Origin of the sequence: Ferrovibrio sp. (assembly GCF_017994015.1) — a bacterium.
Taxonomy (GTDB): Bacteria; Pseudomonadota; Alphaproteobacteria; order Ferrovibrionales; family Ferrovibrionaceae; genus Ferrovibrio.
The window spans coordinates 1-45,326 of the sequence record NZ_JAGOLP010000027.1; the positions used below are offsets into that span (position 1 = coordinate 1).

43 protein-coding genes and 1 tRNA gene are annotated in these 45,326 nt (G+C 58.6%); 23 read left to right on the forward strand and 21 right to left on the reverse strand.

Translation table 11 applies throughout. From position 1 onward, the window contains the following. Nucleotides 1–405: heavy metal-binding domain-containing protein (locus KBB36_RS13335; RefSeq protein ID WP_290981585.1), on the reverse strand; the 405-nt coding region annotated here is incomplete at its 3' end. A gap of 16 nt (nt 406–421) precedes the next feature. Continuing rightward, entirely contained in the window at nt 422–733 is a 312-nt protein-coding gene (locus KBB36_RS13340) for a hypothetical protein (protein ID WP_290981588.1), read from the reverse strand. A gap of 214 nt (nt 734–947) precedes the next feature. On the opposite strand from KBB36_RS13340, the gene KBB36_RS13345 reads away from it, so the two are divergent. From KBB36_RS13345 to KBB36_RS13430, 18 genes are all read left to right on the forward strand, one after another. Beyond that, entirely contained in the window at nt 948–1,436 is a 489-nt protein-coding gene (locus KBB36_RS13345; RefSeq protein ID WP_290981591.1) for a hypothetical protein, read from the forward strand. Between the two features lie 77 nt (nt 1,437–1,513). After that, nucleotides 1,514–1,834, forward strand: coding sequence for a hypothetical protein (locus tag KBB36_RS13350; RefSeq protein ID WP_290981594.1), 321 nt, complete (start codon nt 1,514–1,516; stop codon nt 1,832–1,834). 8 nt (nt 1,835–1,842) lie between these two features. Then, entirely contained in the window at nt 1,843–3,264 is a 1,422-nt protein-coding gene (locus KBB36_RS13355; RefSeq protein ID WP_290981598.1) for a TolC family protein, read from the forward strand. A gap of 12 nt (nt 3,265–3,276) precedes the next feature. Next, nucleotides 3,277–4,581 carry a copper oxidase gene (locus KBB36_RS13360; protein WP_290981601.1) on the forward strand — a complete coding sequence of 435 codons (1,305 nt, stop codon included), beginning with the start codon at nt 3,277–3,279 and terminating at the stop codon, nt 4,579–4,581. A 30-nt stretch (nt 4,582–4,611) separates the two neighbouring features. Continuing rightward, complete coding sequence (locus KBB36_RS13365; RefSeq protein ID WP_290981604.1) at nt 4,612–5,124, forward strand: cupredoxin family protein; 513 nt, start codon at nt 4,612–4,614, stop codon at nt 5,122–5,124. A 32-nt stretch (nt 5,125–5,156) separates the two neighbouring features. After that, a complete protein-coding gene (locus KBB36_RS13370) occupies nt 5,157–5,456 on the forward strand; it encodes a copper-binding protein (RefSeq protein WP_290981607.1) in 300 nt (99 codons plus the stop codon). A 92-nt stretch (nt 5,457–5,548) separates the two neighbouring features. Next, complete coding sequence (locus KBB36_RS13375; RefSeq protein WP_290981610.1) at nt 5,549–6,070, forward strand: copper chaperone PCu(A)C; 522 nt, start codon at nt 5,549–5,551, stop codon at nt 6,068–6,070. Between the two features lie 82 nt (nt 6,071–6,152). After that, nucleotides 6,153–6,512, forward strand: coding sequence for a hypothetical protein (locus KBB36_RS13380; RefSeq protein ID WP_290981613.1), 360 nt, complete (start codon nt 6,153–6,155; stop codon nt 6,510–6,512). A gap of 98 nt (nt 6,513–6,610) precedes the next feature. Beyond that, nucleotides 6,611–7,852: a TolC family protein gene (locus KBB36_RS13385; RefSeq protein WP_290981616.1), complete on the forward strand. Its 1,242-nt coding sequence runs from the start codon at nt 6,611–6,613 to the stop codon at nt 7,850–7,852. After that, complete coding sequence (locus tag KBB36_RS13390) at nt 7,849–9,180, forward strand: efflux RND transporter periplasmic adaptor subunit (protein ID WP_290981619.1); 1,332 nt, start codon at nt 7,849–7,851, stop codon at nt 9,178–9,180. The genes KBB36_RS13385 and KBB36_RS13390 overlap by 4 nt, the downstream gene beginning before the upstream one ends. Continuing rightward, on the forward strand, nt 9,177–12,293 hold the full coding sequence (locus KBB36_RS13395; RefSeq protein ID WP_290981622.1) for a CusA/CzcA family heavy metal efflux RND transporter: 3,117 nt from the start codon (nt 9,177–9,179) through the stop codon (nt 12,291–12,293). The genes KBB36_RS13390 and KBB36_RS13395 overlap by 4 nt, the downstream gene beginning before the upstream one ends. An 11-nt stretch (nt 12,294–12,304) precedes the next feature. After that, complete coding sequence (locus tag KBB36_RS13400; RefSeq protein WP_290981625.1) at nt 12,305–12,751, forward strand: DUF411 domain-containing protein; 447 nt, start codon at nt 12,305–12,307, stop codon at nt 12,749–12,751. A gap of 31 nt (nt 12,752–12,782) precedes the next feature. Further along, nucleotides 12,783–13,148, forward strand: a complete 366-nt coding sequence (locus tag KBB36_RS13405) for a hypothetical protein (protein ID WP_290981628.1) — start codon at nt 12,783–12,785, stop codon at nt 13,146–13,148. A gap of 756 nt (nt 13,149–13,904) precedes the next feature. Next, a complete protein-coding gene (locus KBB36_RS13410) occupies nt 13,905–14,051 on the forward strand; it encodes a thioredoxin domain-containing protein (RefSeq protein ID WP_290981708.1) in 147 nt (48 codons plus the stop codon). Nucleotides 14,052–14,693: 642 nt separating this feature from the next. After that, the gene (locus KBB36_RS13415) at nt 14,694–14,981 is read left to right on the forward strand and encodes an XRE family transcriptional regulator (RefSeq protein ID WP_290981631.1); all 288 of its coding nucleotides are present in this window, start codon (nt 14,694–14,696) and stop codon (nt 14,979–14,981) included. A 123-nt stretch (nt 14,982–15,104) separates the two neighbouring features. Continuing rightward, nucleotides 15,105–15,962 carry a metallophosphoesterase gene (locus tag KBB36_RS13420; RefSeq protein ID WP_290981634.1) on the forward strand — a complete coding sequence of 286 codons (858 nt, stop codon included), beginning with the start codon at nt 15,105–15,107 and terminating at the stop codon, nt 15,960–15,962. A gap of 194 nt (nt 15,963–16,156) precedes the next feature. Beyond that, nucleotides 16,157–17,443 carry a YiiX/YebB-like N1pC/P60 family cysteine hydrolase gene (locus KBB36_RS13425; RefSeq protein ID WP_290981637.1) on the forward strand — a complete coding sequence of 429 codons (1,287 nt, stop codon included), beginning with the start codon at nt 16,157–16,159 and terminating at the stop codon, nt 17,441–17,443. 75 nt (nt 17,444–17,518) lie between these two features. Continuing rightward, a complete protein-coding gene (locus KBB36_RS13430; RefSeq protein ID WP_290981640.1) occupies nt 17,519–20,356 on the forward strand; it encodes a YecA family protein in 2,838 nt (945 codons plus the stop codon). 167 nt (nt 20,357–20,523) lie between these two features. Here KBB36_RS13430 and KBB36_RS13435 read toward each other — a convergent pair whose 3' ends face one another. The 11 genes from KBB36_RS13435 to KBB36_RS13485 form a co-directional block, all read right to left on the reverse strand. After that, nucleotides 20,524–21,300 carry a hypothetical protein gene (locus KBB36_RS13435; protein ID WP_290981643.1) on the reverse strand — a complete coding sequence of 259 codons (777 nt, stop codon included), beginning with the start codon at nt 21,298–21,300 and terminating at the stop codon, nt 20,524–20,526. 8 nt (nt 21,301–21,308) lie between these two features. After that, nucleotides 21,309–24,308: an N-6 DNA methylase gene (locus KBB36_RS13440; RefSeq protein WP_290981646.1), complete on the reverse strand. Its 3,000-nt coding sequence runs from the start codon at nt 24,306–24,308 to the stop codon at nt 21,309–21,311. Nucleotides 24,309–24,543: 235 nt separating this feature from the next. Beyond that, entirely contained in the window at nt 24,544–24,996 is a 453-nt protein-coding gene (locus KBB36_RS13445) for a copper chaperone PCu(A)C (RefSeq protein ID WP_290981649.1), read from the reverse strand. Nucleotides 24,997–25,044: 48 nt separating this feature from the next. Next, nucleotides 25,045–25,287, reverse strand: a complete 243-nt coding sequence (locus KBB36_RS13450) for a hypothetical protein (RefSeq protein WP_290981652.1) — start codon at nt 25,285–25,287, stop codon at nt 25,045–25,047. A gap of 16 nt (nt 25,288–25,303) precedes the next feature. Beyond that, the gene (locus KBB36_RS13455) at nt 25,304–26,746 is read right to left on the reverse strand and encodes a TolC family protein (protein WP_290981654.1); all 1,443 of its coding nucleotides are present in this window, start codon (nt 26,744–26,746) and stop codon (nt 25,304–25,306) included. Next, nucleotides 26,746–27,057 carry a DUF3240 family protein gene (locus KBB36_RS13460; protein ID WP_290981657.1) on the reverse strand — a complete coding sequence of 104 codons (312 nt, stop codon included), beginning with the start codon at nt 27,055–27,057 and terminating at the stop codon, nt 26,746–26,748. The genes KBB36_RS13455 and KBB36_RS13460 overlap by 1 nt, the downstream gene beginning before the upstream one ends. Next, nucleotides 27,054–30,140, reverse strand: a complete 3,087-nt coding sequence (locus KBB36_RS13465; protein WP_290981659.1) for a CusA/CzcA family heavy metal efflux RND transporter — start codon at nt 30,138–30,140, stop codon at nt 27,054–27,056. The genes KBB36_RS13460 and KBB36_RS13465 overlap by 4 nt, the downstream gene beginning before the upstream one ends. After that, the gene (locus tag KBB36_RS13470; RefSeq protein WP_290981662.1) at nt 30,141–31,262 is read right to left on the reverse strand and encodes an efflux RND transporter periplasmic adaptor subunit; all 1,122 of its coding nucleotides are present in this window, start codon (nt 31,260–31,262) and stop codon (nt 30,141–30,143) included. A 20-nt stretch (nt 31,263–31,282) separates the two neighbouring features. After that, nucleotides 31,283–31,909: a transmembrane anchor protein gene (locus tag KBB36_RS13475; protein ID WP_290981665.1), complete on the reverse strand. Its 627-nt coding sequence runs from the start codon at nt 31,907–31,909 to the stop codon at nt 31,283–31,285. Nucleotides 31,910–31,926: 17 nt separating this feature from the next. Further along, nucleotides 31,927–32,598, reverse strand: a complete 672-nt coding sequence (locus tag KBB36_RS13480) for a HupE/UreJ family protein (RefSeq protein WP_290981668.1) — start codon at nt 32,596–32,598, stop codon at nt 31,927–31,929. 107 nt (nt 32,599–32,705) lie between these two features. After that, nucleotides 32,706–33,110 carry a hypothetical protein gene (locus tag KBB36_RS13485; RefSeq protein WP_290981671.1) on the reverse strand — a complete coding sequence of 135 codons (405 nt, stop codon included), beginning with the start codon at nt 33,108–33,110 and terminating at the stop codon, nt 32,706–32,708. Between the two features lie 83 nt (nt 33,111–33,193). On the opposite strand from KBB36_RS13485, the gene KBB36_RS13490 reads away from it, so the two are divergent. Beyond that, nucleotides 33,194–33,475, forward strand: a complete 282-nt coding sequence (locus tag KBB36_RS13490) for a metal-sensing transcriptional repressor (RefSeq protein WP_290981674.1) — start codon at nt 33,194–33,196, stop codon at nt 33,473–33,475. 27 nt (nt 33,476–33,502) lie between these two features. Further along, on the forward strand, nt 33,503–34,846 hold the full coding sequence (locus KBB36_RS13495) for an MFS transporter (protein ID WP_290981677.1): 1,344 nt from the start codon (nt 33,503–33,505) through the stop codon (nt 34,844–34,846). Here the strand turns inward: KBB36_RS13495 and KBB36_RS13500 are convergent, their stop codons facing one another. From KBB36_RS13500 to KBB36_RS13520, 5 genes are all read right to left on the reverse strand, one after another. Next, complete coding sequence (locus KBB36_RS13500; RefSeq protein ID WP_290981680.1) at nt 34,847–35,761, reverse strand: TniB family NTP-binding protein; 915 nt, start codon at nt 35,759–35,761, stop codon at nt 34,847–34,849. It abuts the gene before it with no gap. Further along, nucleotides 35,758–37,692, reverse strand: a complete 1,935-nt coding sequence (locus KBB36_RS13505) for a Mu transposase C-terminal domain-containing protein (protein WP_290981683.1) — start codon at nt 37,690–37,692, stop codon at nt 35,758–35,760. Before KBB36_RS13505 ends, KBB36_RS13500 begins: the two co-directional genes overlap by 4 nt. Continuing rightward, the gene (locus tag KBB36_RS13510; RefSeq protein ID WP_290981686.1) at nt 37,692–38,339 is read right to left on the reverse strand and encodes a TnsA endonuclease N-terminal domain-containing protein; all 648 of its coding nucleotides are present in this window, start codon (nt 38,337–38,339) and stop codon (nt 37,692–37,694) included. The genes KBB36_RS13505 and KBB36_RS13510 overlap by 1 nt, the downstream gene beginning before the upstream one ends. After that, complete coding sequence (locus KBB36_RS13515; protein ID WP_290981688.1) at nt 38,336–39,619, reverse strand: TniQ family protein; 1,284 nt, start codon at nt 39,617–39,619, stop codon at nt 38,336–38,338. The genes KBB36_RS13510 and KBB36_RS13515 overlap by 4 nt, the downstream gene beginning before the upstream one ends. A gap of 218 nt (nt 39,620–39,837) precedes the next feature. After that, nucleotides 39,838–39,928 (reverse strand) — tRNA-Ser (locus tag KBB36_RS13520). 94 nt (nt 39,929–40,022) lie between these two features. On the opposite strand from KBB36_RS13520, the gene KBB36_RS13525 reads away from it, so the two are divergent. Continuing rightward, the gene (locus KBB36_RS13525; protein WP_290981690.1) at nt 40,023–40,346 is read left to right on the forward strand and encodes a hypothetical protein; all 324 of its coding nucleotides are present in this window, start codon (nt 40,023–40,025) and stop codon (nt 40,344–40,346) included. A gap of 15 nt (nt 40,347–40,361) precedes the next feature. Here KBB36_RS13525 and lepA read toward each other — a convergent pair whose 3' ends face one another. The 3 genes from lepA to KBB36_RS13540 all read right to left on the reverse strand — a co-directional run bounded on the left by lepA (nt 40,362) and on the right by KBB36_RS13540 (nt 43,512). Beyond that, on the reverse strand, nt 40,362–42,167 hold the full coding sequence (gene lepA / locus KBB36_RS13530; RefSeq protein WP_290981693.1) for a translation elongation factor 4: 1,806 nt from the start codon (nt 42,165–42,167) through the stop codon (nt 40,362–40,364). A 5-nt stretch (nt 42,168–42,172) separates the two neighbouring features. Beyond that, on the reverse strand, nt 42,173–42,598 hold the full coding sequence (locus KBB36_RS13535) for a PaaI family thioesterase (RefSeq protein ID WP_290981696.1): 426 nt from the start codon (nt 42,596–42,598) through the stop codon (nt 42,173–42,175). 137 nt (nt 42,599–42,735) lie between these two features. Further along, a complete protein-coding gene (locus KBB36_RS13540; RefSeq protein ID WP_290981699.1) occupies nt 42,736–43,512 on the reverse strand; it encodes an SDR family oxidoreductase in 777 nt (258 codons plus the stop codon). 161 nt (nt 43,513–43,673) lie between these two features. Between KBB36_RS13540 and KBB36_RS13545 the strand changes: the two genes are divergently transcribed. Then, nucleotides 43,674–44,354: a TetR/AcrR family transcriptional regulator gene (locus tag KBB36_RS13545; protein WP_290981702.1), complete on the forward strand. Its 681-nt coding sequence runs from the start codon at nt 43,674–43,676 to the stop codon at nt 44,352–44,354. Continuing rightward, the coding region (locus KBB36_RS13550; protein WP_290981705.1) for an acyl-CoA dehydrogenase family protein at nt 44,355–45,326 on the forward strand (972 nt) is incomplete at its 3' end. It abuts the gene before it with no gap.

Genomic DNA, 45,326 nt, shown 5'->3' on the forward strand with positions numbered 1-45,326 from the left:
GGTTAGTCCCAGTCCGACCCAGAACCGCCGGGTCATATCGATCAGTTCGGGATTGGGGCCGCTGTCGGCCGTGACCATTTCCGGCTCGAGCGCCATGCCACAGATCGGGCATGAGCCGGGTCCAGACTGGCGGATCTGGGGATGCATCGGGCAGGTATAGATGGTGCCCGCCGCGGCCGGCGACGTGGCCGGCTTTGCCTGCGCGGTCGTGTAGCGGACCGGATCGGCAATAAATTTGGATTTACAGCCGCTCGAGCAGAAGAAAAACGACTGATCGTCATGCTCTGCCTGATGGGCGGTTTTTGCCGGAGCGACCAGCATGCCACAGACTGGATCCTTCACTGTGTCCGGCATGCCATGCTGATGGCCGTGACTCGAATGGTCGTGGCCGCTGGTATCATTCATGTTTTTCTCGTCTCAGTCAGTCGTCGTGGCAGTTGCCAGATTCCCGAATGCTGCGCAGGGTATTTGTGCGATCGAATTCCATCTGCACCCGGCACTGATGCAGGCGCGGCGACGGTGGTCGCGTCTTTGCCGAGGAAAGACGATGCTCGTCCATGATATAGGTCAGCACCTGCCGGTCATTGACCCAGGTCTCTGCATCCGGCGCTCCGTAACGGGACATGATATCCACCCTGGGCAAGCCGATCAGATTGTCGAATCTGGGTGGCGTGCCTGCTGTACAGGCGGTAAAAAGCATTGGCATCAGCAGGACGAGAACCCGGATTGACACGATCAGCCTCCGCAATATCGCAGGCAAATGTCTGCGCCGATCGATGACCGGGCAGTCCGCAGGTTGGGTCTTTAACGATCAGGATATCGGAAAACTCAGGTTTTTCAAATGCGAAGCGCCGTGAATCGACGGTTAATCAGCGCCTGCTCAAATATTGGTTGCCTCTCGTTCCGGCCTTGACCTTGCCATGTAGGAAGGTTGTATAACACTCCTCATGAAGCCCGGCCAAACCCAAACAACGCTTTCGCTGTGGCAGCGCCTTGCCGCTGCGCTGGCGTTATTTGCGCTTCTGTTTGCCGGAACCGTGTCCTCGCTTTCGCACAGCATGGCGATGGCAGCGACATCGAGCACGATGATGGCGGCCATGGTCTCCGGATCGGCCGTGCATGATCCTGCAGACCAGGTCTCGGCGGCAGGCCACGACCATCAGAGCGTCAAGATTTCGAAGATCGATGCGACCACTGCCCATGAAAAGGGCCTGCCGCATGATCACGATGCCATGGCTACCGGCGGCGAAAGCGCACCTGGCAACTGCGATCAGGGCTGCATCCTGTGCAAAGACTGCGCGCTCTGCGGCCTGTTTGCCTTCGGCGAGCGGCCACTGACGGCCTTCGTCGCTAATTATGCGGGCTATGCACTGCCGGTGACCCAGTCGCACACAAGCCTCACACCCGCACTTCCCTCCGAGCCTCCTCGAGTCTGATCGACGCCTGAAGATCGTCCCGCTGCACTACCTGCGGTCGATCGTCCTTTCGTCGTTCAACTTTATGAGGCTTTCCCATGTCTTCCATGAGTTTCAGGTCAGTCCTTTTGGGCATGACCATCGGCCTTGCGGCGCAAGCTGTATGGGCTGCAGAGCCGCCGGCCGGTCTGCTCGATCCGAATGCATCGACCGCCCCACTTCCTTATCAATCTGCCTTCAGCGGTTATAAGCGCCCGCAATTCGAGGGCAAGACCGATTGGCGTAAAGCCAATGACACCGTGCGCGATGTCGGCGGCCATATGGGCGCCATCAAGTCGGACAGCACCGACGAAATGCCTACTAAAGCCCGGTCTGATGCTGATCCGGCAACCGGCAGCCATGCCGGACACGGCAAGTGAGGTCGGCCATGATGAACCAAGCCAATACTATGCGTCGCCTTGCCGCGAGCGTTGCCCTTGTTGCCCTGCTGGGTGCCTGTGCAGGTCCGATTGCCAACAGCGCCTTCGAAGAGGTCGCATCCGCCACGGAACAGCGTATCGGCAAGAAGCCGGTCTGGATCAAGTCTGCGGAAGATGAGGCAAAGGTCCGCAAAACCATTGATGAGCTTCTGGGCAAGCCGTTGAGCGCGGATGACGCCGTCCAGGTCGCACTACTGAACAATCGCCGCCTGCAGAGCAATTTCTCGGAGCTTGGCATCGGCGCTGCTGATCTAACCAGTTCCTGGCGACCAGAGAATCCGGGCTTCAGCTTTGCCCGCCTACGGCGTGGCCAGGACATCGAGATCGAACGTTCCATTGGCATCGACGCACTCAGCCTCCTGGTGTTGCCGATGACGGCCAGTATTGAAAGCAGGCGGTTCGAGCGCACCAAGCTCAATACCGCCACCGAGGTCCTGTCCCTGGCAGCCCAGACCAAGCGCGCCTGGTACGAAGCTGTGGCAGCCGAGCAGACAGCCAAATACGTCGCGCAGGTGCGTGAGACGGCCGAAACCCAGGCCGAACTGGCGCGCCGCATGCGCTCCGTCGGCAACTGGAACACGCTCGACTATATTCGCGAGCAAATTTTCTATGCCGATGCCAGAGCGCGTCTGGCTAAGAGCCGGGTCATGGCCACGGCCGCCCGCGAGCGGCTTGGCCGCCTGATGGGATTGTGGGGCAAGGATATGGCCTACAAACTGCCTGACCGGCTTCCAGTCCTACCAGGCAGCCCACGCAGCGTGGAGAATATCGAAGCCAAGGCAATCGCCGAACGTCTCGATATCCAGATGGCCAAGGCAGACGTCTCGGCCCTGCAGAAATCTTATGGCCTGACCAATGCAACCCGCTTCGTAAACGTGCTCGAAGTTGGTTTCCAACGGAACAGCGAAAGCAGCGCCAAGGACCAGACCGGCTACGAGATCAGCTTCCAGGTACCGCTGTTCGACTTCGGTGACGCCAAGGCAACCAAGGCCGAGCAGTATTATCTGCAAGCGGTTCATCGTCTGGCAGATACGGCGGTCAACGCCCGTTCGGCCGCCCGCGAAGCCTGGCTCGGCTATCAGACCAACTACGAGCTTGCCAAGCATTACCAGGACGAGATCATTCCGCTGCGGCAGAAGGCGTCTGAGGAAATGGTGCTGCGATACAACGGCATGCTGATCAGCGTTTTTGAGCTGCTGTCAGATGCTCGCGACCAGATCGCCGATGTTACGGCGGCTCTGGAAGCGCAGCGCGACTTCTGGATCGCCGATACCGACCTCACCTTCGTCACAATCGCGCCCGTTGAAGCCGGCATGCCCGCAGGTGGTGGCGCTATTGCTACCGCCCGCAATGGCGGCGGCGGTCATTGAATTTTAGGAGACATGAGCATGTTTACCCGACGCAATCTCTTCTCAGCTGCCGCCACCGGCATCGCCGCGGCTGCCGTCAGCCGCTCGGCGCTCGCCGCCCTGCCGGAACCGGCTTATCCGGCCGGCCCAAAAACAGAGCCGCCACCGCTGCCCAGCACCGGCCGGCCGTTCAATCCGGTCGTCACCCTGAACGGCTGGTCAGCGCCCTGGCGCATGAACGGCCAGTGGAAGGAATTCCACCTGGTCGCTGAACCGGTAGTGCGTGAACTGGCGCCTGGCATGAAAGCCAATCTCTGGGGCTATAACGGCCAGTCGCCTGGTCCAACAATTGAAGCCGTCGAAGGCGATTGGGTTCGGTTATTCGTCACCAACAAGCTACCCGAACATACCACCATCCACTGGCACGGCCAGATATTGCCGTCTGGGATGGATGGTGTAAGCGGCTTGAACCAACCATCGATCAAGCCCGGTGAGACTTACGTCTATGAATTCCAGTTAAAAAAATCCGGCACCTTTATGTACCACCCGCACGCTGACGAGATGGTGCAAATGGCCATGGGCATGATGGGCATGTTTATCGTGCATCCGCGCGATCCGAATCAGTATCGCGTCGATCGAGATTTCGTCTTTCTGATGAGTGCCTATGACATTGAGCCGGGTGCGGCGACACCCAAGGTCGCAGAGATGACCAATTTCAATCTCTGGACATGGAACAGCCGCGTCTTCCCCGGAATCGACACCCTGCCAGTTCGCATGGGTGATCGGGTACGCATCCGGTTTGGCAACCTGACTATGACCAATCATCCTATCCACATGCATGGCTACGATTTTGCGGTCACCTGCACCGATGGCGGCTGGGTACAGCCATCGGCACGCTGGCCGGAAGTCACCATCGACTGCCCGGTGGGCGCCATGCGCGCCTTCGAATTCGACGCCGTGCATCCGGGCGACTGGGCTTTCCACTGCCACAAGTCGCATCACACTATGAATGCCATGGGTCATGACGTGCCTACCATGATCGGCGTCGATCATCGCGGTATCTCCAAACGCATGGTCTCGCTCATTCCCGATTACATGACCATGGGGGAGCGCGGCATGGCGGATATGGGGGAAATGGAAATGCCCCTACCCGACAACACATTGCCAATGATGACCGGCACTGGTCCGTTCGGGCCGATCGAGATGGGCGGCATGTTTACCGTGGTAAAGGTCCGCGAGGGACTTGCCCGCGGCGATTACAAGGATCCCGGCTGGTACAAGAATCCGCCTGGTACGGTTGCCTATAAATACAATGGTGACGTCAACAAGCGCGGCTGAAGAGCCGCTACACTGCAGAAGGAAAACTCGATGCTAACGATTAATCGCAAACTGATGCTCATGCTGGTCACTGGTCTGCTCGGCCTGGCGGCCGTCACCGCCGATGCGGCCCCCGGTCATAGTGGCGGCCATGGCCATGACAACAAGAAAGGTGTCTACGATGGCCATGCTGCAGCGCTTGGCGAGCCTGGGGACCCGAAAGCTAACGCCCGGGTCGTCAATATCAACATGACCGATGAGATGCGCTTCGGCCCCGCAACGGTGATGGTCTCGCGCGGCGAAACCATTAAGTTTGTGGTGAAGAACAGTGGCCAGCTCAAACACGAGATGACGCTCGGTACCATGGATGAGTTGGTTGAGCATGCCAAGGTGATGGAGAAGAACCCGGAGATGGAACATGACGATCCAAATGCGGTGACCGTCGATCCAGGCAAGACCAAGACCATCCTGTGGAAGTTCACCAAGACGGGAACCTTTGATTACGGCTGCCTGGTTCCTGGGCACATGCAGGGCGGCATGAAGGGGAAGATCATTGTTCGTTAAAGCCTGATTGAACCGGTAAAGGAGCAAGAGTCATGAAGAAGATTATGCTGGCTGCAGCGCTGTATCTCGGTCTGCTTGGAACTGGCCCTGATGCTTTTGCCCAGATGACGGGTAAGGGCGAAGGCGAGATCCGCAAAGTAGACAAGGATGCAAGCAAGATCACCATCAAGCATGGCCCGATCGAGGCCATGGATATGCCTGGCATGACCATGGTCTTCCAAGTGAAGGATCCAGGCCTGCTGGACAGAGCGAAGGTTGGCGAGACGGTCAATTTCACGGTGACTAAGGACAGTGGCGCCATGGTCCTGACTTCGGTCGAGCCCAAAAAATAGAGAGGATAGCAGCGCCCCTCCTGGTCCGGATGGTACCGTAGTGGATTCTTAAGTCTACCACCCGGCCAGGGGAGTTTTCTGCTGGATATTGCATGATGCCGTCAAAGCTTAGTTCTGTGTTGATTCGACTGACCAATTGCATGAAGGCCTGCCGTATCAGCCTTCATGCATCTTGGCGTCACACGACTTGGGCATTAGTGATTCTTATCCTTGTTCCGCTGCTCCCGACGGCTGTTCGCGCCCATACGGAATTCGGCCTCCAGATCAATGTCGATCATGTCTTGATTGAGCCCAGGGATGGTACGAGTGCGATCTTGAAATTCAGTATTCAAAATAATACTCGAAGTACCATCCACTTGTTGCGGATAGAGACACCGGTCGCATCCGGTAGCCGGATCATGTTCAATTCCGGGGATGGACGCCAACTGCAGCTGGACTCGCTCGGTGTGGAAACGGAGCAGAATCTGAATTTCGGCACATCCCATATGTGGGTCGAGCTGACCGGGCTTCGTGAGACGCTGCGCAACGGCATGCATGTTCCCTTGCGTCTCATTTTCAACGCCGGGCAATGGGTCGATGTTGTCGGCGATGTCGGGGCGCATCATGATCATTGATTGCCGCCCGACCCCGGGATGCCTGGCCGACCTGCGTCATTTTGCCGTTCGGCTACGCAGGGAGTCGGTGTAGACTATGCACATGACCGCCGGTTTGTCTAAAGCACTCCGTCTTTTGGTCGCCATTGGGCTCCTGTTGGGCCCGCTGGCGCCGATGAGCGCCAATTGTGCGCCGGCTGATGCTGGCGCGGCCCAGTCGGAAACCATTCAGGCCTCGGCACCTGGTCACGATTGCTGCGACGAAGCCGATCAGGCCGGTCTCGATGGCACTGCCGATCTGTCGAAGTGCAAGGTTGGCTGCATCGCTATTCCGGGCGTGAGCCTGCCCGCGCAATCAGCCATGACCCGGCTTAATGTTGTGGCTGAACCTTCATTCGCGGACCGCGGCATCGCCGACTGGCTGCCGCCGCCGCTTTACGATCCGCCGATCCTCCGCTCCTGACCTGACCCACGGCCCGGCCTGCCGGGCCATGTCCGACGTCTGGAGACGGAGCATTTTCCATGTTCAAATCTTTTGTATGCCGTGGTGCCATTGGCACCATGCTGCTGCTGATTGCCACGGCCGGTATCCCGGTCCTGGCGCAGCCGACGCTGGGACAGCCTGCTTTGGGTGGCGAGCTGTCCTTGCTGCTGGCGACGGCCCGCAGTCAGCATCCCGATATCGCGATCGCAGCGCTTGAGCGCGACATGGCGGCGGCTAGAGCCTCGGCCGCCGACAGCCTAGCGGATCCGACCTTCCGGGTGGAATTCAATGACAACACGCGCTCATCCGGTCTGCTGCCCGACCAGCTTGGCTATCGCAAATACATGCTGGAGCAGAGCTTCCCATTGGGCGGCAAACGTGACTTGCGCCGCGGCATTGCAGATGCCGATACGGCGGATGCACAGGCGCGTCAGGATCAGGTCGCCAATGAACTGGCGTCGAGGATCAAAGCCCTGCAGGCGCAGCGCTATCTCGCCCAGGCGGGCTTACGTGTCCTCAACGAGCAACGTGGCCTGCTGGATCGCACCGTAGAGGCGGCCGATCGCGGTTATGCGCAAGGACGCATCGGCCAGGAAGGCGCACTCAACAGTCGCCTGGCCCGCAACCGGCTGGAAACCGAGATCGCGCGCATGCAGGGTGATATCCGCCAGCTTGACGCCCGGTTGAACGGGCTGCTGGGCCGGAATACGAGCGCCATGCTGCAGCCCCCATTCGGGCTGGCGCCGATGCCAAGGCCGGAGCGGTTACAGTTCGATAGCCTGGTCGCGGAAGCGCTCGACCGCAACCCCCAATTCCGTCAGCTCGCAGCGCGTGGCAACGGCGCCGATGCCAGGCGGCGTCTTGCCGATGCCGACTGGATGCCGGATGTCTCGCTTGGCGTCGGCACGATCGAGCAGGATTTCGGCGTCCGGGCCTATGAGGCTTACGTTACCCTGAACATTCCACTGCGCGGCGGCCTGCGGGACGCCAAGAAGAATGAGGCGATCGCCGAGCAGAGCGCCGTGCGGGTTCGGCGTCAGGCCATCGAGCTGGAGCTTGCCTCCAGCTTGCGCGAGATGCTGGCCGGTCTGGAGGCGCAGCAGCGCATCGAAAGTTTAAGCACGGGCAGCATCCTGTCCCAGGCGCGGGCGGCACTGACTGCCCAGTTGCGCGCCTATGAGCAGGGCAGCGGCGGCTTCGCCGACCTGGTGCAGGCGCAGAGCCGGCTGCGCGAGGTCGAACTGGATGGCATCCGTGCCCAGGCCGAACAACGCCGGCTGCTGGCCGAAATCGAACGCCTGGTCGGAGGTGACCTATGATCCGCCCTCAATTCATCCTGGCTGGCGTCGCGATCGCGGCACTAGCTGGTGCTAGTGGTTATTTCCTCGGAACGCATGGCCTGCCGGGAATATTTCGCGGCAAGGACGCCACCATGCCGGCCATGACATCGACCCAGCCGACCGGAGCAGCACCGAAGGCTGAAAAGAAATTGCTCTACTACCGCAACCCGATGGGCCTGCCCGATGTCTCGCCGGCCCCGAAAAAAGACTGGATGGGCATGGATTACATCCCGGTCTATGAGGGCGAGGAAGAAGGCCTCGATCGCGGTATCAAGCTCAGCCCGCAGAAGATCCAGCTGCTCGGCGTCCGCACGGAAGAGGCCCGCAGCCGCATGCTGTCGCAGCCGGTGCGCGCAACCGCGAGCTTCCAGTTCGACGAACGCCGTCAGGTCGATGTGACCCTCAAATACGAAGCCTGGATCGAGAAGCTGTTCGTCAATGCCACCGGGGAGCCGGTCAAGGCCGGCCAGACCATGATGCTGGTTTACAGCCCGGCCATGGTACAGGCTCAGGAGGAATACCTGCTGGCAGCACGCCTGCGCGATGAAGCGCCTGCAAATGACCAGGCTGCGCGCGATGATGCGGATCGCCTCGTTCAGGGCGCGCTTTCCCGCCTGCGTAACCTCGATCTTCCCAAGGCCGTCCAGGACCGCTTGCTGCGCAGTGGCCAGGTCAGCCGGCAATTCGCCATTGCCGCCCCGATGCAAGGCCTCGTGATGGACAAGGCCGTGGTTGAGGGCATGCGCATTATGCCGGGCGAGCGGCTTTATCGCCTGGTGGATGACAGCCAGCTCTGGCTGCAGGCCGAGGTGTTCGAGCAGGATCTGGGTCTGATCAAACCGGGCCAGCCGGTCGAGATCGCGGTGAATGCCTACCCCAACCGCAAATTCGCCGGCAAGGTCGCCTTCATCTATCCGACGGTGAACCGCGAGACCCGCACCGCCCGGGTACGGATCGAGGTGCCCAATCCGGATGGTGCGCTCAAGGCCGAGATGTACGCCTCGGTGCTGCTGAATACCCAGGCGACCACCGAAGAGACACTTGCCATACCCGATAGTGCGGTGATCGACAGCGGTCGGCGTCAGATCGTCATCGTCGATATCGGCATGGGCCGCTTTGATCCGCGCGAAGTCAGGTTGGGCGTACGCGGAGACGGTTATGTTGAAGTCCGTGACGGGCTGGATGAGGGTGAGGCCGTGGTGGTGCAGGCGAACTTCCTGCTGGATGCCGAAGCCAATCTGAAGGCGGCCCTGCAATCCTTTGCACCGCCACCGGCAGGACAGGCGGGTCAGGAGGCGCCGAAATGATCGCCGCCCTGATCCGCTGGTCGACCCGCAACATCTTCCTGGTGCTGTTTGCGACCCTGTTCCTGAGTGCGGCCGGCCTTGTCGCGCTAAGCCGGCTGCCGCTCGATGCCATCCCGGACCTCTCCGATACCCAGGTGATTGTCTACGCCGAGTATTCCGGCCAGGCACCGCAGGTGGTGGAAGATCAGGTCACCTATCCGCTCACTTCGGCCATGCTGAATGTGCCTCGCTCCAAGGTGGTGCGCGGCTTCTCGTACTTTGGGGTGTCTTTCGTCTATGTGATTTTCGAGGAAGGTACCGACCTCTACTGGGCGCGCAGCCGGGTGCTGGAATACCTGAACTTCGCCACAAAGCGACTTCCCGCTGGCATTACTCCGGCACTCGGGCCGGATGCGACCGGTGTGGGCTGGGTCTACCAGTATGCCGTCACCGGGGCACAGAAGACGCTGGCCGAGCTGCGCAGCCTGCAGGACTGGAATTTCCGCTACCAGCTCGCCAAATCGGACGGCGTGGCCGAGATCGCGTCGGCCGGCGGTTTCGTCAAGCAGTATCAGGTCGTTGTCGATCCCCGCAAACTGCAGGCCTTCAACATACCGCTCGAGCGGGTCGCCGAAGCGATCCGGCAGAGCAACCGGGATGTCGGCGGCCGGGTGATTGAGATGGCTGAGACCGAATTCATGGTGCGCGGCCGCGGCTACCTGCGCAACCTGTCCGACATCGGCCATATCGTCCTGAAGTCGGAAGGCGGTACGCCGGTGCGGCTTTCCGATGTGGCCCGTATCGAACTGGGGCCGGATGAGCGCCGCGGCATCACCGAGCTGAATGGCGAAGGCGAAGTGGTGAGCGGCACGGTCATCCAGCGGGCCGGCCAGAATGCCCTCGCCGTGATCGACGGGGTCAAGGCGCGCATCCAGGAGATGAAGGCGAGCCTGCCCGAAGGTGTCGACATCGTGACGGTCTATGATCGCTCGGAACTGATCCGGCGGGCCGTAGCCACACTCAAATCCACCCTGATCGAGGAATCGATCGTGGTGGCGCTCGTTTGCTTCATTTTCCTGCTGCATGTGCGCAGCGCGCTTGTCGCCATCGTCACCCTGCCGGTCGGTATCCTGATCGCGATCATCCTGATGGAGGCTTTCGGCATCACCTCCAACATCATGAGTTTAGGGGGCATTGCGATCGCGATCGGCGCCATGGTCGATGCGGCCATCGTGATGATCGAGAATGCCCATAAACGGCTGGAGCGGGCTGGCCCCGAGGCTGATCGGGTCAAGGTGCTGACCGAGGCTGCCGTCGAGGTCGGACCGTCGCTTTTTTTCAGCCTGCTGATCATCACGGTGTCCTTCATCCCGATCTTCGCGCTTGAAGCCCAGGAGGGCCGGCTGTTCAAGCCGCTGGCCTATACCAAGACCTTCGCCATGGCGGGGGCAGCCCTTCTGTCGGTCACGCTCGTGCCGGCGCTGATGGTGTTGCTGATCCGCGGCAAGATCGTGCCTGAGCACCGCAATCCGGTGAACCGGCTGCTTATTGCGGCCTACCGGCCGGTGATCGACCTAGTGCTCCGCGCCAAGGGGGTGACGATTGCAGTCTCCGTCCTGGCTTTGGGTTTGAGCTGGATTCCGCTCTCCCGCATCGGCACGGAATTCATGCCGAACCTGAATGAAGGCACTATCCAGTACATGCCCGTCACCCTGCCGGGACTGTCGATCGCTAAGGCAGCCGAACTGGTGCAGACTCAGAACAAGATCATCAAGAGCTTCCAGGAGGTGGAAAGCGTCTTCGGCAAGGCGGGCCGGATCAATTCAGCGACCGATCCGGCGCCGACCGAGATGTTCGAGACCGTGATCAACCTGAAGCCGCAGTCGGAATGGCGGCCGGGCGTGACCGTCGACAGCCTGATCCGGGAGATGGATCAGGCGCTGCAGATCCCCGGCGTATCGAACGCCTGGACCATGCCGATCAAGATGCGCACCGACATGCTCTCGACCGGCATCCGCACCACGCTTGGCATCAAACTGTTCGGGCCAGACCTCGCCGAACTCGACGGCCTTGCCAGGAAGATCGAGACCAATCTGCGCAAAGTCCAGGGCACGTCGAGCGCCTTTGCCGAGCGCGTGATCGGCGGCTACTACCTCACCATCGAGCCAGACCGCCTGGCGCTCGCGCGGCATGGTGTGACCGTCGACACCTTACAGAATGTCATCGCCATGGCGCTGGGTGGCGAACTGGTTACCAGCACAGTAGAGGGCCGGGAGCGCTATGGCGTGATCATCCGCTACCCGCGCGAATTGCGGTCCAGCCCCCAGGCCATCGCCCGCGAAGTCCTGGTGCCGCTCCCCAATGGCGCCATGGTGCCGCTCGGGCAACTGGCCAGCACCAGGCTGGAACAGGGGCCGACCGGGATCCGCACCGAGAATGCTCAGCTCGCGGTCTATGTCTTCATCGACATGCAGGGCCGTGATATCGGTTCATATGTCGCCGACGCCCAGGCGCAGCTGGCCCGCGAGGTGCAGTTGCCGAAGGGGGTGACGCTCGCCTGGAGCGGCCAGTATGAGTATCTGGAACGCGCCAAGCAGCGCCTCAGCGTCGTCGTACCGGCGACGCTCTTCGTCATCATTCTGCTGCTCTACCTCAATTTCCGGCGCATGACCGAAACCCTGATCGTGATGCTGAGTCTGCCCTTTGCCCTGATCGGCGGGCTCTGGCTGATGGACTGGATGGGGTTCAACTTCAGCGTGGCGGTTGCCGTCGGCTTCATTGCTCTGGCTGGCGTCGCAGCCGAGACCGGCGTGATCATGCTGATCTACCTCGACCATGCGCTGCGCGACCGGCAGGCGCTCTGCCGCACTGAAGAGCGAGCCTTTACGAAAGAAGACCTGCGAGTGGCGATCGTCGAGGGCGCCGTCGACCGCGTGCGACCAAAGGCCATGACAGTGATCACCATCATGGCGGGCCTGCTGCCGATCCTGTGGATCACCGGGACTGGCTCGGAAGTCATGCAACGCATCGCCGTGCCGATGATCGGCGGCATGGTGTCGTCCACCTTGCTTACCCTGATCGTTATCCCCGCGATCTATGCCCTGATCAAGCAACGCAACATTCCAAAGATGTGAAGGAGACCACCATGAACCGTCGCGCTTTTCTGATGCTGACCCTTTCAGCCACGGTACTTCCCATCGTCCCGGTCCGGGCGATGGAGGCCATCCACGTGCTGAAAACCTCGAGCTGTGGCTGCTGCAACGCCTGGATCACCCATCTGCGTAAGGCCGGTTTCCAGGTCACGGCCAAGGATGTGCCGATGGCGCTGCTCAATCAGGAGAAGCTGAATGCCGGCCTCACACCTGAGCTGTCCTCATGCCACACCGCACGCGCCGGCGGTTATGTCATCGAAGGCCATGTCCCGGCCGCGGATATTCAGCGGTTGCTGCGCGAACGGCCGGATGCACTAGGCCTCACAGTGCCCGGCATGCCGGAAGGCTCGCCCGGCATGGAGACTGGAGAAACAGATCCTTATGACGTCCTGCTGTTTGCGAAGGGTGGAACGACCATGGTCTATTCCCGTTACTCATAGGCCGGTCCGATCACAGTCCCGGAGCCATGCTATGGCACACCATTTGACGGAGATGCATAAATCCCATTATTGGGGCTTCGCCGCCGAGCTGACGGTCGATTTCGCCATCATGTACCTGGTCATGTATACCATGAACAATTCTCTGTCGGATTTCCATTTCAACCTAGACAACGTCTACATGACGCTGATGATGGTGGCGCCCATAGTCGTCGTGATGCTCATCGCCATGCACTCGATGTTCCCTGCACAGCGCCTGAACTGTGCAATCATTGCCGTTAGCCGGCATCGTGTTCATCGGCAGCTATGCCTGCGTGCGCTGCATAATCCCAAATCATTCGGGTGCCATCCTGATGAAGCCGCGATGCCGGACGCCGAACTGGCCGTTCTGTGCCGGTAGATCGTCAAAGGCCAGCAGGAAGAGATCGACCAGATGGAGCGGATTCTGCCTCGGCTCCAATAGTCAGAGATCAACTCAGGATGAAATCTGACTCAGCTGGAAAGATCAGTGAACGTCGAGGCCCAATTGTCGAGGTCTATGCTTCTGAGAAAGGTAATGGGTGGTATTCTGCCCGCGAGTAGCATTCTGAAAACGGGGGTCCGAAACATCGGCTGCTACCGGCACCTCGACGGGATTGCAACGCCCTACGAAATGCGGGAGTACCAAGTGGGCCATCATCGCGACCCTGCATTGCACGCCCATTGGGGGGAGCGTTTCGTCGCGACATACAATAGATGTGACCTGCGAGAAACCGACTAGATTTCCTGATTGCAGGTTTTTCATCTGGCTGCCAAAGAACTGATCTTCACTCTCCTCAATCGTCAGAGTGCGCTCGGCGCGGCATACAAGCGCATAATGGCTTTTCTGTCCAGCTCGGAGCGCTGCTCATGACAATGCGCAGATGATTCTCGGCTTGCCCATGCCTCATCTGTCGCTCGGGACTTTTGCTGCGATCACCATTTGTCTTCTATTCGCATGGAGAGCCCGTTCATGAAACGCCGCAGCCTCATACTGGGTGCCTCGGCCCTGGGTGCCGCCGCCTTCGCATCTGGTGCTCTCTATTGAGAGCAGCGCCGCAATCAGGAAGCAGCGCTCAAAGCCGCAGCCGCGCCGCCAGCTGAGGAAACTAACCTTATCCGGGCCCATTCTCCCATCATCGGTCCGCGGAATGCCCCTGTCACACTGGTGGAGTTCTTCGATCCATCCTGCGAAGCATGCCGCGCCTATCATCCCTACCTAAAAGCCTTGCACAGCGAGTTTCCGACCCAACTCCGCGTCGTTGTCGGAAACCACATTAGTTGACAATTTTTGGGCCGATTCCTGCGAGTCGCACCGAGTCGAATGACAATTTGTCACCAGCTTTTCTGACAATTTCCGGCAAAATAACCATCTTTTCTGACAACACCCATATTTGGCCACGTACCGACATAGAAACCGGCCACCAGCCCAGACTTTATAGATCCAGTCCTCGGGCAGAATTCATGGCACAATGCGGTCTAGACGGGGGCCGGCGGCCTGCCCCGACGACCGCCTGGTACCAGGGGAACCACCTGCAGGTATGCCATGCCGCGGACCAAAGCTGACCAGCAAACCATTGTCTCCAGAGCCAGGCGGAGCCGCGCCGCTAGGAGAAGGCTGCTTGAGAAGGCAGTAGAGCAGCTGAACGGTCAGCCCCGGATGGCCCTTCAAACCATGGGCTACTACGTGGAGGCCACTTGTGGCTTTAAGGGCCTGGCCAAGCAAACCGGGATTCGGAGGGGCCGCCTGGTTCGGATGCTGAGTGCGGCCGGCAGACCCAGGTTAAGGAACTTCATGAGGGTCTTTATGCCGCTGCTGCGCCAGGAAGGGTACGGCCTAGCTGTTGAACATGTCAGGAAGTGACCAGCGGCAGGCTGAGAGCAACTTTAATAATAGCGGCCCGCACAAGCTGATTGGAGGATGAGCATGATCGGGAATGACACCCGAACCATCGACGGCAGCGGCAATGTATTCGTCGATCTGGGCTTCGATCCCGCCGAAGCCGAGGTAATGAAGCTCCGCGCCGAAGTTATGATCCGTACCGTGCAGCGGCTCAAGGAGCAAGGCTGGACGCAAGCCGAGACGGCACGACAACTCGGCATCACGCAGCGGCGTGTGTCCAGGCTAATCAAGGGCAAGGTGGAAGACCTCAGCCTGGACATGCTGCTGACCTTGGCAGCACGCGCCGGCCTGCATCCGGAATTGCGTTTCTAAAACTACGCCACTTGTCGACGCGGGTTCCAATTCTGCATCAGCAGATTCCGGACCTTGTGCTGTACCTAAATTCATTCGATGAAATTAGAGCTTGTTTCACGTCAAAAACGGTCGCGGGATGACATGCGCATCGCCCTGATGTCGGATCTACATTGTGAGTTCGAGAAACCTGGCCCGCGGCGAGACCTGCACCCAGATCGAGGGCCTTCTTTACTCGAACTGAAGAAGCAGCAGCCTGATGTCCTGGTGCTGGCCGGAGATATAGAAGTCGGCCCACGTATGGCGCTGGACTACGTGTCGCAGGTGTCTGAGTTTCTCGAGATTCCCATCATCTATGTCGCCGGCAATCACGAATTCTATAAGGGCAGCTTGCTCGAGGATATTGAAGAGCTGCGGTTAGGCGCCGCACGGCTTCGAGACTCTGGGCGGGAGGTGCATTTCCTCGAGCAGGAAGTCGCCATTGTGGGCGGAACCCGCTTTCTCGGCGCCACACTTTGGACCGACTATGAAATTCTCGATCCAGACCGAGCCACTGCCGCCATGTCGAATGCCGGAGAATGTCTAAACGATCACAGGCTCATCGCATTGCAGGGCCGAACGTTCAGACCAGTTGATGCACTCCAGATCCACGAAACAACCCGCACCTGGCTGGAAGAAACGCTGGCCCAGGAATTTGGAGGGCCGACGGTCGTTGTCACGCATCATGCGCCGGCGCGAGGCTCAATTGCCGCTGCTTACGAGGATAACTTGATTTCGGCAGCCTATGTGTCCGACCTGTCGGACATGATCAAACAATACCAGCCCACTGCCTGGCTGCACGGCCACACACATTTCAGTTTCAACTATAAAATTGGCCGAACAATTGTTGCCTGCAATCCGCACGGCTATCCGTCGCGGGGATCAGGCCGAGATCAAGAGAACGGATCATTCTCATCAGATTTCACAATTGATATAACTGCTGCCGGAAACCACGTTGATTGACATTTCTCGGGCCGATTCTGCCGTGTCGAATGACAATTCGTCATCATGTTCTATGCAGAAGGGTTGGTTGGCCTGGATGTTAAGTTCGGCCAGCAGCCCTAGGCAAAGGAATTGCAATCGAACATGCCCAATCCGGGATCAACTAGCCTCAGTTCGATCAAGTGGGAAGAATGTGCCCGAACTATGGAGGGGCCATGAAACGCATTAAAATCAACGGCGTGCAACGAGGAGATATTCTCCTAACGGCACGCCCCGGGAAGATCAGCAAGGCGATCCGCATCGCGACCAGCGGCATAGTATCTCATGCAATGATTTGCGTGCAGCACGGCTCCGTCATCGACTCGACCTCGGATGGGGTGCAAGCACGCAATCTTCAGCGTGAATTCTTCAAAGATAACGAACAAGCACTTCACTTCCGCCTGAAGAATCCTCCCGACCGCCAGGTTCTGGAGAAAGTCATCGAGTATGCTCGAGCTGAAATCGGTGCACGCTATTCCATTGCCGAAGCAGTACGATCAGTCGTGGCGACGAGCAGGCCAGAATCCAGAAGGCAATTCTGTTCTCGCCTGATTGCACGCGCATATAAAAGGGCCGGCATAGAGCTTGTCATGGACACGGACTACTGCTCACCCGAAGATCTGCGCCAAAGCCAACTGCTGGAGGAATTACCAGTAGAGTTCGAAACGATTTCAATTGAAGAAGTCTCGCGGCTCTCCGATCATGCGAACCCGATTCAGGCTACGCATGATGCCCAAAACGCCGTACTAAACGCCGCGCGCTCTGTTGACCCAGGCGTGGAGAATTTTGATGACCTGTATAATTTCCTTGTAAATCACCCAGAAGCCGATCCGCTTATCGCAACTGTACTTAAGAGCAGCGGCTATCTCGACATCTGGAAGATCGAGGTCACGAAGCATCCATGGCGATATAGCCACGAACTGATAGACAAATTTACCGCGCCACATGAACCTATACGCGACTATTGTATAGGTACGCTCAAAGAAGCCTACAGCGGTGGGATTCGCTTTGCGATCAATCTCGTACAACTTCAGGCGGCGCAACGGCAACATCCCCGCGATTCTTTTTGTCTTGAGATTACACTGTATGAAACGCTCATACGCTATGATCAGTGTCGTAGGGAAGTGGCCTATGAATGGCTCAAAAGACATTACCCAGACCAGCTTGAGGAGCACATGGAGGAGATCGAGCCACACACACCGTTCTGGTGGTATATAGTCGAACGCGTGGAACCGAATCTCGCTGCATTGTCCCGCCATGTTGTCACTTCAGAGGGTAAAGCCGATGTCTGCACATCATGCGGGGATCAGCCCGCTTCCCCATATCGCCTGGTCAACGGCGCAGAGACCATGCCCGGAGTGCCTTCTTTACGCCTTTGCGGCGATTGCGTTGAGATTCGACTTGGCATGGGCAACACATTGATGCCTTTTCTATCTAGACCTCCAGAAAGCAACGGAGAATAACGTCAAAATGTTATGGGGTCCCGATAAACGGAGATCTTATTCGTGACCCAAGCGGCGCAGTGGGGAACCAATGTCTTGGATCCGACGCAACTTGTTCGGATCGAGGCCGTGCATCGCGGCTTTCTTTTCCAGCATCTTTACACGGTTCAGTGCCTGCTATCGGCGGCAGCACTCTCAGCCCAGAGCATCAAAGTTGAAAGCGATGAAGATGTCGAGATGCTGTTCGAGGGGCGGCGTATCTACATCCAGGTAAAGCATAGAAAGCAATCTCTCATCTGGAATGATATTGAAAGTGCTATAAATCGCTTTGATGAGCTGCGCGACGCCCACCATCGAGGTGAACGCGAGGGGAAGCCCGAATTCCTCATCGTCAGCAACGCAGTTCCGAATGATCCTTTGTACGCCAAACTGGTCGCAGTCGACTGGCCGATCGACGTGCGGATCGATTGGCCATCGGCCGACATCACCGCACGGATCTTGCCTGCTCCACAAAGTTCACTTATGGAAGCGGCTCAAGCGGCTAACAAAATGGCTGAAAGCCTACCGTTTGCCACGCTGTCACCAGAGACTCTTGTTTGGAAACTGGCCGGTCTCGTTTCTCTTGCGGCTACCGGAGATGATAAGGGCCTGAATCACACCTTCCAAGCTAGAGATCTTCCACGCCTTTTCGAGCAACTTGTGTTGCAGTTGCAGTATCTACCATTGCCACCGCCTCTCTATCGGGTCCAACAGCACGAACCGGATCTTTCGACAGGTGAAAGGGTCAGGCTGATTGTTGGTTATTCGGGAGCCGGGAAGACGTCATGGCTGGCGCAATCTGCGCAACATGCGCCAGGTGCCATACTTTATCTCGACGTCGCCGATATACCTGGTCCTGCGCTCGCAAATGCTGTAGCTCGGGAAACCGCTAGCCGCCTCCTTAGGACCGGTCACCGCCTTGGAGAGGTATTTCTGCCTGGTGCCTCAGGGCGAGAAATCCTTCAGTTACTTTCTCGCCGGCTAGCTGAGCAGGGCGAGATAGTCACCGTCGCTTTGGACAATATTCACCAGCTTCCAGCAGATGACATAATAGGGGTGATTCAATCAGCGAGAGACATACGTTTTGTATTGCTAGGACGTCCTGAAGGTGAAGTTTCCTCCTTAGAAGCTGTTCTAGGCGTCACTCGCGAAGCTCTCCAGGGATGGTCAGCTGACACAGTGGCGGCAGCTGCACATATTGAGGATTGCCAAGGTGATGTTAGCGATTGCCAGCGCTTGATAGACCTCACCGGCGGCCTCCCACTCTTCGTTTTGAACGCGATTTCGATTGCAAAATCTGACTACGATGGTTCGTTAAAACGGCTAGGCATCGACCTTGCACGGTCAGCACATACCAAAGAGATGGCTCAAGATCTCATTTTGGGCCGAGTCTTCGAACGGTTGCCCAAAATCGTAGGAGAGGTTGCCGAATTGCTTAGCCTTTGCGACGCACCGTTGAAGCGCGAGGAAGCTCAGTCGTATGTTGCAGCTGCGGAGGGCCCCGATCAGACAGTCTTCGCTCGTACTCTTCGCCATCTGGTGAGTCAGGGTCTGCTCCAGACATTTGCTGATGATAGGATCAAGCTTCACGACGCGGCGCGCGCCGTAGGTAAAGGACGACTACTTCTCCACGGCGCCGAGAGTGTAAAGGCGCAACAAGAAGCATTGAGAGCCGTTGTCCAGAAGAGCCTCTTAGAAAACTGGCATCCGGCGAAGCTTTCGCTCTTCCTCCGACTTAGCGGACAAGTTGGCCGTCTTGATATACTGGTCGAGATGGCGACAGAAGAGCTTTTCCACGAAATGGGGGTATGGCCTGAGGTTGAAGCTTACCTCGAACGCGGCGCGCAGGATGCAAAAGTTCCCGCCATGCAGCGACTTAAGGCATTGGATGGACTGGCTTTCGCCGCCATGAAGGTCAATTCTGATCGCGCTGTATTGTGGCTCGATCAAATGGACGCCCTAATCACGGCTCACGATCTTGGGGCCGAAGAACGACTCCGCGCAGGCATGAAGCGAATGAACCTATTAGCCGATATAGGTGATCGGCAGGGCGCCATGCGTCTAGTGGATACTCTCAGACCCATCATAAGAGACCTCCCTTTAGGTCATCAACGTGTATTCAGATACAATGTCGCTTGTGCAGAGCTCGCGTTGGGCGACGCGGATGCAGCAACCAGACTAATCCAACCTCTGATCAGTGAATATTATGAACTGATTGGCCTCACACCTGCGATGGTGATGGGAAGAAATGCGCCAGACCTGTTCCCAATGTTGAGAAAAGGTGTAGATGCAGACGACATCAAGCACCTTGCAGACTCTCTAGATGTGCTTGCAAAAGCACTTGACGCTTTGGGCCAACCTTCGCCATTTTCTCGCATCCATGCCTTGAAGTTTTATGATCTGGCGCGCGCTCCAGAGTCTCTGTTCCGAGTGGGACAAGATCTCGTTGATCAGTTCGTACGTCGACATGACTTTGATGGCGCCCTCAATATGATGGAGACCATTGTCTTACCCCAACTGCGGCAATGGAAATTGGCCGATTATCTGGTTCCAGTCCGCTCCCAGTATGCGGTTGTTCTTGCCTACTGTGAACGATACTCCGAGGCCGAAGCTGAGATGGAACGGCTTGAGCCCTACAAGACCAGTCTTCCACCTGCGAGACAGAGCGAATTTGAGAGCCAGCGAAATCTGATAGAAGAACTTCGGACGTGGGGACCGCCACCCAAATGGGTGCCTCCTCCCGGCCTGCTCGAAAGGGCTGCGAGACTTATTGGAAGAGCAGTGTCGGCTCCAGATGCACCAGGGCGCTCAGGCAAGCGCAAGCCTCGACGGAATGAACGCTGCCTTTGTGGATCAGGCAAGAAATTCAAAAATTGCCATGGTCGTCAGAACTGACATGGCTGCACGGCCATACGCATTTTATTTCTAAATATCCAGTCGGCCGAACGATTGCCGCCTAAAATCCCTCAGACCATCCAGTCGGCGGTACAATGTCGAAGCGCGATAATTCGAATTTCTCAACGGCACTATATTCGATATATCGCACAGGATTTGAGGAAATTTTAGCGCCCCGGCGGATCGCTATCAAACTCCAAGACCAAATGGAAGACAATGGTCTCTTTTCTTCCCTGCTTATTGCTGCAGTTATAAGGAACTCGAGAAAAAAGCGTTTCCTGTGCCGTAAAATCAAGCTGATGCTTAAAACTCTCTACAGGGGGCACACTCGCCGCCATCGCAGCACCGATCTTATCGGCCCATGCAGAACGACTTTCCGTCACAGTATATGCTAACATCCCTCCGATTTCATGAATGGTATATGGCTCTGTGGGATCCGAGAATCTTTTTATCCCCCGATCGGATAGATACGCATTCGTAATTTCAGCATCCTTTACCAGCACTTTGGCTTCAATACGGAGATCAATACTTTCAGAGCCAACTCTATAAATTCGAATATCTGTAGGTTTCGCGAACTTACCGATGCCCTTTTTCTTCTTTCGCGGCTGCTCCACCGCAAACTGCAGGTCCGCAATGTACGAGAGGCCACTTAGCTGAGGGTGTTCGCCCAGGATGATCTCTTGACGGAGAGATTCAATTTCATCAATCAGAGCTTCTGAAATTGCTTCTTCACTTGGCACACGAATTTTGAGGCCTTTTTTTATCGATACATTCTTGCTTCGCCACCATCCATCGAGGTCTGCGTACCGATCATGTGATGCCAATCTAACGCGCTTCTCTGCTTCATGAATTAGGCAAGCGACCGCCTGGACTATGGATTCCCATAGAAGTTCTCGCGCTACATTTGGCACTGGATTCAAGGATGAAAGTGCTGCCTGCAGCATGATGATAATTATGCCCCCGCGCGAAAAATTTCTTCGGAAATGGCTCTAGCGTCTGAGAACGCTTGCTCAATAGTCCATGCGACGCGCGTCCAAGGCTTTGAGATACTCACCTGAGACCGCACCAAATCAAATGAGATATCTGCCAGGGGACTGAAACGTGACGGCAATTCGACAGGAATATCAACATTCATTCCTTCGGGCCGCTCCGTTTGATCTACCTTCCTTCCAATATGGATGCTGATCTGCGCAAGGAACTTTTCGTCGGATGGAGCACGGAACTCCTGTTGTAGGGACGCCTTCTGGCCAAAATGGATGGACAGCTGCTCGTCAAGCATCAACTTATAGTGCGCTACCGAAGCAGCGCTTGGCGCACCCAGACCCGCCTCAGGTATCTGGGCATCCTCATAACCATTCCTGAAGGAAGAATATTCCTCAACACAATCCACGAACGTCTTCTCGAGGCCAATTTTGGCCGCAAAAAGCTTCGTCAGATGATCATCGCCCATATTCACAATGTCATTGGCGCTATCAGCAAATGGGAAAGGAATGTCACATAGATCGTTCTTCTCCAGCCGGGTACGGTCGAGAATCCACGTCTTCCCATACAAAGCATACATATAGCGCGCCACTTTGGAATTCAGGAATCGAGCGATAGCAGCCATGGCCGCCGTCGCTTTTCTCCCATCAACGGCCTTCGAATATATCGCGTTAAAGCTCGACCCAAAGGCAATCGGTTTCTCGACGACAAAGATTTCATTCATATGCCGCGGAATCAGAACAATATTTCCGGCGAACATTCTCTCAAATGATGGCGACGGAGAATATGTCTGGAGCTTTTCGTGGTCATAATTTGCAAACCCCAGGCCGCCAATGCCCAGTTTCTGCATATAATCCGTGGCTCCAAGTAAAAGCCCCTTCGGGATACCCGTTTGAGATGGACTCCCCCCCCGACCAATCGCAAATCCAGATTCGCGGATGAAGTGAGATAGGCTGCTCTGTCGGCGCTCCGCCCATAGTTTAAGATGGCCATAGAACCGTCGATCAATTGGGCGCAGCATCAATGCCTCAAACCAAGCATCCTCTCGTCGCGCAAAGTCGCGCACGCGGTAATGCTCGATATCCAGTGCAGAAACGACGATTGACCAAAGATGCCCACGCTGACCTATGGGCTGCGACGAAAGGAGAGGAGAGTACACCCATGTCGTGTCTATGGGATCTGGCCGCTTCGCCTCTGCAAACACAGCCAGCGCCGGGCTTCTTGCACCGGAAAACAATCGGTATCTAAAGTGGGATAGGTTGGCCACACCTACCAACTTCATTTGTTTTGCCAGAGCAGAAGGGAAACTCGCTGCAGTTCTGGCAACAAAACTACGGGTCGATATTAGCACCCCCATAACGCCATTGGCTTTGAGCAAATCGCACTTAATCTTCCAGATGAAGAGCTCGGAAAGGCGCTTGTTGGCAACTGGATGGTCAGAGCCATCAAGCGCCTCATAGAAAGCAAGAGCTGGACCGAAATTCGAGGTACGTTGTTCGTCCGCATCTGCAGTGCGCTTGATGTTAGTTCTACCCGAATGCGCGCCGAATGTACCCCAAGGAGGATTACCGACTACATGAGAGTACCGATAAGCGTTAGGCGCACTTTCAATAGTAAAAACATCTTGATCCAAGACATTTTTGTCTAATGGAGGGAACACTTTTTTTCGGCCAGCCAACTTGCGCAATTCAACAATTGAAGCGCTCTGAACGTAGTCAAGCAAGGTAAGATACAAGCTGAAACGCGCAACATTTGCCGCTTGTGGATTTCGTTCGATTCCAAAGATACAAGATTCCAGAAGAGCTCTTGCCTTCTGAAAGTGCGCGGCTTTCCATCGATTTTGGCGCAGCGATCTTTCAATCACCCGCCGGTAGGCACCTACTAAGAAAATCCCTGATCCAGCAGCTGGATCCAGAATGCGGCTTGAAGCCCCAAAAGGACGAATCCGGTCAACCTCATCCAGTACATAGTCAACCAGATAGGGTGGTGTATAAAATGCACCATCCTCATCCTTTGCATCCGGAGACTCTATGAGCAGGAAAAGCTCATATATTGCGGATATGGTTTCCGTCCTAAGAGTCGCAAAAGATACGTTCAGAAAACCCAGCTGTCTCCCACCCTCCAGCTGATCGCCATGCCTTATGACGCGTCGGACGAGATGAAGCAGTTTAGACGGCACAATGCGACGCTCAGTCGCTTTTATCGGAAAAATGGTACCGTTCAATACACCGTCAATACAGTCAAATAGCTCCCATACCTCTCGAGCAGGCCAAGCGCTATCATCCGCACCATTTTCGTCGACTAGGGATTTCGCAATGGTTGGACAGAGTGGCTGACCCAACTCATTTCTCAGACTGTTCATCCAGCCAGGCGTAACAACACCACGATCAATCAGAATGAAGAGATAGATAAATCTTCCAATGACCGAATTCACTAGAACCGGACGATCATCAAGTTCGGGGAATTGATCGCAGACGGTCTTGTTTAGCGCTTTAATTGCCGTCAATAGCGCATTGTCTACGCGCGCGCTTCTATCAATCATGAAATCGCCCCACACTACTGAACTCGCCAACGCAGTAGAGGTGAGGGAAGTAAGCTCTACAGGGATTGCTGAGCCATCCAGCTTGTCCCAACTGATAGAAACAGGCTTGGCCGTTGGGGGCCCCAAGCTTTTTCGAATCTGCAAACCACCTGGAGTGGCTATCAAGAGAAGTGGAACGACCCCCTGGCTCCAAACCAGTCGATGAATTCTATCGGCATCTTTGTCATCGAAGGCGATTGCAAAATAAAGAATCGGAGAATAGGCAACTGGAGAAGATGTGCGGCTCTTTGCAAACCCGAAAACCGCGTGAACACCGATTGTTTCAAATGCCTGACGAACAATATGCCTGCTCGAGGAAAAACCATAATCGGCCCACTTCCGAATCAGTCCCTCTCCACCCATCTGGAGCCGTGCAATCGCCCGCTCCATGAGTTGCGCCACTATTAGCTTCGAGTCTGTCGATCCAGGCATGGGCGAACAAGAACATTCTAAAAACAATTCCTATTGATTCTCACTCGGAAGGCAATATAAGTCATTATAATTATTGATTGAATCGAAAGATTGTAAATTGTTCAGGTTGTTCAGGGGGTTAGCCTGCTTTTCTCAATAAGTCACCAAAGGGTTTGCCCCCTCGGTGAACACAAAAAGGCATCGAATCGGATGGTTAATGCCCTGCCTTGCCCTGGCCCACCAGTACCTGAATCCGCTTCTCACGGCCGTCGGCAAAATCAAGGAGAGCCTCGAGGCTCTCCCCAGCAATCAATGTCCGGTTCAGAGCCAATAGGCGTATGCGGGCGCCATCCCTCAGATCCAGCAATTCGCCTGGTGGTATAGCTATGGACGTGATCGGCACAAAGCGCTCGGCCTCTACCTTCACCTCGATCTGGCTGGCTTCGGCCACATCAATATGCAGCCCCATAAACTGCCGCATCGAAGCGCCATTATTCTCTATGGCCAAGCGCACCAACGTATCGTCTCCGCGCCGCGCCGGTTCCGCGTAGGCATGATGGATTGTCAATGTACCGACTTCGTCCGGGTGTCCCCACGCCGCGTCACCGCACACCCACAACAGCGCCAGTATTCCCACCAGAATGGCTTTACCTATTTTGATCACCATCACTTCCTCAATAAAAAACCAAATCGACTGCCCGAGTAGGCCGAAGGCCTATTCCATAAAGTGCTCAAGACTCTTTGCCCGCCGGTAGGGCTTGGCGCCCGGCGGCGGCGCGCTGGCACGCAGCAGCACCCTCGCGAAGCATTCCTTGCCTTCCTGTGTCTCAGGGGCAAAGCCCTTCTCGGCGCAGTCCTGCCGGATGCCGGCATGATACTCACGCTGCCATTGCTCCGTGCTGCAGCCAGCAGTCAGCAGAAGTGCTGCGAGCAAGATGGTGGATACGTAGCTTGTCATCGCAGGCTCCTGAGGGTCATTGCTTCACCTCGGAGAGTCTCGTTCGGACGAGAGCACTGGTTTCCAGCTCGAACAGCGGCTGCTGCAGGGCATCTTCCAGCATTTCGAGCGCCTGGCGCTGCTGAACGCCTGCCTCGTATTTGGCCAGCTCAGCAACACCGATCTCGATATCGGCCGACATCACGGTCGAGCGGTCGAGCTCTCCGAGCTGGACGCCCCGCTGCAGTTGCCGGCGCCGGTCGGTCTGGCTGGAAAGCTGGTTGTTGGCCAGCTCCGCCATGCGCATCGAAGCGCGGTGGTTTGTCAGCGCCGTATCGATTGCTGCAATGATCTGGGCCTGCAATGCCGTGAAACGGGCGGCCGCCTCCCGCCGGCGTGCCGTCATCTCGGCGATCGGCCCCTGATTCTGACCAAAGATCGGCAACTCGCCGCCAATCTCGAAGGAGTATTTATGCTCCCCCTGATCATAGGTATAGCCAGGTCCCAAGGTGAGGCTGGAGAATTGCTTGGCGATTTCCAAACGCAAGGCTCCCTGGGCCGCTTCGTATTCGGCAAGCAATGCCAGCACATCGCTGCGGCTTTCCAAGGCGGCACGCCGAAGATCTGGGGCCGCTATGGACGCAATCCGCACTTGGGCAGCTGGCATCTCGATCTCCACCAAGCGCGGCTCGATATTCGCCAGCGCCTTCAATGGCACGCCGATAGCCGACGCCAGCTTGGCTCGTGCTTCCTCGGCCTGGCGGCCGGCTTCGGCCGCGGCAAGCCGTAACTGGTTAAGATTGATCCGCTCGCGCGACACATCCAGGGACGTTGCCTCGCCCACAATGAAGCGCCTCTCAAGGACGCTGACAAACTGCTCCTGCAGGTCTGCGCGTTTGCTGACCAGATCCTGACGGCCTTGGGCCGCCCAAAGTGCCAGCAATGCCGAACGCACTTGCCCGCGCACCTGCCATGAGGCCGTGGCTAGGTCATGACGCGCCGCTTCCACCATGCTCTCGGACTGGGCGATCTTAGCATCCCGCTGGCCCGTGGCATCGACCAGGAAGCTGACGGCTGCACCAATGGTCCAGGGCGAAGGCGTGGATACCGTCTGGTTGAAGGACGGCAGGAAACTGAGGATCGGATTTGGCCGTTGCTTGGCGGTCTGCACGCTGGCTTCCGCCACCGCCAGCTTGGCGCGGGACAATTCGATATCCGGGTGGAAGTACAATGCTGCAAGGGTGAGATTGGGGAGGTTCCAGTCTCCTGCCCTGGCGCCAGGCTTGGCTGCCTCAATGAAGCGCGCGAGGCGCTGATCATCAAGACTGCGGGTTTCAAGCGCCACAGCGGTTTCCGCGGCTACAATCGGGCTGGCCTTGTATTCCGCGCAGCCGGCCAGAAACACGGCAGTGCCTGCCAGCATACATAGCGCGGCGCTTCTGCGGCCACCCTTCCGGTCCTTATAGTCGATCAGTCGCATCAGATTTCCCCTGCATCGGATATGGTATTCAGCCGGTACACGACACCGCGCCCCGGCATGGCCTGCTTGATCTCATCAAGCACAGCACTGGCCTCTGTCTCTTGCACGATCACGACAACCTCCACGCCCTGTACCCGGCCATGGACCCGTTCCATGGCCGTGCGATAGGTGATGTTGGCGCCGTAGGCGTTGATATCGCGGATGGTGAAACCAGCGCTGGCAGCAACCGGGTTCGCCAGCAGGATATCAGCCAGCTTCTCCTCGAATGCCTTCGGCACCAGAAGGGTCAGACATGCTTGTTGCGTTGTCATGCGATGGCCTCGCGGCTGGAAGTACCGAAACGGCGATAGAGGACAGGCAGTACCACGAGCGTCAGCAAGGTGGAGCTGACAATGCCGCCGATCACCACGATGGCCAGGGGGCGCTGCACTTCCGAGCCAGGGCCCGTTGCGAATAGCAACGGCAAGAGCCCGAAGGCGGTGATACTGGCCGTGAGCAGCACGGGCCGCATTCGGCGCAAAGCGCCATCCACGACCAGAATTGCCTGGGCGACGCCTTCCTCACGCAGCTGGTTGAAATAACTGACCAGCACCAATCCATTCAGGACCGCAATGCCAAGCAAGGCGATGAAGCCAACCGAGGCTGGAACCGACAGATACTCACCCGAAATCCAGAGGGCGAAGACGCCGCCGATCATCGCGAACGGGATGTTCACGAAGACCAGCACTGCCTGGCGCACCGACGAGAAGGTGGCGAACAGAATGATGAAGATCAGCCCAAGGGCGATCGGCACCACGATCTGAAGCCGCGCCGCGGCACGCTGCTGGTTCTCGAACTGGCCGCCCCACTTCAGGCTATAGCCTGCCGGCAGCGGCACATCCTTCGCCACGGCCGCCTTAGCCTCTTCAACGAAGCCGACGAGATCACGGCCCTGCACATTGCTCTGCACGATAGCCATGCGCAGTCCGCTTTCGCGGTCGATCTTCACCGAACCGTCGATCCGCTCCAGGGTGGCTACCGAAGAAAGCGGGATGGAACGGCCGTCATCCAGGATGATGTTCAGGTTGGAAAACAGCGCAGGCGACTGCCGGATGGCTTCCGTACCCCTGAGAATGATCGGAGTGCGGCGGCCGTCCTCGAGAACGATACCGAGATCCTGGCCGACAATCTGCGCCCGCAGGGAGCCGGCAATGTCATCCACACTCAAGCCATAACGCCCGGCACTCATGCGGTCGACCTTGACGCTGAGATACTGCACGCCCTCGTTAAGGGTGGTGAAGACATCTTCGCTGCCGGATATGCCCTGCAGGCGGGCGGTGATCTGCTCCGCCAGGCGGTTCAGGGTTGGAATATCCGAGCCGAAAATCTTCACCGCGACATCGCCGCGAACGCCGATGATCATCTCCTGCACACGCATATCGATCGGCTGCGTGAAGCTGTAGGAGATGCCGGGCAACTGATTGAGCGCCCGGCGCAGTTCGGACATCATCCATTCCTTGTCTTGCTTCCGCCATTCCGACTCCGGCTTCAGGATCAGGTAGGTATCCGTCTGGTTCAGGCCCATCGGATCGAGGCCCAGTTCATCCGAGCCCGCCCGCGCCACGATGCTGATGACCTCGGGAACCTCCCGCATCAGCATCTGATGGATTTTCAGATCGATGGCGGCGGTTTCCTCCAGGCTGACCGAAGGCAGCTTCTCGATACCGACAATAATGCTCCCCTCATCCATGGTCGGCATGAAGGTCTTGCCGATCTGGGTGAACACGCCAGCGGTGGCGAACAAAAGCGCCGCGCCGGCGATCAGCACCGGGCGCTCATGATTGAGCGCCCAGCGCAAGGTGGGCAGGTAAATCCCCGACGCCTTGCGGACCAGCCAGGGATCGGAATGGCCCTTCCGCTTCAGGATGAAGGAGGCAAGAACCGGCAGAACCGTCAGCGACAGCAGCAGCGAGCTGCTGAGCGCGAAGACGATTGCCAGGGCCACCGGCACGAACAGCTTCCCTTCCAGCCCCTGCAAAGTGAGCAGCGGCAGGAAAACGATGATGATGATCGCAATGCCGGACGCCACCGGCACCACAACCTCCTTGGTGGCCCGGAATATGGTATTCAGCAGCGGCGCATTCGCCGCGCCCCGGTCATGCTCGAGATGGGAAACTACATTCTCGACCACCACGATGGCGGCATCGATCAGCATGCCGATGGCGATCGCCAGGCCGCCGAGGCTCATGAGGTTGGCCGAAAGGCCGGTCCAGCGCATCAGCAGGAAGGTCGCCAAGGCCGCCAGAGGCAAGGTAAGCGCCACGACGAAAGCGGCCCGCCAGTCTCCCAGGAACAGGAGCAGGAGGATCAGCACCAGGACGATGGCCTCGAGCAGAGCTTTCGACACGGTGCCGACAGCACGGTCGACCAGGCTGCTGCGGTCATAGAATGTCTCGATGGTCACGCCCGGGGGCAATGTGGGCTGCAGCTCCGTCAGCTTCTGCTGCACGGCATTGACAACCTCACGGGCATTGGCACCCCGCAGGCCAAGCACCAGGCCCTGTACGGCCTCGCCTTTGCCATCCTTGGTGACGACGCCGTAGCGTGTGACGCTGCCGATCTTGACGGTTGCGACATCGCCTAGCCGGACAACGCTGGAGCCATTGGACGCCACCACGATGGCACTCAGGTCATCGAGCGTCGCAATGTTGCCCTCGGCCCGGACGAGCAGGACTTCCTCGCCTTCGCTCAGCCGTCCGGCACCGTCATTACGGTTATTCGCCTCAATGGCCTTGCGGAGCTTCTCCACTGAAACGCCATAGGCTGACATCGCAGCATTATTGGGAACCACCTCGAAGCTCCGGACCAGGCCGCCCAAGGCGTTCACATCGGCAACGCCAGGAAGGGTCCGCAGCGCCGGCCGGATCACCCAATCGAGCAGCGTGCGGCGTTCGGTCAGCGACAGGTCACCGCCCTCGATGGTGAACATGAACATTTCGCCAAGCGGCGTGGTGATGGGCGCCAGGCCACCGCTGATTCCGGTCGGCAAATCCTTCGAGATACTGGCCAGGCGCTCCGCCACCTGATTGCGCGCCCAATAAATATCCACCCCTTCCTCGAAATCGATGGTGACATCGGTCAGGGCGTATTTGGTCACCGAGCGCACGATCCGCTTATTTGGAATTCCGAGCATCTCGATTTCGATGGGCGCTGTGATGCGCGCTTCAACTTCCTCCGGCGTCATACCCGGAGCCTTCATGATCACCTTCACCTGAACGGGGGATACATCCGGGTAAGCGTCGATCGGTAATTGCCTGAAGGCATAGGCGCCGCCGGCGATCAGCATGATTGTCAGCAGCAGGACAAAGAGGCGCTGCGCCAGTGAATATTCTACGATCCTTGCCAGTTGGGACATTTACTCGCCCCCACCGAGGCCACGCATCGCGCCCTTCAGGGCCACGAGGCCGCGAACCGCGATCTTGTCTTCACCGCTCAGCTCACCCGTGATCATGGTAATGTCGGTCGACTCATGCTGAACCTGCACGGCGACGGGCTGGTAGCCGCTCTCGATTTCCTTCAGCACGAACACATCGCTTCCCATGCGGACGAGCGAGGCGGGCGGCACATTCCAGTATTTGAGGTCACGGCCCTGGGCGAATTGCACCCGCGTTTCGACAAACTGGCCAGGGCGCAGCTTCGCATCCTGATTGTCGATCTCGGCGCGCACCGTGATCGCCTGGCTGGTAGCATCCACCGTGCTGCCGATGGCAGTGATCTTGCCCTTGGCATCTACGCCCGGGATGATCACCTCGGCGCCCAGTTCAACACGGCTGATCTGCGCCGCTGGAACCTGTACCTCGAGCCAGAGCACGGAAAGCTGCGCAATCTTCAGCAACGCGCCACCAGCCTCAATATTCTGGCCGACCGAAGCCGCTACGTCGATGACAGCGCCCTCCATCGGCGATTGAACCGTGATGGCGCCCACAGGCACCCGGCTCGCCGCGAGAGCGGCAATGGCCGAATCCGCCATGCCGGTCATCTGCAGAGCAAGCCGGCGCTCGGCGGTCGCCGCGGTCGCATTCGTGAGTTCGTTACGGGTGGCCATAACCTGCTTAGGCGACACCACGCGGTCCTGAGACAGCGCCTGCTCGCGTCCCAGCGTCTCACGCAGATACTGCTCCTGCGAAACGGACTGGATGTATTCGAGCTGCGCCTTCAGGAGTTCAGGGCTCGTGATCTGCGCCAGCGGCTGGCCTTGCCTGACCATCTGCTCCGGCGCCACCAGCAGGGTTTCGATGCGGCCGCCCATGATGGCGCCTACATGCCGGGTCTTCTGCGGCGGGATAACGACACGGGCCAGGAAACCCTGGCTAGCGGCGCCTGCGGTCTGCGACAGCACGGCGGTCTCGATCCCAACCAGCTTGGCCTGGTCCTTGGTGATCTTGAGCGGCTCGGCCGCGAAGGCGGCCGGATTGCCTAGAATGCCAGCCACCACGATTACCGCGGCGCCTGACAGCATTACATTTCGATAGTTCATTTCTTGCTTCCCGGGTTCGGTTAGAGTACGCGCTTCATGGCGGCAAACTGGCCGCTTGCCTTGAGCACCACCTTCACTTCCGCCTTGGTGCGGTTGCGCCAGAACCAGCCATGGTTGCCATCGAAGGCAGCCGTGAGGGTGTTCTGGTCCTTCGCAATGCCGCGCCCTTTCTTGTAGCTGATCGATTTGCCGGGGGCGTCGCCATGGAGGTCATAGTTCACCTCGTCGGTGGCGACCCAGGTATAGGCAGCCTTGTCGCCCTGCTTCATCTCCAGCTTCACTTCCGCCCCCTGGCCTGGCTGCAAAACGATCTCCATCTCGGCGACCTTGGTTGCCGGAGCGGGCTGCGCCTGGGCGGAGCGGATGAAGAAGCTCCCCAGGCTCGAGCGGCGCTCAGGCGCCGGCGCGGCATTCTGCTGGTCGCGGCGGAGATCCTCTTCGGCCTCCTTGGCCAGCTGCTGCTTGATCTCCCCCACCTCGGTGAGGCGGAGCATGCGGCCGATACCTGTCGGATCGATGGCGTACTCGGCCGGCAGGACAATCGTGATGAGGATGGCCGCGGCGGCCAGGATCGCGATGATGGTCGAGCGGATCAGCTGCTTGGTGCTGGGGAGCTCGGCGCGGGTTGGCATATCGGTGTTGTACATGGGTGTTCCTCAATGTCTCAGGAGGTGAAATAGCCGGTGAGCTGAAGACCGATCAGGATGAAGCCTGCGGTCATCATCACGACGTTTGCGGTGTAGGCATGGCGCAGGAAACTGGGCGTCCTGCGCCAGTAGCCCATGGCGATGAGAATAGCGGACAGCGCCAGAAGCTGGCCGATCTCGACCCCGACATTGAAGGCGATCAGATTGGGCAGCAGGCCATCTGGGGATATGTCGTAGTCGATGATCTTCGAGGCCAGGCCGAAGCCATGGAACAGGCCGAAGATCAGCGTCACCAGCTTGGTATCGGGCTGGTAATTGAACCAGCGCTGGAAGGCACCGAGATTATCCAGCGCCTTATAGACGATCGAGAAGGCGATGATGGCATCGATCAGATAGCTGTTGATGCCGAAATCGAAATAAACGCCGAGCAGCATCGTCGAGGAATGCCCGAGCGCGAAAAGGCTGACATAGATAGCAATCTGCTTCATCCGGTAGAGGAAGAAGATGACGCCGAACAGAAACAGGATGTGGTCGTATCCCGTCACCATATGCTTGGCACCGAGATAGGTGAAAGGCAGCAGCAGAACGCCGCTTACCTCCTGGATATAGCCTTTATCGCCATCGGCGACGGCATGGGCGAAAGCAGTGCTGCTGACCAGAACAGCGAGAAGGGTGGCCAGAACAGGCATGGATAGCCGGCGGCATATGGATGCCAAGCGCGGCATACCCTTGCAAAAGGGTACTTGCATGGAAATAGACCTTCTTCAGGTAAAAGTGCTCGCAAAAGCGACGGCAATTACGCGAAGAAGATCGGTTTCGGCGGACGGTCGAGCTGGAAGTGGGGTTTGATAACGCCGAATGACGGCGGGTCGCCCCGCCAATCATGCCCGAACGCGAAGAACATCGAGGTCGGGGCCGGCGGAATGCTGGCCGTTACATGGGAGTGATCGGCCGCATTATGGGCGTGCTTATGAGCCGGCTTCTGAGGATTCTTATCGCCGTCTTCCTCGTCTTCATCATGGGAATGACCATCATGGTGATGATCGGCGCCGGCGCCAATACTGGCATGATGCGCGGAATCGGTAATGGCCACGCTTGCATGATGCGAGAAGGCAATGCCGATGGCCGACAGGATAAGCGCAACCGTCACCGCAAATGCGATGAAGGGCCGAACTGCTCTCCTGCGCTTCCAAACCAGCATGGGTGCGATCTTAACAGAGTGAACTGGCGTAGCCAATCATGACAGGTCTTGTCATATCCCCTCCAGGGGGATAGTGTCAAGCCATGAGCGAGCACACCCATCTTCACGCCACCCACCCCGAAATCGTCAAGCGGCTGCGCCGGGCGGAGGGGCATCTGCGCGGTGTCGTGGAGATGATCGAGGCCGGGCGGGGCTGCCTGGATGTTGCGCAGCAACTCCATGCCGTGGAGAAAGCCATCAGCCAGGCCAAGAAGACTTTGATCCAGGACCATCTCGATCATTGCCTGGAAGACGTGGTTGGCGCATTGCCGCGCAGCCAGCGCCGCACCATCGACGAATTCAAGGAAATCGCCAAATACCTCTGAAATCAGGGGTTGGCGGGAGGCGCTGCCATGCTTCAGATTCTCGCCAACAGAACTTATCGCCATCTCTTTCTGGCGCAGATCATTGCCCTGATCGGCACCGGGTTGGCGACCGTTGCGCTCGGCCTACTCGCCTACGATCTCGCCGGCTCAGAGGCCGGCGCCGTTTTAGGCACGGCACTCGCCATCAAGATGATCGCCTATGTCGGCGTGGCACCGATTGCCACGGCCTTCGTGGAACACCTGCCGCGGCGGTTCATGCTGGTTGCCTTGGACCTGGTGCGGGCATTTGTCGCAGTGCTGCTGCCGTTCGTGACGCAGATCTGGGAGGTCTATGTTCTGATCTTCGTCCTGCAATCAGCCTCGGCAGCCTTTACCCCGACCTTCCAGGCCACGATCCCCGATATCCTGCCGGACGAGCGCGATTATACCCGGGCTTTATCCCTCTCCCGGCTGGCCTACGACATGGAAAGCCTCGTCAGCCCCATGCTCGCCGCGGCCCTCCTGACCCTTATCAGCTTTCATAACCTGTTTGCCGGCACGGTCGTTGGCTTCCTGGTGTCTGCGGCCCTGGTGGTGTCGGTCAGCCTGCCAAGCCCAAAGCCTGTGGAGAAGCGCGGCATCTATGACCGGACAACGCGGGGTATCCGCATCTACCTGGCAACGCCGCGCCTGCGCGGCCTACTGGCGCTGACTCTGGCGGTTTCCGCTGCAGGGTCGATGGTGATCGTGAATACCGTGGTGCTGGTCCAGGCGCAGTTCGGCCTCGATCAGCAGGCAACGGCGGTTGCGCTCGGCGCGTTCGGAGGTGGCTCCATGGCCGCTGCCCTGCTGCTGCCCCGCCTGCTGGACCAGATCCCGGACCGGCGCGCCATGCTCGTAGGCGCCGGCATCCTCGCCGCCGGCCTGGGGCTCGGCATCGCCGTCCCCAGCTATCCGCTGCTGTTGCCGCTCTGGTTCGTCCTTGGCTTGGGCTACTCGCTGGCCCAGACGCCATCGGGCCGCCTGCTGCGCCGCTCGTCCCAGCCGGAAGACCGGCCGGCCCTCTTCGCGGCCCAATTCGCCCTATCCCATGCCTGCTGGCTGATCACCTATCCGCTGGCCGGATGGTTCGGCGCGAAGATCGGCTTGCAAGCCACCTTCGCGGTTCTTTGCTCGTTAGGCGTCATCGCCATTCTGGCCGCCAGCAGGCTCTGGCCGAGCCGGGACCCGGAGGAGCTTGACCATGTGCACCAGGATCTTGGCCCTGAACACCCTCATCTCGCCGGCGGCACGCATACCTCGGCCGGCTATCGCCACAGCCATACCTTTGTGATTGATAGCCATCACCCGGAATGGCCTCTCATGCCCGATAAAGAACGCATACGGGCCTGATCAGGCCTCACTGCGGTTCGCGTTGCCGTTCTCGCTGCGGCGTTCCTGCGGGCGCACCCAAGCGATGCTATCGAGAACATCTTCATTTAGCTGCTCGAGTTTGTGCTCACGTACATAGTCAGCCGCCTTCACCGACAACGCCCAAATTTCTCCCGTCAGCCCGTCGGTCATGTTTATGACTTTCTCACAGAACTTTCTCGAACGGACGGCTTCCAGAGGATCCAACCCTAAGTGCTTCAGGATGCCACCGAGAAACTGCGCGAAGCCCTTATCCGCCTTCCACTCTGGCAGTCTAAATGGCTCCAACCGGTTTCCGAGTTGCTGATCCGACTGGATGGTGCTTAAAGCAAGGTCTGTACCTATAGCGACGATTGGTATTCTCAACTCATTCGAGAGATACCGGATCGTATTGAGAAATTGGACGCGCTTGTCGTGTGGCTTGACGAGTGAATTATGTATTTCATCGATGATAAGCATCTTGATGCCATACCTGGGAAGCAGGTGCAGCACCTGCGCCAACTTGCGCTCCAACCGCCAGGTTTCCTGAAATGGCGCGTTGATACCGCGCAAAACGCCACTAAGCAAGCCGTCTGCCGAGGCATATGGTGGTGCTTGGACGATGAAGACCGGGCGATCATCTGGCACACTACACTCTTCAGTGCTGGCCACACTCTCCTTGTTGATGATGTTCTGGAAATGACGGGCAATAGTTGTCTTTCCGCTATTGGTTGACCCATACAGCAGCATACCTAAAGGCCTGTGGCTTTTTGGCGCCTGCAACAATTCTCGCAGCTTGCGCACCCCCAGGTTTGCTCTTGGATAGGGGATCCAGCAGGGGGGCCGCAAAGCGGCAACATCCATGGCGACGGAGCCTGTGCCCGCAAACATATCGATAGTGGGGTCGGGTTCAGTCATATTTCCTCCGCGACGGGAAAGTCCAGATCGTTGATCGAGTCGAAAGCGTGATCGCGCGCCTGATCCTCGGCTTTGCTGCCGTTGTCCACAACGAGATGTAGCCGTCGCGGCCGCTTGCGCTGCTCTGACTGCTCTTCCTTGCGTGGCTCTGATGCCAGCGTCTGCTTGTTTCTCCGCCGGCGCTCCGCGTCACGGCGTTCCGTCTTGGATGTTTTGGTCTTCTGCTCAGCCTCCTCAATGAGGCGATCAAGTTCTTTATGCGCGTCTATGTTGTCGGCAGTATTCTGGTTCCGCCGCCCTCGTTTCGCTGCCAATTCTCGCGCTCTCCGGTGCTCCCATATTGATATGGGCCGCATCTGCCGGGTTTCCTCGAATATCCGGTGAAACTCACCCGACCTGGGATCGAGAAACCATATGTAGGATATGTCCCTGGGGTCACGGCGAATCTTGAACTTCGCTGAAGACCGGCCTTCAGTCGCCCGGATATAGGGCGTTAAAGCTTCCGATATGTAGGTGATCGAATCCCAGGAGATGCCGTCTCGCTGAATGGTCCGCTCCGTGAAGGGCAGCATCTCGATCGCCAGCCGTGCCGGATCCTCGATCCGATCCTGCAGGCCGACACCTGGCGACCCATCAGAGCCAACAATGCCTGCCTCCCACTTCTCCAGCGGGGTACAGCCGAGCTCGGTATGGGGCCGTTTGTGGTAAACATTCACCATCCAATGGCAGAAAAGCTGCTCCAGCTCATCGATATCGAGGACGGCATTCTCTTCTGAATCATATTCGCCACGCATTCTCGGGTTGGAGAATGTCGTCCCAGGAACATCATGCATGAACGTGTTTATCGTACCGATGAGGCGTTCGATATGTCCGCCATAATGCGGATCCCGCACCACCCGCCAGTTCAGATTGCAGCCATACTGCATGACGTTGATCTTGTAGACTTCGCTTCTGAAATCAGCGCCATTGTCGGCATGCAGATTTCGCATGAAGCCCCAGACCGGCCAATCGCCATTTACCTTGAGGTCGAGAAGCAGGGATTCTTTCGGCAGGAAGGCGCGCCGGATGCACATACACACCGAGAAGGCACTCGGCGCCTCGAATGAAAGGTAGAACCCAACGATCATTCGGCTGAATATGTCGATCGCGACGGTCAGCCAGACCCTCCCAATCGGCTCGCGGGATTTCGAGCTGACGACAGTCATATCCAAGAGCGTGTGATCTATCTGGACATAAGCCAGGGGATAATCGGCTCCGGGATAGTGGCCTTTGATTTGGTCATACTTGTCAGCCGCGGCCTTGGCGCCATGACGGGCCGCCAGCGCACGCCTGGGCGGCAATTCCCGCAGACGCCGGCGAAACGTATTCAGATGCGGCGGTGGAATGGCCAAGTCCGCACATTGTATTGTAAGCCACTTATAGACCTTCTTCACCGAGGGCCGCTTCGGCGACAGGTATATTTCTACGGCCTCGGCCACTAGCTCTTCCTGCCTGGTACCTAGAAACCGCTTGTGCTTTCGCCGGCGGCGGGGCGCTAGATCGGCAAGGAGACGGCGACTACAAAATACATCGACCCAGCGATACAGTGTTTTGATGCCTAGGCCGCTCTGCTTATTCACTGCGGCATAGACATCACCGATCTTGCCGGCCTTCTCAGACGCATCCATGAATTCAATGATCGGGCGGATGATCTCGAAGCGGCGAGTGGCTTCAGCGACATCGCCTGGATGACACATATCCAATGTGCGCGAAGGCTCGGGCGCAGTTTCTGGTAACTCCGCCCAGAGATTGTCGATGCCGGTCTGAACGGTTTCACCGCTGTCCAGAAACATCACCCTCACAGCCGTCGTGCTGGCCGTACCGACGATCCGGCAGGGCCGGCCATAGAGATAGGCCTCCGTACCCTTCTTGAAGGTAGCGAGCTGCTTCATTAATGACGTTCCGCTTGCGTGAGTGAGATCATGGATGACTGGGAAACCAGGACATTCAGATCGACGGACAGTCTTCCGGTCGAGACCAGGTGCCACACTTGAGGAATCGCATAGAGGCGCTCTTCTCTGTTGCCAGCCACCGCGGCTATCAGTTCAGATACCGGCAAGCGTCCTCGCTTCACGGTGAGCAGCAGCCGTGCGCACAGGTCTGGCTTCACTTTCTGGGAACGATACGGGGTAAGAAAATGCGCATTCCGCAGCATCGGGATGCGAATATGGATTTCTGAGTAAATCTGGAATTCCCAGCCTCGCTTACGGGCAAATTCGCGGGCGGCATCGAAGCGAGCAGCGAAGAAGTCCTTCTGCTCCGTTAGTATCTTTCTGGGCTTCACTTCGACTAGCTCTGTATAGCCCGAGGCATGCCGGACTAGGAAGTCGGGGACATACTTGGTCTTCCGGCCCCTCTCATTGATAAACCAGACCTTCTCGGGCTGATCCTGTATCTCGGCATCCGGCTCCCGGAACTTGGTGAGCACCACATAATCGCGCTCAAGGGTAGACTCGAACTCTATGGGATCGTCACCGTTGGCAACCATCCCGGTAATGCTCTGCCTGCCTGGGCCGATCTTTCTGGCTTTCGCTCTCATCCATCCGCCTTCTTGGTCTTGGCCAGCGCTTCGCGCAGCGCCTGATCCACCCAGGCGCCGACATTCTCGCCCGCGTGATGGGCTGCGGCCTTTACTGCCGCCCTGGTCGACGGCGAGACGCCGTCGAGTTTCCAGTAGCGATGTGTGCCATAGGGTTTATGCGGCTTTGCCGGTGCAGCCAGGTGACGAGCGGCATGGAATTTCACCCCAAGGACACCCCGCAGTGCCTTGTAGGTTGGCTGCTCTCCCTCTGCTTCCAGCTTGCCGGCGGCGACACGGATTTCATCCGGCTGAACATGGTGCGTCGAACCGTTCAGATACTGCATCACTGCCGCGGCATAGATGAACGGCACGTCAGCCGGCTGCTTGAACATCATCCAGCGATGGAAGCCTGCAGCACTGCAGGCCTCGGCAAAGCGATGCGGCCAATCTTGCGCCAGCTGCCAAGCCAAGCCGACGAGGATCAGGCGAGTCCTTGGCGGATAGCGCTCTATCTCCTGAAGCCTGGGGATGGCTTCCGCACGGATGTCCGATCCCGGGCCCATCAGATGCCGGCGCAATGGCAGAGCATGGCGGCCAGACGCCACCAGGCGGTAGAGCAGGGCAAATATCCTGAAGAAGAGCACCGGATGAACTGGCCCGGCCTCGCCCATGTGCTGCCAGTCGCCCCGGGTGATCCGTAACAGGCGACGCTGAGGCGCCAGGTCATGCTCATCCACCTTGATCGGAGCGATGTTCCTGAGGTCGAAGCCGCAATAGCCGCACTTGGCCAAGGAAGCGTTGTTCGGAGCCGCCTGGGCGCCGATCGAACTGGAACAGCCAGGGCACCGGTCGACGAGGAGCCGGTGGTGATGGGGACAAGCAGCCACGAACCCCAGGCGCCACTCGGCCCGGAAATAGGGCTCCTTGTCGGCCGCCAGGCATGAGGGGCATACCTGCTGGCCGAAGGAGTGATTAGAGTAGATACGGCCGCCTGGCGGCAGCCAGGCCAGGTTCCCACCGCCATCGTCCCTGCCGAAGACAGCACCTCGCCAGGAGCGCCAGGTGGCCTTCTCCAGGTCGTTACGAGGTACGCCGGTGTGGATCGTAAGGTTGGCGATCAAGTCATCGCATGCATGGCGATCAAGGTCGGCGCCGGCGATGCGCCCACCGGGCAACGCAACGCGATAGAGCTCAGACGGCGATAGGCCATGAGCCCATGCAAGGCGTGCGAACCAAGAGCCGAAGCTCTCGCTTGGCTGCAACTTCACGCCAACCGGCCATCTGCTCGGCAGCTGCATGGAAGCATCCATCTGGATCCATCGCGCATGAGAAAAATGCGAGCGCGATTCGGTACAATTTTACCACGATGGATAGGATGAAATAGCGATTTAGTGGGGCAGTAATGCTGCCGAATTGTCAATTAAGGTTGTCAGAATTGTCAATTAACGTGGTGTTTTGTCAACTAACGTGGTTTCCGACAAACATTGCAACTGGACGATCCGACGGGGGCGGCCAATGGCGGATGGGGTGGGATTCGAACCCACGATACCCTTTTGGGGTATACGCACTTTCCAGGCGCGCGCCTTCGACCACTCGGCCACCCATCCAACGCGGGCGGCACTATACTGGCGCTGCGGGATTTTGCAATTGTCTCCCGGGCTGGATTAAGCTATTGCCAGAGCGGGCTTTTTGGAGGCTGGCATGTTTTTCGGACGGATCATGGGCTGGTTGCTGGCGGGGCTTGGCGTGGTGGCGCTGGGCGGCGACGGCTTGCGCTGGCTGGAAACCGGGATGGCTGCTTTCGGCGAGCTGGGCGCTTTCTGGGCGCAACTCGATTCCGGCAGCCTGGCGGCCTTGCAGATGCTGTGCGAGCGTTATCTGTGGCCGCCGCTCTGGGATCCGGGCCTGGTCAGCCTGCTGGCCTTGCCGGCGGCGCCGCTGCTGATCCTGCTTGGCCTGGGCCTGGTGCTGCTGTTCCGCCGCCCGCCCGGCAAGCCGCGCGCGCGTTTCGGCGCGCTGGCCTGAGGGTGAGTTAACCGCTTACGGCTCCGGCATCTTGAGCGCGGCGATGAAGGCTTCCTGCGGGATTTCCACATTGCCAACCTGCCGCATGCGCTTCTTGCCTTCCTTCTGCTTTTCCAGCAGCTTGCGCTTGCGGCTGATATCGCCGCCGTAACATTTGGCCAGCACATCCTTGCGCAGGGCCGAGATATCCTCGCGCGCCACGATGCGGCCGCCGATGGCAGCCTGGATGGCGATTTTGAACATCTGGCGCGGGATCAGTTCCTTGAGCCGCTCGCAAAGCTGGCGGCCGCGGCTTTCGGCGCGGCCCTTATGCACGATGGTAGCCAGCGCATCCACATTGTCGCCATTGACCAGGATGGTCATTTTCACCAGATCACCGGTCTCATAGCCATCCATCTGGTAGTCAAAGCTGGCATAACCCCGGCTGACCGATTTGAGCCGGTCATAGAAATCGAACACCACTTCATTCAGCGGCAGGCGATACACCACCATGGCGCGGTTGCCGGCATAGGTCAGCTCCTGCTGCCGGCCGCGTTTTTCCTCGCACAGCTTCAGCACACTGCCAAGATGCTCATCGGGCACCATGATGGTGGCCTTGATCCAGGGCTCGTCGATATGGTCGATCAGCATCGCATCGGGCATGTCGGCGGGGTTATGCACCTCCTCCATGTCGCCATCGAGCTTGTAGACCTGGTAGACCACGCTGGGCGCGGTGGTGATCAGATCAAGGTTGAATTCGCGCTCCAGCCGCTCCTGGATGATTTCCAGATGCAGCAGGCCGAGGAAGCCGCAGCGGAAACCGAAGCCGAGCGCCGCCGAGCTTTCCATCTCAAAATGGAAGCTGGCATCGTTGAGCCGCAGCTTGGCCAGGCTTTCGCGCAATTCGGTGAAGGCCGAGGCATCAATCGGATAGAGGCCGCAGAACACCACCGGCACCGAGGGCTTGAAGCCCGGCAAAGCCTGCGCCGCCTGGCGTTTGTCTTCGGTGATGGTATCGCCCACCGAGGTATCGGCCACTTCCTTGATCGCGGCGGTGAAAAAGCCCATTTCGCCCGGGCCGAGTTCATCCACCAGCACACGCTTGGGATTGAAGATGCCGACCCGCTCCACCGGATGCACCGCGCCCGAGGACATGAACTTGATCTTCATGCCCTTGCGGATGGTGCCGTCGATGATGCGGAACAGCACCACCACGCCCAGATAAGCATCATACCAGCTATCCACCAGCAAAGCCTTCAGCGGCGCCTCGCGGTCGCCCTTCGGCGCCGGCAGGCGATGCACCAGCGCTTCCAGCACCAGGTCGATGCCCAGGCCGGTCTTGGCCGAGATCGGCACCGCGTCAGAGGCATCCAGGCCGATCACGTCCTCGATCTGCTGTTTCACACGATCCGGATCGGCGGCCGGCAGGTCGATCTTGTTCAGCACCGGCACAATTTCATGCCGCGCATCCAGGGCCTGATACACATTGGCCAGGGTCTGTGCTTCCACACCCTGGCTGGCATCCACCACCAGCAGCGAACCTTCGCAGGCCGCCAGGCTGCGGCTGACTTCATAGGCGAAGTCAACATGGCCGGGTGTGTCCATCAGGTTCAGCACGTAGGTCTGGCCATCCTTGGCCTTGTAGCTGAGCCGCACGGTCTGCGCCTTGATGGTGATGCCGCGCTCCTTCTCGATATCCATCGAGTCGAGCACCTGTTCGGTCATCTCGCGCTTTTCCAGACCGCCGCAGGCTTCGATCAGGCGGTCAGCCAGGGTGGATTTGCCATGATCGATATGAGCGATGATGGAGAAATTGCGGATCAGGGAAAGATCGGTGGCCACGGTTTTCACCCAAACACGCGGGAAAGCTCGATCAACGAACTTTCCTGCGAAGGAATCTTCATGATGCCGTTGGCGCGCAGGCAGGCGGCGCCATCGGCGGTGATCAGGGCATCGGCGAAGCCCAGATTGCGGGTTTGCCGCACCAGGCGGCCCTTGCCTGCAACCCAGGCGCCGAGCGGCGCCGGGCCGACAAAATCGCCGCCAAGCTGGATTGTGGGCAGGAATTTCTTGCCGCCAACGGCCAGCGAAACGGTGAAGCCCAGCAGCATGTCGGCAAAGGTCATCAGCATGCCGCCATGGCAGATGCTGGCCGGGTTGGTGTGGCGCGGTTCCACCACAAAACCCATCAGCGGCAGGCCGTCATCATCCAGCCGGCCCCAAAGCGGGCCATTCACGCCCATGAAGCCAACGGGCAGGTCGAGCGGCTTCATGCCGGCGGGAATCCGGGACGCGGTCTGAGTTTGAGGCTGTGTCATGGCGCGGGTTTTAGCATTCCGCAGGGGCGGCGGCAACGCGGCCTTTCGGTTGCCGCCACACTTCTGCAAGAATTTGAAAATGAACAGTTTTTTTAGGCTGCCGAGATGCCGCCATTCACACTGATGGTCTGCCCGGTGAGCCGCGCCGCTGCCGGGCTGGAGAGATAGACCACCAGGCTGGCCAGATCATCCGGCTCCACCACGCCAAGCTGGGCCAGGCGTTCGGCCTTGGCAAACAGCTTGCCGGCAAAGCCATCCTGCATCAGGGCGGCATAAAGCGGCGTGTTGCGCACGATGCTGGGGGTCAGGCAATTCACCCTTATGCCGTTGCGTTTGGCCTCAATCGCCAGGGCGCGGCAGAACATGGCGATGCCGGCCATGGCGGCGCCGATGCAGACCTCGCCCGGCGTTGCCACCTTGCCGGCATCGGAAGCGATGCAGATGATGCTGCCGCTGCCCTGGCGCATCATCTGGGGCAGGGCGGCGCGCACCGGCAGCAGCACGCCCGAGGTGATGGCGCCGATCACCGACGGCACCTGTTCCAGCGGCGTTTCATGCAGCAGGCGCGGCATCGGGTCGCCGCCCGCACCACTCAGCAACGTATCGAGGCGGCCAAAGGCTGCCAGGCAGCTATCGATGGCAGCTTGTGCCCCGGCCGGTATGGCCAGGTCGGCGGCAGTGAAGCGGATATCGGCTTCCGGCCAGGCTGGCCGCAGCTCGGCCAGGGCCGCTTCGCCACGCGCCGCATTGCGCCCCACCAGCAGCAGCCGGCCGATTCCGGCTGCCAGCAGGGCGCGGGCGCTGGCCAGCCCGATTCCCGCCGTGCCACCACAAATCATCGCCACTTCGTTCTGCCGCTCCTGGCTCATCTAAGTATCCTCCTTGGTAATTCGCCATTTTTTTGGAATAGTGAACTTACAGTAACTTATGTTTCTTCTATTGCACAGTCGCGTCCCTTGTGTAATCATCGAGACAGATCGGGCAAGATGGCGGCGTTAGACCACCCCTTACCGATTCGGAGAGAAATGCGATGAGCAAGTGGGCCAATGCGGTGCCGAGCCGCGCCGAGCAGAGCGATAACAAGCGGAAAGCCATCATCCGCGAGGCCGCCCGCGTGTTTAACCGCCGTGGCAGCCATGGCACCACGCTGGAAGATGTGGCTGATCGCCTCGGTGTCACCAAGACCGCGCTCTACCGCTATGTGAACAACAAGAACGACCTGCTCTGCGCCTGCCATGAAGAGGCGATGGAAATCGCCAACGAGGCGATGGAGATCGGCGAGCGCGAAGGCCGCACCGGGCTGGAGAAAATCCGCATCGGCATGACCGGCTATCTGCGCACCATGATCAGCGATTTGGGCGTGCCGGTACTCATCCTGGAAGAAAATGCCCTGGCCGAAGGCACTGCCGGCCCGATCATTGCCCTGCGCGACGCTTTCGAAAAGCGCCTGCGTGGCCTGGTGGAAGAGGGCATCCGCGACGGCAGCATCCTGCCGGTCAATCCCAAGCTGGCGGTGTTCATGCTGCTTGGTGCCGTGCATTGGGTGACCAAATGGTATTCGCCGAAAGGCCCCTGGACCGCTGAACAGGCGTCCAGTGCGTTGATCGAACTGGCCACGCGCGGTTTTGCCGCGCAGCCGGGCGATGCGCTGACCAGCGACCTGCATCAGCAGATTGTTTTTCTTCAAGCCACAGAACCAAGAGGCAGCTAGATGAATTTCGACCTCACGCCGGATCAACTGAACCTACAGGCCAAGGTTCGGGAATTTGCCCAGGCGGAAATCGCCCCGGTCGCTGAAGAGCTGGACCGCACGGCGGAATTCCCGACTGAATTGTTCAAGAAGCTTGGCGATCTCGGCTTGATGTCGATTCCGTTCCCCGAACAGCTCGGCGGCATGGGCCTGGGTGTGTTCGATGCCGTGCTGGCATTGGAGGAAGTGGCGCGCGCGGATCAGTCGATTGCCGTGTCCAGCATGGTCAGCATGGCCACCGGCCTCACCCTGTCGCGCTTCGGCACGCCGGAGCAGGTGGAAAAATGGCTGCCCGAGATTGTGACCGGCCAGCGCATGTGCGCCATTGCCGGCACCGAGCCGGATGCCGGCAGCGACACCGCCGGCTTCAAGACCCGGGCGCGTCAGATTGCCGGCGACAAATGGGTGATCAATGGCGAAAAGGCCTATATCACCAATGCCGGCACCGATCTGTCACTGTTCACTCTGCTGCTCACGGTGAGCAGCCCGGCGGATGCCGAAAACAAGCAATACACCCTGTTTCTGGTGCCGAATGATGCGCCCGGCTACACGCGCGGGGCGAAGTATCGCAAGATGGGCTGGCGCTCGTCAGATACGCGGCCGCTCTATTTCAGCGATTGCGAGATTGGCGGCGACCATATCGTTGGCCAGCCGCATAAGGGCCGCTTTGTATTGCACAAGGGCTATCAGGCGGCGCGGCTTTTCCTCGCCACCTGCTCGCTCGGCCTGGCGCAAGCCTGCCTGGATCATTCGATCCGTTATGCGCAAACACGGCGCGCTTTTGGTGGCCCGATTGGCCGCTTGCAGATGATCCAGGAAATGGTTGCCGAAATGGCGCTGCTGGTGGATAGCGCACGCCTTATCACTTATCGCGCCGCCTGGGGCGTGGATAACGGCCATCACAATCTGATGGACCTGTCGATGGCGAAATAC

What these genes read in the sequence shown, in the direction of transcription:
- KBB36_RS13345 (WP_290981591.1), top strand. Translation starts at nt 948, where the DNA reads ATGAAGCCCGGCCAAACCCAAACAACGCTTTCGCTGTGGCAGCGCCTT.
- KBB36_RS13350 (WP_290981594.1), top strand. Translation starts at nt 1,514, where the DNA reads ATGTCTTCCATGAGTTTCAGGTCAGTCCTTTTGGGCATGACCATCGGC.
- KBB36_RS13355 (WP_290981598.1), top strand. Translation starts at nt 1,843, where the DNA reads ATGATGAACCAAGCCAATACTATGCGTCGCCTTGCCGCGAGCGTTGCC.
- KBB36_RS13360 (WP_290981601.1), top strand. Translation starts at nt 3,277, where the DNA reads ATGAGCATGTTTACCCGACGCAATCTCTTCTCAGCTGCCGCCACCGGC.
- KBB36_RS13365 (WP_290981604.1), top strand. Translation starts at nt 4,612, where the DNA reads ATGCTAACGATTAATCGCAAACTGATGCTCATGCTGGTCACTGGTCTG.
- KBB36_RS13370 (WP_290981607.1), top strand. Translation starts at nt 5,157, where the DNA reads ATGAAGAAGATTATGCTGGCTGCAGCGCTGTATCTCGGTCTGCTTGGA.
- KBB36_RS13375 (WP_290981610.1), top strand. Translation starts at nt 5,549, where the DNA reads ATGATGCCGTCAAAGCTTAGTTCTGTGTTGATTCGACTGACCAATTGC.
- KBB36_RS13380 (WP_290981613.1), top strand. Translation starts at nt 6,153, where the DNA reads ATGACCGCCGGTTTGTCTAAAGCACTCCGTCTTTTGGTCGCCATTGGG.
- KBB36_RS13385 (WP_290981616.1), top strand. Translation starts at nt 6,611, where the DNA reads ATGCTGCTGCTGATTGCCACGGCCGGTATCCCGGTCCTGGCGCAGCCG.
- KBB36_RS13390 (WP_290981619.1), top strand. Translation starts at nt 7,849, where the DNA reads ATGATCCGCCCTCAATTCATCCTGGCTGGCGTCGCGATCGCGGCACTA.
- KBB36_RS13395 (WP_290981622.1), top strand. Translation starts at nt 9,177, where the DNA reads ATGATCGCCGCCCTGATCCGCTGGTCGACCCGCAACATCTTCCTGGTG.
- KBB36_RS13400 (WP_290981625.1), top strand. Translation starts at nt 12,305, where the DNA reads ATGAACCGTCGCGCTTTTCTGATGCTGACCCTTTCAGCCACGGTACTT.
- KBB36_RS13405 (WP_290981628.1), top strand. Translation starts at nt 12,783, where the DNA reads ATGGCACACCATTTGACGGAGATGCATAAATCCCATTATTGGGGCTTC.
- KBB36_RS13415 (WP_290981631.1), top strand. Translation starts at nt 14,694, where the DNA reads ATGATCGGGAATGACACCCGAACCATCGACGGCAGCGGCAATGTATTC.
- KBB36_RS13420 (WP_290981634.1), top strand. Translation starts at nt 15,105, where the DNA reads ATGCGCATCGCCCTGATGTCGGATCTACATTGTGAGTTCGAGAAACCT.
- KBB36_RS13425 (WP_290981637.1), top strand. Translation starts at nt 16,157, where the DNA reads ATGAAACGCATTAAAATCAACGGCGTGCAACGAGGAGATATTCTCCTA.
- KBB36_RS13435 (WP_290981643.1), bottom strand. Translation starts at nt 21,300, where the DNA reads ATGCTGCAGGCAGCACTTTCATCCTTGAATCCAGTGCCAAATGTAGCG.
- KBB36_RS13440 (WP_290981646.1), bottom strand. Translation starts at nt 24,308, where the DNA reads ATGGAGCGGGCGATTGCACGGCTCCAGATGGGTGGAGAGGGACTGATT.
- KBB36_RS13445 (WP_290981649.1), bottom strand. Translation starts at nt 24,996, where the DNA reads ATGGTGATCAAAATAGGTAAAGCCATTCTGGTGGGAATACTGGCGCTG.
- KBB36_RS13450 (WP_290981652.1), bottom strand. Translation starts at nt 25,287, where the DNA reads ATGACAAGCTACGTATCCACCATCTTGCTCGCAGCACTTCTGCTGACT.
- KBB36_RS13455 (WP_290981654.1), bottom strand. Translation starts at nt 26,746, where the DNA reads ATGCGACTGATCGACTATAAGGACCGGAAGGGTGGCCGCAGAAGCGCC.
- KBB36_RS13460 (WP_290981657.1), bottom strand. Translation starts at nt 27,057, where the DNA reads ATGACAACGCAACAAGCATGTCTGACCCTTCTGGTGCCGAAGGCATTC.
- KBB36_RS13465 (WP_290981659.1), bottom strand. Translation starts at nt 30,140, where the DNA reads ATGTCCCAACTGGCAAGGATCGTAGAATATTCACTGGCGCAGCGCCTC.
- KBB36_RS13470 (WP_290981662.1), bottom strand. Translation starts at nt 31,262, where the DNA reads ATGAACTATCGAAATGTAATGCTGTCAGGCGCCGCGGTAATCGTGGTG.
- KBB36_RS13475 (WP_290981665.1), bottom strand. Translation starts at nt 31,909, where the DNA reads ATGTACAACACCGATATGCCAACCCGCGCCGAGCTCCCCAGCACCAAG.
- KBB36_RS13480 (WP_290981668.1), bottom strand. Translation starts at nt 32,598, where the DNA reads ATGCCTGTTCTGGCCACCCTTCTCGCTGTTCTGGTCAGCAGCACTGCT.
- KBB36_RS13485 (WP_290981671.1), bottom strand. Translation starts at nt 33,110, where the DNA reads ATGCTGGTTTGGAAGCGCAGGAGAGCAGTTCGGCCCTTCATCGCATTT.
- KBB36_RS13490 (WP_290981674.1), top strand. Translation starts at nt 33,194, where the DNA reads ATGAGCGAGCACACCCATCTTCACGCCACCCACCCCGAAATCGTCAAG.
- KBB36_RS13495 (WP_290981677.1), top strand. Translation starts at nt 33,503, where the DNA reads ATGCTTCAGATTCTCGCCAACAGAACTTATCGCCATCTCTTTCTGGCG.
- KBB36_RS13500 (WP_290981680.1), bottom strand. Translation starts at nt 35,761, where the DNA reads ATGACTGAACCCGACCCCACTATCGATATGTTTGCGGGCACAGGCTCC.
- KBB36_RS13505 (WP_290981683.1), bottom strand. Translation starts at nt 37,692, where the DNA reads ATGAAGCAGCTCGCTACCTTCAAGAAGGGTACGGAGGCCTATCTCTAT.
- KBB36_RS13510 (WP_290981686.1), bottom strand. Translation starts at nt 38,339, where the DNA reads ATGAGAGCGAAAGCCAGAAAGATCGGCCCAGGCAGGCAGAGCATTACC.
- KBB36_RS13515 (WP_290981688.1), bottom strand. Translation starts at nt 39,619, where the DNA reads ATGCAGCTGCCGAGCAGATGGCCGGTTGGCGTGAAGTTGCAGCCAAGC.
- KBB36_RS13525 (WP_290981690.1), top strand. Translation starts at nt 40,023, where the DNA reads ATGTTTTTCGGACGGATCATGGGCTGGTTGCTGGCGGGGCTTGGCGTG.
- KBB36_RS13535 (WP_290981696.1), bottom strand. Translation starts at nt 42,598, where the DNA reads ATGAAGCCGCTCGACCTGCCCGTTGGCTTCATGGGCGTGAATGGCCCG.
- KBB36_RS13540 (WP_290981699.1), bottom strand. Translation starts at nt 43,512, where the DNA reads ATGAGCCAGGAGCGGCAGAACGAAGTGGCGATGATTTGTGGTGGCACG.
- KBB36_RS13545 (WP_290981702.1), top strand. Translation starts at nt 43,674, where the DNA reads ATGAGCAAGTGGGCCAATGCGGTGCCGAGCCGCGCCGAGCAGAGCGAT.